This window comes from Lysinibacillus sp. FSL R5-0849 (genome assembly GCF_038595075.1).
Classification (GTDB): Bacteria; Bacillota; Bacilli; order Bacillales_A; family Planococcaceae; genus Lysinibacillus; species Lysinibacillus fusiformis.
The window spans coordinates 115,343-173,013 of record NZ_CP152004.1 but is presented as its reverse complement, the minus strand read 5'-3'; the positions used below and the strand labels follow the sequence as shown (position 1 = coordinate 173,013).

At 39.3% G+C, this 57,671-nt stretch carries 54 protein-coding genes, 11 tRNA genes and 5 rRNA genes (2 of these 70 running past the window's edge); 17 read left to right on the top strand and 53 right to left on the bottom strand.

The window, feature by feature from the left end:
* The 8 genes from MKY80_RS00900 to MKY80_RS00865 all read right to left on the bottom strand — a co-directional run.
* On the bottom strand, window positions 1-253 hold the start of the coding sequence (locus tag MKY80_RS00900; RefSeq protein ID WP_342531520.1) for an InlB B-repeat-containing protein. 3,449 nt of this gene lie to the left of the window's left edge; only the first 253 of its 3,702 coding nucleotides appear in the window; the start codon lies at window positions 251-253; its stop codon lies beyond the left edge, outside the window.
* 5 nt (window positions 254-258) lie between these two features.
* Window positions 259-798: a tail fiber protein gene (locus tag MKY80_RS00895; protein ID WP_090003014.1), complete on the bottom strand. Its 540-nt coding sequence runs from the start codon at window positions 796-798 to the stop codon at window positions 259-261.
* A gap of 14 nt (window positions 799-812) precedes the next feature.
* Complete coding sequence (locus MKY80_RS00890; RefSeq protein WP_090003013.1) at window positions 813-1,313, bottom strand: tail fiber protein; 501 nt, start codon at window positions 1,311-1,313, stop codon at window positions 813-815.
* A gap of 15 nt (window positions 1,314-1,328) precedes the next feature.
* Complete coding sequence (locus tag MKY80_RS00885) at window positions 1,329-1,841, bottom strand: tail fiber protein (RefSeq protein WP_089986887.1); 513 nt, start codon at window positions 1,839-1,841, stop codon at window positions 1,329-1,331.
* 20 nt (window positions 1,842-1,861) lie between these two features.
* Window positions 1,862-2,323: a GNAT family N-acetyltransferase gene (locus MKY80_RS00880; protein WP_090003012.1), complete on the bottom strand. Its 462-nt coding sequence runs from the start codon at window positions 2,321-2,323 to the stop codon at window positions 1,862-1,864.
* A 20-nt stretch (window positions 2,324-2,343) separates the two neighbouring features.
* Complete coding sequence (locus MKY80_RS00875) at window positions 2,344-2,739, bottom strand: hypothetical protein (RefSeq protein WP_107922598.1); 396 nt, start codon at window positions 2,737-2,739, stop codon at window positions 2,344-2,346.
* Window position 2,740: 1 nt separating this feature from the next.
* Complete coding sequence (locus MKY80_RS00870; protein ID WP_128472309.1) at window positions 2,741-3,880, bottom strand: hypothetical protein; 1,140 nt, start codon at window positions 3,878-3,880, stop codon at window positions 2,741-2,743.
* A gap of 279 nt (window positions 3,881-4,159) precedes the next feature.
* The gene (locus MKY80_RS00865) at window positions 4,160-5,206 is read right to left on the bottom strand and encodes a helix-turn-helix transcriptional regulator (protein WP_342531514.1); all 1,047 of its coding nucleotides are present in this window, start codon (window positions 5,204-5,206) and stop codon (window positions 4,160-4,162) included.
* 97 nt (window positions 5,207-5,303) lie between these two features.
* On the opposite strand from MKY80_RS00865, the gene MKY80_RS00860 reads away from it, so the two are divergent.
* Together MKY80_RS00860 and MKY80_RS00855 are read left to right on the top strand one after the other, a co-directional pair.
* Window positions 5,304-6,005: a class I SAM-dependent methyltransferase gene (locus tag MKY80_RS00860; protein WP_089986882.1), complete on the top strand. Its 702-nt coding sequence runs from the start codon at window positions 5,304-5,306 to the stop codon at window positions 6,003-6,005.
* Window positions 6,002-7,066, top strand: a complete 1,065-nt coding sequence (locus MKY80_RS00855; protein WP_342531511.1) for a saccharopine dehydrogenase NADP-binding domain-containing protein — start codon at window positions 6,002-6,004, stop codon at window positions 7,064-7,066. The genes MKY80_RS00860 and MKY80_RS00855 overlap by 4 nt, the downstream gene beginning before the upstream one ends.
* Window positions 7,067-7,147: 81 nt before the next feature.
* Here MKY80_RS00855 and MKY80_RS00850 read toward each other — a convergent pair whose 3' ends face one another.
* From MKY80_RS00850 to MKY80_RS00805, 10 genes are all read right to left on the bottom strand, one after another.
* On the bottom strand, window positions 7,148-7,870 hold the full coding sequence (locus tag MKY80_RS00850; protein WP_089986880.1) for an amino acid ABC transporter ATP-binding protein: 723 nt from the start codon (window positions 7,868-7,870) through the stop codon (window positions 7,148-7,150).
* A complete protein-coding gene (locus MKY80_RS00845) occupies window positions 7,863-8,522 on the bottom strand; it encodes an amino acid ABC transporter permease (protein ID WP_031418079.1) in 660 nt (219 codons plus the stop codon). Before MKY80_RS00845 ends, MKY80_RS00850 begins: the two co-directional genes overlap by 8 nt.
* Window positions 8,523-8,738: 216 nt before the next feature.
* Window positions 8,739-9,527: a transporter substrate-binding domain-containing protein gene (locus MKY80_RS00840; RefSeq protein WP_342531506.1), complete on the bottom strand. Its 789-nt coding sequence runs from the start codon at window positions 9,525-9,527 to the stop codon at window positions 8,739-8,741.
* A gap of 313 nt (window positions 9,528-9,840) precedes the next feature.
* A complete protein-coding gene (locus MKY80_RS00835; protein ID WP_089986878.1) occupies window positions 9,841-10,200 on the bottom strand; it encodes a Na+/H+ antiporter subunit G in 360 nt (119 codons plus the stop codon).
* Window positions 10,178-10,462 (bottom strand): Na(+)/H(+) antiporter subunit F1, encoded by a 285-nt coding sequence (locus MKY80_RS00830; RefSeq protein WP_025116881.1) that lies wholly within the window; start codon window positions 10,460-10,462, stop codon window positions 10,178-10,180. Before MKY80_RS00830 ends, MKY80_RS00835 begins: the two co-directional genes overlap by 23 nt.
* Window positions 10,462-10,944 carry a Na+/H+ antiporter subunit E gene (locus MKY80_RS00825; protein ID WP_012292439.1) on the bottom strand — a complete coding sequence of 161 codons (483 nt, stop codon included), beginning with the start codon at window positions 10,942-10,944 and terminating at the stop codon, window positions 10,462-10,464. The genes MKY80_RS00830 and MKY80_RS00825 overlap by 1 nt, the downstream gene beginning before the upstream one ends.
* Entirely contained in the window at window positions 10,944-12,449 is a 1,506-nt protein-coding gene (locus tag MKY80_RS00820) for a Na+/H+ antiporter subunit D (protein WP_089986877.1), read from the bottom strand. Before MKY80_RS00820 ends, MKY80_RS00825 begins: the two co-directional genes overlap by 1 nt.
* On the bottom strand, window positions 12,442-12,780 hold the full coding sequence (locus tag MKY80_RS00815) for a Na(+)/H(+) antiporter subunit C (RefSeq protein WP_004233143.1): 339 nt from the start codon (window positions 12,778-12,780) through the stop codon (window positions 12,442-12,444). The genes MKY80_RS00820 and MKY80_RS00815 overlap by 8 nt, the downstream gene beginning before the upstream one ends.
* Before the next feature lie 3 nt (window positions 12,781-12,783).
* Window positions 12,784-13,206, bottom strand: coding sequence for a Na(+)/H(+) antiporter subunit B (locus tag MKY80_RS00810; RefSeq protein ID WP_036122157.1), 423 nt, complete (start codon window positions 13,204-13,206; stop codon window positions 12,784-12,786).
* Window positions 13,196-15,607, bottom strand: coding sequence for a Na+/H+ antiporter subunit A (locus MKY80_RS00805; protein WP_170844169.1), 2,412 nt, complete (start codon window positions 15,605-15,607; stop codon window positions 13,196-13,198). Before MKY80_RS00805 ends, MKY80_RS00810 begins: the two co-directional genes overlap by 11 nt.
* 562 nt (window positions 15,608-16,169) lie before the next feature.
* Between MKY80_RS00805 and MKY80_RS00800 the strand changes: the two genes are divergently transcribed.
* The gene (locus tag MKY80_RS00800) at window positions 16,170-16,856 is read left to right on the top strand and encodes a histidine kinase (protein WP_089986875.1); all 687 of its coding nucleotides are present in this window, start codon (window positions 16,170-16,172) and stop codon (window positions 16,854-16,856) included.
* Between the two features lie 204 nt (window positions 16,857-17,060).
* Here MKY80_RS00800 and MKY80_RS00795 read toward each other — a convergent pair whose 3' ends face one another.
* Window positions 17,061-18,266, bottom strand: coding sequence for an MFS transporter (locus tag MKY80_RS00795; RefSeq protein ID WP_342531494.1), 1,206 nt, complete (start codon window positions 18,264-18,266; stop codon window positions 17,061-17,063).
* A gap of 106 nt (window positions 18,267-18,372) precedes the next feature.
* Here MKY80_RS00795 and MKY80_RS00790 point away from each other — a divergent pair, with 106 nt between their 5' ends.
* Window positions 18,373-19,092, top strand: a complete 720-nt coding sequence (locus MKY80_RS00790; protein WP_089986873.1) for a DUF421 domain-containing protein — start codon at window positions 18,373-18,375, stop codon at window positions 19,090-19,092.
* A 19-nt stretch (window positions 19,093-19,111) separates the two neighbouring features.
* Here the strand turns inward: MKY80_RS00790 and MKY80_RS00785 are convergent, their stop codons facing one another.
* Window positions 19,112-19,816 (bottom strand): CBS domain-containing protein, encoded by a 705-nt coding sequence (locus MKY80_RS00785; protein ID WP_089986872.1) that lies wholly within the window; start codon window positions 19,814-19,816, stop codon window positions 19,112-19,114.
* Between the two features lie 558 nt (window positions 19,817-20,374).
* Between MKY80_RS00785 and MKY80_RS00780 the strand changes: the two genes are divergently transcribed.
* The 3 genes from MKY80_RS00780 to MKY80_RS00770 all read left to right on the top strand — a co-directional run bounded on the left by MKY80_RS00780 (window position 20,375) and on the right by MKY80_RS00770 (window position 22,562).
* Complete coding sequence (locus MKY80_RS00780; protein WP_089986871.1) at window positions 20,375-20,605, top strand: hypothetical protein; 231 nt, start codon at window positions 20,375-20,377, stop codon at window positions 20,603-20,605.
* 99 nt (window positions 20,606-20,704) lie between these two features.
* On the top strand, window positions 20,705-21,076 hold the full coding sequence (locus tag MKY80_RS00775) for a hypothetical protein (RefSeq protein ID WP_139150618.1): 372 nt from the start codon (window positions 20,705-20,707) through the stop codon (window positions 21,074-21,076).
* 1,048 nt (window positions 21,077-22,124) lie between these two features.
* Window positions 22,125-22,562 (top strand): GNAT family N-acetyltransferase, encoded by a 438-nt coding sequence (locus MKY80_RS00770; RefSeq protein WP_342531490.1) that lies wholly within the window; start codon window positions 22,125-22,127, stop codon window positions 22,560-22,562.
* Between the two features lie 258 nt (window positions 22,563-22,820).
* Here MKY80_RS00770 and MKY80_RS00765 read toward each other — a convergent pair whose 3' ends face one another.
* The 5 genes from MKY80_RS00765 to MKY80_RS00745 all read right to left on the bottom strand — a co-directional run bounded on the left by MKY80_RS00765 (window position 22,821) and on the right by MKY80_RS00745 (window position 26,295).
* A complete protein-coding gene (locus MKY80_RS00765) occupies window positions 22,821-23,603 on the bottom strand; it encodes an ABC transporter permease subunit (protein ID WP_342531488.1) in 783 nt (260 codons plus the stop codon).
* Window positions 23,600-24,484, bottom strand: a complete 885-nt coding sequence (locus tag MKY80_RS00760; RefSeq protein ID WP_089986866.1) for an ABC transporter ATP-binding protein — start codon at window positions 24,482-24,484, stop codon at window positions 23,600-23,602. Before MKY80_RS00760 ends, MKY80_RS00765 begins: the two co-directional genes overlap by 4 nt.
* Window positions 24,481-24,684, bottom strand: a complete 204-nt coding sequence (locus MKY80_RS00755; RefSeq protein ID WP_081937092.1) for a PLD nuclease N-terminal domain-containing protein — start codon at window positions 24,682-24,684, stop codon at window positions 24,481-24,483. Before MKY80_RS00755 ends, MKY80_RS00760 begins: the two co-directional genes overlap by 4 nt.
* Before the next feature lie 211 nt (window positions 24,685-24,895).
* Window positions 24,896-25,327 (bottom strand): dual specificity protein phosphatase family protein, encoded by a 432-nt coding sequence (locus tag MKY80_RS00750; protein WP_089986865.1) that lies wholly within the window; start codon window positions 25,325-25,327, stop codon window positions 24,896-24,898.
* A gap of 20 nt (window positions 25,328-25,347) precedes the next feature.
* Window positions 25,348-26,295, bottom strand: coding sequence for a carbohydrate kinase (locus MKY80_RS00745; RefSeq protein WP_089986864.1), 948 nt, complete (start codon window positions 26,293-26,295; stop codon window positions 25,348-25,350).
* Window positions 26,296-26,440: 145 nt separating this feature from the next.
* Between MKY80_RS00745 and MKY80_RS00740 the strand changes: the two genes are divergently transcribed.
* The 7 genes from MKY80_RS00740 to MKY80_RS00710 all read left to right on the top strand — a co-directional run bounded on the left by MKY80_RS00740 (window position 26,441) and on the right by MKY80_RS00710 (window position 34,625).
* A complete protein-coding gene (locus MKY80_RS00740; protein WP_089986863.1) occupies window positions 26,441-27,004 on the top strand; it encodes a GNAT family N-acetyltransferase in 564 nt (187 codons plus the stop codon).
* A gap of 18 nt (window positions 27,005-27,022) precedes the next feature.
* On the top strand, window positions 27,023-27,937 hold the full coding sequence (locus MKY80_RS00735; protein ID WP_089986862.1) for a DMT family transporter: 915 nt from the start codon (window positions 27,023-27,025) through the stop codon (window positions 27,935-27,937).
* Window positions 27,938-28,135: 198 nt separating this feature from the next.
* The gene (locus MKY80_RS00730) at window positions 28,136-29,242 is read left to right on the top strand and encodes an extracellular solute-binding protein (RefSeq protein ID WP_089986861.1); all 1,107 of its coding nucleotides are present in this window, start codon (window positions 28,136-28,138) and stop codon (window positions 29,240-29,242) included.
* Between the two features lie 95 nt (window positions 29,243-29,337).
* Window positions 29,338-30,408, top strand: coding sequence for an ABC transporter ATP-binding protein (locus MKY80_RS00725; RefSeq protein WP_089986860.1), 1,071 nt, complete (start codon window positions 29,338-29,340; stop codon window positions 30,406-30,408).
* A 12-nt stretch (window positions 30,409-30,420) separates the two neighbouring features.
* On the top strand, window positions 30,421-32,142 hold the full coding sequence (locus tag MKY80_RS00720; RefSeq protein ID WP_090003005.1) for an iron ABC transporter permease: 1,722 nt from the start codon (window positions 30,421-30,423) through the stop codon (window positions 32,140-32,142).
* A gap of 27 nt (window positions 32,143-32,169) precedes the next feature.
* The gene (gene argH / locus MKY80_RS00715) at window positions 32,170-33,684 is read left to right on the top strand and encodes an argininosuccinate lyase (protein WP_089986858.1); all 1,515 of its coding nucleotides are present in this window, start codon (window positions 32,170-32,172) and stop codon (window positions 33,682-33,684) included.
* Window positions 33,672-34,625 (top strand): BadF/BadG/BcrA/BcrD ATPase family protein, encoded by a 954-nt coding sequence (locus tag MKY80_RS00710; protein ID WP_258954987.1) that lies wholly within the window; start codon window positions 33,672-33,674, stop codon window positions 34,623-34,625. Before argH ends, MKY80_RS00710 begins: the two co-directional genes overlap by 13 nt.
* Before the next feature lie 28 nt (window positions 34,626-34,653).
* Here the strand turns inward: MKY80_RS00710 and MKY80_RS00705 are convergent, their stop codons facing one another.
* The 4 genes from MKY80_RS00705 to MKY80_RS00690 form a co-directional block, all read right to left on the bottom strand.
* Window positions 34,654-35,958, bottom strand: coding sequence for a transglutaminase domain-containing protein (locus MKY80_RS00705; protein WP_328038605.1), 1,305 nt, complete (start codon window positions 35,956-35,958; stop codon window positions 34,654-34,656).
* An 85-nt stretch (window positions 35,959-36,043) separates the two neighbouring features.
* Window positions 36,044-37,183 carry a transglutaminase domain-containing protein gene (locus MKY80_RS00700; protein ID WP_089986855.1) on the bottom strand — a complete coding sequence of 380 codons (1,140 nt, stop codon included), beginning with the start codon at window positions 37,181-37,183 and terminating at the stop codon, window positions 36,044-36,046.
* Window positions 37,184-37,404: 221 nt separating this feature from the next.
* Window positions 37,405-37,665 (bottom strand): metal-sensitive transcriptional regulator, encoded by a 261-nt coding sequence (locus MKY80_RS00695; RefSeq protein ID WP_004233098.1) that lies wholly within the window; start codon window positions 37,663-37,665, stop codon window positions 37,405-37,407.
* A gap of 92 nt (window positions 37,666-37,757) precedes the next feature.
* Window positions 37,758-38,465, bottom strand: a complete 708-nt coding sequence (locus tag MKY80_RS00690) for a glycosyltransferase (RefSeq protein WP_089986854.1) — start codon at window positions 38,463-38,465, stop codon at window positions 37,758-37,760.
* Window positions 38,466-38,631: 166 nt separating this feature from the next.
* Here MKY80_RS00690 and MKY80_RS00685 point away from each other — a divergent pair, with 166 nt between their 5' ends.
* Window positions 38,632-40,551 carry a tetratricopeptide repeat protein gene (locus MKY80_RS00685; RefSeq protein ID WP_342531472.1) on the top strand — a complete coding sequence of 640 codons (1,920 nt, stop codon included), beginning with the start codon at window positions 38,632-38,634 and terminating at the stop codon, window positions 40,549-40,551.
* 49 nt (window positions 40,552-40,600) lie between these two features.
* On the opposite strand, the gene MKY80_RS00680 is transcribed toward MKY80_RS00685, so the two are convergent.
* From MKY80_RS00680 to MKY80_RS00655, 6 genes are all read right to left on the bottom strand, one after another.
* Window positions 40,601-41,005, bottom strand: coding sequence for a hypothetical protein (locus MKY80_RS00680; RefSeq protein WP_089986853.1), 405 nt, complete (start codon window positions 41,003-41,005; stop codon window positions 40,601-40,603).
* Window positions 41,006-41,078: 73 nt separating this feature from the next.
* Entirely contained in the window at window positions 41,079-42,452 is a 1,374-nt protein-coding gene (locus MKY80_RS00675; protein ID WP_089986852.1) for a HAMP domain-containing sensor histidine kinase, read from the bottom strand.
* Window positions 42,449-43,120: a response regulator transcription factor gene (locus MKY80_RS00670; RefSeq protein ID WP_036148215.1), complete on the bottom strand. Its 672-nt coding sequence runs from the start codon at window positions 43,118-43,120 to the stop codon at window positions 42,449-42,451. The genes MKY80_RS00675 and MKY80_RS00670 overlap by 4 nt, the downstream gene beginning before the upstream one ends.
* A 73-nt stretch (window positions 43,121-43,193) precedes the next feature.
* Window positions 43,194-44,255 (bottom strand): DUF5808 domain-containing protein, encoded by a 1,062-nt coding sequence (locus tag MKY80_RS00665; protein WP_258954985.1) that lies wholly within the window; start codon window positions 44,253-44,255, stop codon window positions 43,194-43,196.
* Between the two features lie 37 nt (window positions 44,256-44,292).
* Entirely contained in the window at window positions 44,293-44,688 is a 396-nt protein-coding gene (locus tag MKY80_RS00660) for a GntR family transcriptional regulator (RefSeq protein WP_089986850.1), read from the bottom strand.
* 73 nt (window positions 44,689-44,761) lie between these two features.
* On the bottom strand, window positions 44,762-45,652 hold the full coding sequence (locus MKY80_RS00655) for a LysR family transcriptional regulator (RefSeq protein WP_089986849.1): 891 nt from the start codon (window positions 45,650-45,652) through the stop codon (window positions 44,762-44,764).
* A gap of 130 nt (window positions 45,653-45,782) precedes the next feature.
* Here MKY80_RS00655 and MKY80_RS00650 point away from each other — a divergent pair, with 130 nt between their 5' ends.
* A complete protein-coding gene (locus MKY80_RS00650; protein WP_089986848.1) occupies window positions 45,783-46,448 on the top strand; it encodes an O-methyltransferase in 666 nt (221 codons plus the stop codon).
* Window positions 46,449-46,673: 225 nt separating this feature from the next.
* On the opposite strand, the gene aceB is transcribed toward MKY80_RS00650, so the two are convergent.
* Window positions 46,674-48,272 carry a malate synthase A gene (gene aceB, locus MKY80_RS00645; protein ID WP_342531465.1) on the bottom strand — a complete coding sequence of 533 codons (1,599 nt, stop codon included), beginning with the start codon at window positions 48,270-48,272 and terminating at the stop codon, window positions 46,674-46,676.
* Between the two features lie 103 nt (window positions 48,273-48,375).
* Complete coding sequence (aceA, locus tag MKY80_RS00640; RefSeq protein WP_089986846.1) at window positions 48,376-49,659, bottom strand: isocitrate lyase; 1,284 nt, start codon at window positions 49,657-49,659, stop codon at window positions 48,376-48,378.
* Window positions 49,660-49,873: 214 nt separating this feature from the next.
* On the opposite strand from aceA, the gene MKY80_RS00635 reads away from it, so the two are divergent.
* A complete protein-coding gene (locus MKY80_RS00635) occupies window positions 49,874-50,545 on the top strand; it encodes a LytTR family DNA-binding domain-containing protein (protein WP_089986845.1) in 672 nt (223 codons plus the stop codon).
* Between the two features lie 91 nt (window positions 50,546-50,636).
* Here MKY80_RS00635 and rrf (MKY80_RS00630) read toward each other — a convergent pair.
* The 16 genes from rrf (MKY80_RS00630) to MKY80_RS00555 all read right to left on the bottom strand — a co-directional run.
* Window positions 50,637-50,752 (bottom strand): 5S ribosomal RNA (gene rrf / locus MKY80_RS00630).
* Window positions 50,753-50,938: 186 nt separating this feature from the next.
* A 23S ribosomal RNA gene (locus tag MKY80_RS00625) occupies window positions 50,939-53,866 on the bottom strand.
* Between the two features lie 213 nt (window positions 53,867-54,079).
* Window positions 54,080-54,155 (bottom strand) — tRNA-Ala (locus MKY80_RS00620).
* 12 nt (window positions 54,156-54,167) lie between these two features.
* Window positions 54,168-54,244 (bottom strand) — tRNA-Ile (locus MKY80_RS00615).
* A 93-nt stretch (window positions 54,245-54,337) separates the two neighbouring features.
* A 16S ribosomal RNA gene (locus MKY80_RS00610) occupies window positions 54,338-55,889 on the bottom strand.
* Window positions 55,890-56,039: 150 nt separating this feature from the next.
* Window positions 56,040-56,115: transfer RNA gene (locus MKY80_RS00605), tRNA-Ala, on the bottom strand.
* Window positions 56,116-56,130: 15 nt separating this feature from the next.
* Window positions 56,131-56,207, bottom strand: a tRNA-Pro gene (locus MKY80_RS00600).
* A 9-nt stretch (window positions 56,208-56,216) separates the two neighbouring features.
* A tRNA-Arg gene (locus MKY80_RS00595) sits at window positions 56,217-56,293 on the bottom strand.
* Between the two features lie 8 nt (window positions 56,294-56,301).
* Window positions 56,302-56,390 (bottom strand) — tRNA-Leu (locus MKY80_RS00590).
* 5 nt (window positions 56,391-56,395) lie between these two features.
* Window positions 56,396-56,470, bottom strand: a tRNA-Gly gene (locus MKY80_RS00585).
* A gap of 36 nt (window positions 56,471-56,506) precedes the next feature.
* Window positions 56,507-56,591, bottom strand: a tRNA-Leu gene (locus tag MKY80_RS00580).
* Between the two features lie 23 nt (window positions 56,592-56,614).
* Window positions 56,615-56,690 (bottom strand) — tRNA-Lys (locus MKY80_RS00575).
* A gap of 8 nt (window positions 56,691-56,698) precedes the next feature.
* Window positions 56,699-56,774, bottom strand: a tRNA-Thr gene (locus MKY80_RS00570).
* A 6-nt stretch (window positions 56,775-56,780) separates the two neighbouring features.
* Window positions 56,781-56,853, bottom strand: a tRNA-Val gene (locus MKY80_RS00565).
* Window positions 56,854-56,863: 10 nt separating this feature from the next.
* Window positions 56,864-56,979, bottom strand: a 5S ribosomal RNA gene (gene rrf, locus MKY80_RS00560).
* 116 nt (window positions 56,980-57,095) lie between these two features.
* Window positions 57,096-57,671: ribosomal RNA gene (locus MKY80_RS00555) — 23S ribosomal RNA — on the bottom strand; it runs 2,352 nt beyond the window's last position.
* The 16S, 23S and 5S rRNA genes sit together here with 11 tRNA genes alongside, the layout of an rRNA operon.

The window sequence follows — 57,671 nt, the reverse complement described above, 5'->3', positions numbered from 1 at the left end:
TTGACGGCAAGTAAAATTTTACATAAGCAGTGTTTGTCTGATCACCTGAATCATAACCACCTACGCCGGCTATTTCTTCTAAAATACCAACGCTATTCGGCATTCCTTGAAAGACAGTTCCCGTTACAATCTTACTTGGAAAGATAGTTGTAACTGCTGCCCTCGCTACTTGTAATTCTAAAAACGGTTGTACAATTATAAGCAACATTGCAATCAACATAAGGACAACATATACTTGTTGACGTTTTTTCATTTACATCACTCCCCATTCACTGGGTATTCACCATACAAACAAATAATAAAGTTTAGTGCTACATAAGGCTGCATGTTATTATGTGGCAAATTCCCTCCAGTTGAACCAATTGCTTGCTGATGAATATTTACTTTTGTATTTGCTGTAAACTCTTTATATAATTTCTTCGGATTTAATCCTCCTATAGCACTCCAAATAGCACCTTCTGGACTACTATCTCCACCAGTTGTTTTCGAGCTTCCTTGTAATACATGCTTATGGGCAGGAATCTGCTCGTTATTTAATGTCACACTTTCTACCCCTACTTCTTTGGCAAATTCTCTTGTTGTAAGTCCTGTGCCAGTTCCGTAGTGCATGGGCGCTTTACCTCTTAAATCTGGTAACTTAAAATCTGTTTTGCCATCCCCACCGAATCTATTACCAATAATCGAATATAACACGGCATGCTGCTGAATAAGTAATGTACTGCCATCACAAAAAGCCCAATCTCTTGGTGCATAATTCCCAGCAAATATTCGAATCTCTCCTGAATAGGCATCTGCCATATTTTTGTCCCTCCTTAGCTTCTAGATGGATAAATTCCATTTATTGCAATACAAAACGATACTACTAGATATGGTTGCATATTATTATGCGCCTGACTTTGTCCTGTAACTGTCATCGCCGTTGAACTCATTTGAGTATTTACATTACTAGAAAACATAGGATTTCCCTCAAATTTTCCCCATACGTTATTCATTGGGGATGGTTTATTTGTTACGCCTTCATCAGCATAAACTTCATGCGTGTGATTAGGCATTTCATTTATTGTCAATGTATGTGTTGCCTCACCGCCTATGGACCCATAGGTAATTTGATCACTTTTATGAAGTGGTACTCTTCCTTGCAAATCAGGTAGCGCAAAAGTAGTCTTACCATCTCCCCCATAGAGGTTTCCTATTAATGAATAAAGTGCTGTATGCTGTCTTATTTGTAATAGTCGGCCATCACACGGTAACCAATTTTGAGGTATTTTGTCGAAACTAAATAGCCGTACTTCTCCTAAGAACGGTTCTGCCAATATACTCTCCCCCTTTTAAGAAAAATCAGGGTAAAGACCCTGCGTGGCAATAATAAAATTAATGGCCATTGATGGCATCATATTCTCATGAGGTTGATTTCCACCCACAGACGCCACTAAATCTGTATTCATTCGCACAATATCACTAGCTATATTTGTTTGATAATTCTTTAAATCAGCTTTTCCCCATACATTATTAGCTGGCGAGCTTTCTGTTGTATCCGCTTTTTCTTTATTTGCTGAAACTATATGAGTATGGGCTGGTAAATTCGTTTCTGTTAGTGTTACTTTTTCCGTTCCGCCATTACTCGCGATAGGATATTGCGAGCTTAAATGAATGGGGATTCTTCCACGTAAGTCTGGTAAAGCAAAATTTGTTATTCCATCCCCACCATATTTATTTCCTATTAATGAATAAAGAGCCTGATACTGATTAATCAATAACAGTTGTCCATTACAAAGAGCCCAACCTATTGGAGCAAACTTACCACTAAACATACGAATTTCACCTAGATACGCCTCCGACATGCCAACACTCTCCTTTTCTTTTATTTCCATAGCATTTTCATATAAATCTCATCTTCTTGAATAACTTGAAATCCTAGTTTTTCATAAAGATCTCTTGCAGAATTAGTTTTAAGAACTTGTAATACAACTGCTTTGCGTTGTTCCTTCGCCTTTTTCTGAAGTTGAACAATAAGAAGTGTCCCAATGCCTCTCCCTTGGTAATTTGGCAATAAAGCTATATCTATAAGATGATGGTATTCAGGTTGCTCTTCCGTGAGAAACCTGCCAACGCCCTCAGCATCTACGACAATTTTCCAATGACTCGCTCTTGGAAATTGCTGATTGTAGGAAGCTTGCTGTGCACGCCATTGCATATCTAAAAAAAGTGTCTTTTGTTCAGCCGACCATCCCCATGAATCTATTTCTTCATTTCTTGTAGAGGCATAGATTTCATAGAGGAGTGCTTCATCCTCCTTTGCTATAGATTTAAGCTCTATTTTCATGATGTTTGTTCCACTTTCTTCTAAACATTCTTATTAGTCACAATGATAGATCTTACAAAGTTATGTCCTTTTTCAGACAAGTCTTCCCAACTATCTACGTGCAATTGATGGTCAGCTAAGCATTCAGATCGATTCTTACTTTTTTGAGGTACGTCCAGGAAAAGCGAGATGGTGCCATAGGATTTTTCGCCTGGCTGTACCTTATCACGCCACGAACAAGAGCATTCATAGCCATTTGGACCAGTGGATGCTTTTATGCCCAATGCTTGTAATGTTGTATTTGGTGGGATACTAATCGGCTCCTTGTCCTCCTCATCTTGGGTGTTCCAGATTCCCCATTCCAATTGTGACTGAAACACTTCAAGCTCACGGTCTGTTGCATTTGTAATCATTAATGAAAATGTCCAAGTCGCCATTTTAGTACGCTCCTCCTGTCGGTACTTTTTTCTCCGCGTTATTCATCACATCGTATACATGCGTACGGTGTAAGACTGCATAATCCCATTCAGATGCACCAATGAGTGTTGTGATATTATTATTGTCTGTTCGGTAAAGAAGAATCATTTTACTAAAAATCCATGGCACAACGTCCATATCCTTATCAGAGGGAGCTTCAAAAACCCTAGTCTTTGAATTTTTCTCTGTTTGATGTTGCTCTTTTGTCATAGCATTTAAAATATTGAATTTCGCCTTTAATTCTGCCTGTAGTTCCTGTGCTACGCTCGCTTTCACGACTTTTTCATCTGATACAGATGCCTTCTCAGTAAATTTAAGGGCAGTTTCAATCGTACAAACCTTTTCCTCCACCACCTTACTAGCAGTAGACAATCCATACTCATCTATGACTGTAATTTTTCCTTTTTTAGTAACAGTTTCAATTTTAGAAGCATCTCCTCTTAAGCAAGTTACCTCTACAGAAAAATACTGTTGTGCCTCTCGCTGCTTTAAATAAAGGCTATCAATTTCTAAATCATTGACCCCGTCCCATAATTTTTTAGAAATGTTGAAGAGAGGCGTTCGAAATAATGGCATTTTTTCAAAATGAACACCACTGGGAATGGATTGGTTTAAATCAATTTCTCGAACATCTTCAATTTCGTTTAATGTTTTGATTTTGTACCAGTCCGTAAATAAATTATTTCTTATTTCTTTTTGTTTCAATTTATCCATTTTATTAGAGATTCGTATATTTCGAACAAAGTTATGACCATCGTGTGGAATGTCTTTCCACTCTGTTACTTCAAAATATCCATTTGCTAGACATCTAGCTTCATTTGGGTCATTATAGGGAACATTTACATAAAGGCTCATTACCCCATATGGTGATTGTGTTGTATTATTTTTATCTTTCCAGGAGCAAGAAAATTCATAGCCATTTGGCCCAAAGGCTGATTTGGCTCCAACAGCTTGAACCGTTTCACCTGCCTTAATCGTTTGAGGTTTTTTATCCTCTTCACCATCTGTATTCCAATAACCCCAGTGTAACTGCGATTCTACTAACTCTAAATCTCGGTCTGTGTCATTTGTAACGTTTAAATAAAAAGTCCACGTCATCATTGCTTCCTCCTTTAACAGAATTTTCAGAATAATAAAAGCAAATGTATTCTATTTTCTGTTTCTTACTACCTAAAACTGGTGTCGAGTATTGTATTTTTCTCAGGACTCTCCTACTGATTTTTATTATAGTACAACTCCCCTATTTTCTTCTACGAAATAATTCCATTTTTTAGGTTAATTTTTCTTAACCTTTGGACCTATAATTTTGTCAAGAAAGCAAAAAAATCTGCTCATGCTCCCTTTTATGAACATAAACAGATTTACGTAAGGCTTATTTATTCAATTAAAACGAGTAAAGAGCTTCCATACTAATTCATTCCGATCGGCAACATCTACCTTTTGAAAAATTAGCTTTAAATGATCTTGAACGGTATAACTAGAAATTCCGAGGTTTTGTGCAATAATTTTTGTCGGTATCCCCTTCATTACTTCAACTACTACTTCCTTTTCTCTAGGTGTAAGATGATAGGCTATCAGTAAATAGGGTAACATTTCTTTAGGAGATGCTTCATTTAATAGTATAGCTATTTGCTGCTGTGAATCTGCAGTCATGAGAACTGATGCTTGGACTGTTACATAACCCTTATTATTAATTGGCACTAATAACGAATATTGGCTGTTCAATTTGTTAGCCTGTAGCTTTGCACAAAATGCCTGAATTGGTTTGGGTATTTGCCAATCAAGCAAGCCTTCATTGTTTCTTAAAAGTGTTAACAATTGAGCCGCCTTTGTATTGGTGGAAATAATATGATGTTCTTCATCCAAAATAATGATTCCACTCTGTTCCTCTTCGATAAAGAGTCGCTCATCTATAATCGTATGGTAGAACCCCATTAATGCCTCAGCCATAACAGGCATGAGGATTTTCACTTGATTTACATCAGCATCTTGGAAATGGGGTTGTCCATTGTCTATCCTTTTAAACAGTGTTAAAAACCCATAGCATTGCCCCTGAAACATCAATGCAGCTCGAATTTCATCACTAAATCCATGGGGCTCTAACACCTCTCGATAACGTTTACTCTGACTACTCACATCGCTAAGTTTACCGATGTATTTGCCACTTTCCACAAGATATACATAGCTATTTATATCTTGTGAGTCGTATTCCAAAGACATTATTTGCTGATGGATATCCTCTATTGATTGCTCTGTAACAGCTCCTATAGAAAAAAGGGTTTGAGTATCTGTCATCGTACAACAATATGCGTCAAAACTAATAAAATCACGCAATTCTTCTATCATCTTTTGTCGGTATTGAACTGAATTCTGATTATCTTTTAAGTGGACTTCTGACCTTCTTTTCCAATAATGAATATCTTGCACAAAGTTCCTCCCCCCAGAATTATGGGATAGCACATTTTCCATAAGCATTTATAATTGAGAATAATTCTTAATTAAATTGTACAACAAGGAGGTAAAAATGAAAAATCCACAACATGACTGGCACAATCCTAATGTCTCTAACTACCAAAATACTATTCGACAAAAAATTAGTGGTTATGACCTTATCTATGACATGATGACCGATATTCTTCAAAGTTATCCCACTGATAACATGCTAATAGTTGGAGCTGGTGGCGGTCAGGAACTCTTTTCACTAGGGCAAGCTTTCCCCTTCTCTCACTTTACAGCCATTGATACTTCTAAAATTATGCTACAGGCTGCCCGTAAACATATTGAGAAATTGGAATCCCCTCTTCATATTGACTGGTATGAAGAAGATTTACTTGCGTTAGTGTTTGACCATCAGTTTGAAGTGGCTTCCTGTCACTTAGTTTCACATTTTATTGAGGAACATGAACAAAAAAAAGCTCTACTACAAAAATTGTCGGATAGCTTACAGGATAGCGGAATTTTATTCATATCATCCATTAATGCAGACATGTCAGCTGTATCATTCCAACACCAACTCAAGTATTGGCGAAGCTCTATGCTGCAAAATGATTTATCTGAGGAACACTGGTTACGCTTTGAGCAATCCTTTGGCTCCTCTACCTATCCAATTACACTTGAATTGCTAACGGACCTATTACATGAAGTCGGATTTTCAACGGTAATTCCATATTTTAAATCACATATGGTCGACGCCTTATTAGCCATTAAAGAAGAGGTAAACAAATGACAAGAGATAATATATTAATCGTTGGCGGATATGGTGAAGTTGGTCGTAAAATTGCAAAAATACTACTCTCTAGTTACCCAAATAGAGTATGTATCGCCGGAAGGAATTTAGAAAAAGCCAGACAGTTTTGTGCACAGCATGATGGTCTCGGGGCACCTTTACAAATGGATGTATCTAGAACTGTACATCCACAGCAATTAGCCAATGTAGCCTTGGTCATTATGTGTTTGGAGCAACAAGATACTACATTTGCAGAGCTCTGCTTGAAAGAAGGAATTAAGTATATTGATATTACTGCTAGCCATACCTTCCTCAAACAACTAAAAAATCTTCATTCGACAGCTATAGAGTATCGTTCAACTGCCATATTCAGTGTCGGTATGGCTCCAGGGCTAACTAATATAATGGCCATGCATGCGACCAATCCATTAACCACTATGGAGAAGCTTCATATTTCTATTTTACTAGGAGCCGGAGATACGCATGGCACTGCAGCTATTCTTTGGATTTTGCAACAATTAAATATTCCGTATTCCCATTACGAAAATCAGATTATTACTAATTTCACTAGTAAGAGATCTGTGCAATTTAGGGATATTGGAAAACGTAGTGTGTACCAATTCAACTTTTCAGATCAGCACACATTAGCTCATCATTTTCCTAGTGTTCCCATTGTGACGAGATTAGGCTTTGATGTAGAATCACTTAATTGGTTTGTCGCCTTCTTACAAAAAAGTCGTATTGCCTATTTATTGAAATTTAAAGGAGTACAATCCATGCTTGCCTCCCTCGTTCAAAAAATAAAAATGGGTACAGATGTATGCTCCATACAAATTGAAGCTATTGGTAAGATACAACATAAAGAAGCGAATGTGACACTAGACTTTAAAGGTCGTGATGAATCACTTGTGACAGCAAAGGTTACAGCTGCCATTGCTAGAGAACTTCTAGATAACAAATATCCAGCGGGGACTTATCATATTGAAGAATTATTTACATTCGAAGCAATACAAAACCAATTTGATGCATCTTCTTTCTCTCAACTAATTACATCACAATAGGGGCATAACCTTATATTTTGCGTTCTTAATAAAAAACGCAGTAAGTTCCCCTCTCAAAGAGAACTTACTGCGTTTAATTATTTATAAAACTTTTTCTAAGAAATCCTTTGCTCGCTGTGTTGAAGGCGCTGTAAAAAACTGCTCGGGAGGAGCATCCTCAATGAGCTTGCCACCATCTAAGAAGAGTATACGATCAGCAACTTCACGTGCAAAGCCCATTTCATGTGTCACAATTAACATTGTCATGCCGCTGTCCGCTAGGTTTTTCATAACAGCCAATACTTCTTTAACCATTTCTGGATCGAGTGCTGACGTTGGTTCATCAAATAATATAACCTTTGGATCCATCGCAAGCGCTCGGGCAATGGCAACACGTTGTTTTTGTCCACCAGAGAGACGGTTTGGATACTCTTGGCGCTTTTCAAAGAGCCCTACTTTCTTAAGTAACTCTTCTGCATTTTTTATCGCAACCGCTTTATCCATTCCCTTTACATTAATTGGAGCGTACGTTAAATTTTCTAACACTGTTTTATGTGGGAAAAGATGAAAATGCTGAAATACCATCCCAACTTCTTCCCGTATTTTCATAATATTCGTCCCTTTATCTGTAAGAACATCCCCAGCAATCGTTACCTTTCCACTCGTAGGGAGTTCTAATAAGTTTAGGCAACGAAGGAATGTTGATTTGCCAGATCCTGAAGGTCCGATAATAGCAATTACTTCTTTTTCTTTAACTTCGGTTGAAATACCTTTTAGTACTTCATTCTGACCATATGATTTGTGTAGATCTTCAATTTTAATCACTTTTTCTCATTCCCTTCTCGATTCGTTTACCAAGGAACGTTAAAACAAGTGTCATGAGGTAATAGATAATACCGGCAAATAGTAAAGGCTCAAGATATCGATATGTCGAACCACCTACGATATAAGCACGACGCATTATATCAAGGGCACTAATTACTGTGACAACTGCAGTTTCTTTATTTAGTGTAATAAATTCATTAACTAGAGAGGGCAAAATATTTTTTACTGCCTGCGGGATAATTATATCCTTCATCATCTTTGCATAAGGAATGCCAAGAGCTTGTGCCGCCTCCATTTGCCCTTTATCCACTGCATTAATACCTGCACGAATAATTTCCGAAATATATGCACCTGAATTTAAACCAAATGCAATAATGGCCGTTGGAATAGGCTCGATTTGAATATCTAATAATTGTGGTACTGCATAATAAATAATTAATAATTGTAATACTAGTGGTGTACCACGGAAAATTGACGTATAAAAGTCAGCAAACCAGCGTAAAACTTTTACCTTTCCAATTTTACATAAGGCTAGTAATATACCGACGATAAACCCAATGATGGATGCACCAATTGCAATTTGAAGTGTAACACCTATCCCTTTTAAAATATAAGGAATAGAGGGAACGATAGCTGTAAAATCCAAATTCACAGCGCTCCCTCCTTTCTTTTTCATCTTGATTCAGCAATTCTTTTTTGCACTGAAAGCGAAACAACAAATACAGAAGCTTCTGGCGGTTGTCACAGATATGAGAGTGGTTCTTTTCTAGCACACTCAACAAAATCTAGACGTAATCATGCCGAAGCATATTAGATTGAACTGAAAAGCATAAGCGATAGCCCAAATAAGAGCTATCGCATGCAAGTATTATTCAACTTTTTCTAACCATTTTTCTTCTAGCTCTTGGATTTTTCCTTCTTCAGCTAGTTCTTTTAATGCCTTGTTAATTCTTTCTTTTAAAGCACTGCCTTTTGGCACAGCAATCGCTTTGAAATCCTCGGGCTGTTCTTCTACAGGGAAGGCTGCTAATTGATCATTTGTTTTTAAATAACCCTTCGCAACGCCACCCTCTAAAATGCCTGCGTCTAAGCGCTTAGACATCATATCTTGAATAATTTCAGGAATTCGTGTACGTCCTTCAACTGAAACATCCACTTTTTTAGCAATTTCATTACCTAAGTTTTCTTGAATAGAGGCTGTTTGCACACCGACTTTTTTACCAGCTAAATCAGCTTCCTTTTTAATACCGCTATCCTTTTTAACAATGATTACTTGCTCTGTTTCATTGTATTGATCAGAAAAATCTACTACCTTTTCACGCTCAGGGTTTGGTGTCATACCAGAAATGACTACATCAATTTTTCCTGCTTGTAACGCTGGTACAAGACTGTTGAAGTCCATATCTTGCACTTGCATGTCCACACCTATTTTTTCCCCAACCAATTTAATTAAATCAATATCAAATCCAATAATTTCTTCACCTTTTGCAGCGTCAACATATTCAAATGGCGCATAGTCTGCTGAAGTACCAACTTTTAATACTTGTTTGTCTGTACTACCATCAGCATTATTATTTGCATTATCCTCTTTAGCGCCACAAGCTGCTAGTACGCCAATAGCTAGGACAAGAATTATCATGAAAAACTTATTCTTCATCTTTAAGCATCTCCTTTTATTTATAATGTATTGTGTATGAGAATACATTTCTCGAAAATAGTTGATTGGATATTTATTCATGTTTGAGAATAAAAAAACTATCTGCTAATTAAGATATACTCTTTTGAAATAATAATCAAGATAAACTAGAAAATTTTTAACGAATTATTATATGCTAAATTTTCAGATAAGTCAATTTATTATTTTCAAGTTCACTTTCTTTACTATTATCCGAAAGCTTAATAATTATCCCTTCATTCTTTAACAAAATTTCCGCGGAAATAAAAAAGACCCCCATTTGGAGGTCTCTTGCTTATTTGTCTTCTGTAAATAATTTATCTTTTAATTGGTCCTCGCCAGAGCCTTCCGCTAATGGAACATGAGAACGATAAGCCGCTCGACAGATTAAATGTCCAGCAACTGGAGCTGTAACAAAGACGAATAGAATACCTAAAATTAATCGGACACTAACATAACCATCGTGCACCCAAAAGTATATAAATGCACCTAATAAGCAAGTTAACACGGATAACGTGGAGCTTTTCGTAGCAGCATGTGATCGCGTATAAACATCTGGTAAACGAATCATGCCAAATGCGCTAATAACACTCACAATCGACCCGATTAGAATGAGGATGACTGCCGCCCATTCAATCATTTGATTTACGTTCAACAATCACACCTCTTTCAATATATTTTGTAAAAGCAATGGTCCCAATAAACGCTAAAATACCTAATATAAGAATGGCTTCTAAGTAAGCCTTTGTTTTTAATATAATCGAAACAATCGCAATAGCGGATAAAAGATTTACACCAATTGTATCGAGAGCAATGGCTCGGTCAGGCATAGATGGGCCTCGGATAACCCGATACAACGACAGCGCGATGGAAATACTAAAGAAGGCGAGAGCCAGAAGTAAAATATTCTCTATCATTAACGCGTCACCTCCATTATTGCTTGTTCAAACTTCCCAATAGAGCGAATAACAGCATCCTTAGACTGCTCAATGTCCATCGCATGAATATAAAAGACATCGCCCTCTTCAGAAACTTCCATGACGACAGAGCCAGGTGTTAATGTTAGCAATAATGCTAGCGCCGTAATTTCCCAATCACCCTTGAGTGCGGTTTTATACGTAAAAATACCTGGCGTAATGTTTAGCTTTGGTGTAGTAATTTGCTTTAATACGCTATAGCTTGATAAAAATAGCTCCCAATTAAATAGCCATAATAGCTTGATAATCGAAAAGACTCGTCGCAAGTAAAATTGGGTCCCATAAAACCGGTGCATCGCATATAATATGCCCATTCCTACGATAAACCCCATTAAAAACGTTGAAAATTGTGGAGTCACTTCATCTTGCAAAAGTAACCAAAGTGCTGCGATAAATAAATTCAAAATAAACTGCATCGCCATTATTTATTCACCTCACCTTGCCATTGTTCACCATCTAGAACAGCGTCTATATAGATAGATGGTGTATATAACGTTTCTGCTGCATCGGTGACAAAGGGAGCTAATTTCTCCGCTCCTATTCCTAAACTAATTGTACAAGCAGCCAATAAAGTTAACGGCAGTATTACACGTTTGGGTAAAGGCTTTTCATCCTCTAAACTAATAATGGTCTCTCCAAAAAAGGAGGAGAGAAATATCCGCAGTAATGAATACAAAACAATTAAACTAGAGAAAAACCCTAGACCTAATAGAACAAAATTGCCGCCCTCTATCGCACCTTGTCCAATTAAAACCTTCCCTAAAAAGCCACTCAATGGCGGGATACCCGCTAATGAACACATGGCTACAAAGAATAGCCATCCAAAGAACGGATAGTTGCGAATAAGCCCACTCATTTTATCTATGACTGTTTCTCCAGTTACATAAATCATCATGCCGACAGCTAAAAATAACATAGCCTTTGCCACCATATCATGCATTAAATAATAGACAACGCCCTGTAAGGCAGACTCAGTACCAATCGCTAGACCAGCTACTATAAACCCAACACCAATCAATACATTATAAGAAGCGATTGTTCTAACATCACGCCCTGAAAGAGCACCGATACAGCCAGCTATAATTGTAATACCCGCCATAATGCCAAGTGCCATATGCGTGACTTCGGTATTATTTGGGAAAAGCAATGTAAAGGTTCTTACGAGTGCATAAATCCCAACCTTTGTTAATAGTGCTGCGAATAAAGCGGCAATGGCAGTGGGAGGTACACTATAAGAGCCAGGCAGCCAGAAGAATAATAGCAGTCCCGCCTTTAAGCTAAAGACAATTAAGAAAATGAGTGCCACTGTTGTAATAAGTGGATTAGCACCGGCTTCCATCACACGCATAGAAATATGGGCCATATTTAATGTACCGACTGTTCCATAAAGAAAAGCCAATGCCACCAAGAAAATCCAAGACGCTACAATATTAATCAGCACATATTTTAATGCTTCACGGAGTTGAACCTTTTCCCCACCTATACTAATAAGTGCATATGAAGCCAGCAACATCACCTCAAAACATACAAATAAGTTAAAGATATCTCCTGTCAAAAATGAACCATTAACACCAGCTACCATTAGTAAGGTAAATGGATAAAAATACATTTTTTCATACCTTAACTCCATTGTGAATATTGCATAGAGCATACAAATAACTGCTACAATATTTGCTATTAACACGAGTAGCGTTGCGAAGGAATCTGCCACAAATGAGATACCAAAAGGAGGTGCCCAACCACTAAAGTCAATGCGCAATATCCCTTGTTCTTGAATTTCTACTAATAAAATCACGCTAATAATAACGATAAAGCTTAATGTCAGTAAACTAATAATCCGTTGTAAAAAGACATGCTCTTTTAAAAACACCAGTAAAATAGCTGTAATTACCGGTACTATTAATGGTAAAACAATCATATTACTCATCCGGCGTACCCCTCAATTCATCAAAATTCCCTGAACCATTTGTTTTGTACGCTCGATAGCCTAAAACGAGAACAAACGCAGTCACAGCAAAACTAATAACAATAGCTGTTAGAATTAGGGCTTGCGGCAATGCATCTGTATAAGGACCCTCTGATTCGCCTAATAATGGTACATCCCCTTTTTTAAGACCTCCCATTGTTAGAATTAGTAAGTGGGCAGCATGTGATAAAACAGCAGTGCCTAAAATAACACGTAATAACTGTTTAGAGAGGATTAAGTACGTCGCAACAGCTACTAATATACCTACTAAAACAAGTATTAAAGATTCCATCGGCTACTCATCCTCACTTATGCTTAAAATAATTGTCACGACAACACCCACCACCGTCAAAGCTACTCCTGCTTCAAAAATGGTTACGGTTGAAAAACCCATTTTCCCGAAAATCGGGACATTTATATACGTATAAGCCTGTGTTAAAAATGGTACATCGAAAAACAAAGAACCAATTGCCGTACCTGTTGCCAGCAATACACCAAGAGCCGCAACCTTTTTAAAGTCAAACGGCATTCCCTTATGCACAGTCTCTATATCGTAAGCAAGATACAATAATACAATGCCAGAAGCTAACACGAGGCCACCAATAAAGCCACCACCTGGAGCGTGGTGTCCCGCAAAGAACAAATACACGCCAAGTGTTAAAATAATGAAGACGACTGCCTTAGTGACTGTCCGTAATATCACATCATTAATTTTCATGATCTGCTTCCTCCTTCCGAGGCTTAAGCTTTGTTAGTGTATAAACCCCTAAGCCAGCAATCAGAAGCACTACAACCTCAAGCATTGTATCAAAGGCACGAAAATCCCCTAGAATTGTATTAACTATGTTGGAACCACCCGCTAGCTCATAGGCATCATTAAAATAAGTGGATACTGGCTCAAATTGCTCGTAGTGCACTACAGCTAGACCAACCATTGTGACTGTTGCACCGACAAAAATAGAGATCATCGCTTTAGACCATTGCACCCTTTTGCGAGGTGCCTCAGGCATTAAGTCTGGTAAATACTTAAAGCATAAAAGGAATAATGCAGTTGTTACTGACTCTACAACTAATTGTGTTAACGCTAAATCTGGTGCGCGGAAAATGACAAAGAAGAAGGCAATTGAATAGCCTAATACGCCATTTAATAGCATGGCTGTAACGCGACCCTTTGCAAAAATCATCCAAACTGCAGCGAATACCATAACAAATACAAGAATTAATTCGTATGACTCAATCGTGGAGTCCATATCAAAATTAAAGGTCATTGCGTCTGAATAAATAAAATAACCAGCGATTAGTGCCACGAAAAATACATATATATAGACAAAATAATGGGTTAAATTACCTGTCATATATTTGCGAGTAAGCTTCTCTGAACCACTTTCACTTATTTCTATCATTCGATTATAGTAATTATTAAACGTATATTTTTGTGAAAAAATGCGATACATCGGCTTCCAGCTTTTCAATGTTTTGAATAAGATGATCCCGAGTACAATGACTCCTAACGTCATGAACAATTCCGCATTAATTCCATGCCAAGCAGAAATATGTGGTGTTAATTCATTGGCTGTTGGGAATGTAGGATAAATACTTGCCATGGCTGGCTCTAAAATATAATGACCTAACACGTTCGGGAAGAAAAAGATACCGACTACTAACAGACATAAAATAATGGGTGATATTAGCATGCCCAATGGAGCTTCATGTGGTTTTCTATCTATTTTCTCAGGCTGTAGTTTACCCAAAAATGTTCGACTAATTAAAATTAAACTGTAGACAAAGGTAAAGATACTGGCTACCCATGCTACTAATGGGAAAAATAACCCTACATCAGCAATGGAAAAGGCCTCTACATCCCGAATAGCCAAGACCGCTGCAAAAAACATTTCTTTACTCAAGAAACCATTAAATGGTGGTAATCCTGCCATAGAAAAGCTACCAATGACTGCGATTGTAAATGTAATAGGCATTAAGGACATTAAGCCACCTAAACGGCGAATATCCCGAGTTCCCACTTCATGGTCGACAATCCCAACCATCATGAATAAGGCTCCTTTAAATGTGGAGTGGTTGATGAGATGAAAAAGAGCAGCAAAACTTGCTTGTGTATATATAATAGAGTCTTTAGTGTAGCCATAGTAATGACCCACAGACCCTAGACCAAATAGACTCATAATTAAGCCTAGCTGACTTATCGTTGAAAAGGCTAAAAGCGCCTTTAAATCCGTTTGGCGAACTGCATTAAATGATCCCCAGAAAAGTGTAACAAGACCAATAACACTTACGAGCCAGAACCAAATCGCTTCTCCGCCAAAAACTGGTGAAAAGCGGGCAACTAAATAAATCCCTGCCTTTACCATTGTGGCTGAGTGTAAGTATGCACTAACAGGTGTTGGTGCTTCCATGGCGTCCGGTAGCCAAATATGAAATGGAAATTGTGCAGATTTTGTAAAAGCCCCTAGTAAAATTAAGATTAATGCTGGAGTAAATAGGGCATGATCACGGATAACCTCTACATGAGCTACAATTTCACGAATACTAAATGTATCAGCAGCTACATATAGCATCAGGAAACCAGCTAACATAGAGAGACCGCCAAAGACTGTAATCATCATTGCTTTTTTAGCACCTGCACGTGATGCCTTTCTATGATGCCAAAATGCAATTAATAGGAATGATGACACACTCGTTAATTCCCAAAATGTGTATAATACCATTAGGTTATCTGAAAAGACAACGCCAAGCATAGCGCCCATGAATAGTAATAAATAGCAGTAAAAATGGTGAAGAGATTCTTTCGTTGACAAATAAAAAATAGAATATAAAATGACTAAACTACCTACACCTGTAATCAGTAAGCCAAAAATCATACTGAGCCCATCTAGGTAAGTTGTAATATTTATATTAAAAGAGGGAATCCACTCATATGTATGGATAAATGTTTTACCTCCGGCAATTTGAGGAATATAGCGCGCAAGTAAAAGAAACAAGATGAATGGAACAGAAAAAACAAACCAGCCAAGATGTGTTACACGCCTTAGTCGCCTATACAGCAATGGGATAAGTGCAGCACAGACAAATGGCAAAAGTATCGCGATAAGAACTGTAACCAAATGAAAACCTCCTACTATCAAAATCATCAAGCAAATTTTTGTGGTGATTGGAATGGTAAGTGCTAAAACTATAGCAATTTGTTTAAGCTAAGTAACATATCAGATATATTCTTGAAATTTTGCAAATGGAAAGTGATGGGGTGTTAAAGTGTCTTGTCATTCATTGAAAATGGTATGTTTAGTTATTTAGTCACCTCTAACCCGATGCAAGCCTAAATAACTTGTGGAAAATCAGATAATTTATACAGTTACAACTCAATTATATCAGCATTATAAAGACACTTGACTATCTATTTAACACACTGCATAATAGTGTGGCATATGAAATCAATTAAGCTTAGATGCACGCAATGCATAAATTAAATAACTTTAAATCATTGATATAAGCTTATTGCTTCAAGGGTTTTCCAATATATTTCGTTAACTTTTATACATTTTTAAGTATACAATATAAATGAGCATAATGCACTGTAACAGCATCGATTTTAGCTGTTTTAGGATAATTTTTCGAAATCAACAGTGAAATTAACAAAATACCAACAGATAAGAGGTGTACATTTTTATGAGGCATGTAAAAGGGCGTTTAGACGAAAGTATATTAGTTTGTGTTTACTATGGCTTAAATGGTGAACGTTTGATACGTAGAGGGCACAAAATGGCAACAATGCTAGATTGCCCACTCTATATTCTTTCAGTTGATTCGCAACCCCTTGATGCATTTGACGCTGAAAAATCTAGTTATATTGAGCAATGGAAAAAGTTATCAGACGAACTTGAGGTCGAGAAATTCATTTTGCAAGATAATGAAAAACGCCCCATTCAGAAAGTCATTGCAGAAGTGGCGAAAAACTATGGCATTTCACAAATTATTGTAGGACAAAGCGCACAAAGTCGCTGGGAGGAGATTACTAAAGGTTCGTTCCTTAACGTACTGTTAAAAGAAGTTCCTTTTGTAGATTTTCATATTGTAGCTGTTCAACGTCCTACTGATGATGATGCTAACGAGACATACGAAAAAGGTGTTCGTGCTTACTTAATTAAAGAACAGGAGAACTTTAAAGTAGCATTTACATGTCCGAAATATGTATCCATCGAAGGTATCTTCTTCAAGGAAATCGGCACGGATTTTGACAACGGTGTCTTTAAATTTACTTACAACGATAAGATGCATGAGGTTCATATTTCAGAGGGCTATGTGATCGATCAAGAAAAGCTTCCTGCAGAATTTTTATCCCCATTAAGACAATAAAAAACGCGCTCTCTTTTTTAAAGGAGCGTTCAGGCTGTAGATAAAAGTCATCGGGAAGTACCTCTCGATGGCTTTTGTCACTTCATTTTAACTCTCTGGACTGATAGCAACTGCACTCCGACCGTAATTGAAAACTTTATTTCATTGTAAAAAAAATGTAGGCAAACCCATTCCGAGTTTGCCTACAGTCCTGATGCGTTTTTTCTAAGCCGCCGAAGTTGAGGGTTTATCCTTCGGTAGGAAAAAGGCAATTAGCAATAATAACGGCAATAAAGAAACGACCATCATTGTAAAATCAATACCTTTATGGTCAATTAAAACACCAATAACCATTGCTCCAATGGCCCCCATACCAAAAGCAAAGCCAGTTGTTAAGCCGGCCATTGTACCAATTTTAGAAGGAACTAGCTCTTGCGCGTATACCACGGTTACAGAGAAGCTAATCATAATCAATGTACCAATGATCACTAAAAATATCATAGCCGCCCATAGCGGTACATAAGGCAATGCTAGGCAAAATGGCATTGGTACTACAACGGAAAGAATAATAACATTTTTTCTTCCAATTCGGTCTGACAGAGAGCCTCCGAAAAATGTTCCCACTACCCCAAACGCCATGAATAGGAAAATAAGGATTTGTCCTAGACGGAGATTCACATCATAATGATCCATTAAATAAAATACATAAAAGCTAGTTATATTGGTTGTATAAAATGATCGTGCAAAAATGATGGTAAATAGTAAGGTTAAAGCTACGCCTACCTGCTTCTTTGTTAATGGTGGCAATGTCGAAATCAACACACGTTTTTTCTTCGCTGTGCGCTCCTGCTCTAATTGCTTTTTATACCATTTTGCAATCTTAGTTAAAAGAATAATACCAAAAGTTGCCGCTACTAAAACAATTGCTGCACCACGCTGGCCGAAAATATCAAAAATATAGGCACTAATTAATGGGGCAAGCGCTTGTCCTGAATTCCCCCCAACTTGATAAATCGATTGAGCAAGCCCTCTTTTAGAGCCTGCTGCCATAAAGGATACTCTAGAACCCTCAGGGTGAAATATTGCTGAACCGAAGCCTAAAAATAATACCGCAATAAGAATAATCCAATATTGAGTAGTAAAAGCAATAATTGTTATAGCAATAAAAGAACTTATCATACCTATTGGTAATGCATAGGGCATTGGCTTTTTATCACTGACAAACCCAACAATAGGCTGTAATGCAGACGCAACTATATTTAAGACAAATGATATGAGACCAATTTGTGTGAAGGTCAATCCTAGCTCACTTTTGAAGATTGGAAACATAGCTGGAATAACAGCTTGCATCGTATCATTGATAAGATGAGCAACACCTATTAAAATCATAATGGGGTAGATTGGATTTGCGACGTTTATTTGATTATTCATGCTGCCACCTCACTCTATTTAGTTTTTGTTATTGACGATTGTCGCATACTATTAACCATTTTGCACAAGCTATGTTTCGACAGCTGTAAAAGGAGTTGATGTATGCATGGAAAGCTTTATTCATGCTAACTTTTGGGAAATGATTCTTCGAACAACACTTTCATTCTTCATCTTACTTATTTTGGCACGTATTCTTGGAAAGAAACAATTGGGCCAACTAACATTTTTCCATTATATTACTGGTATTACATTTGGATCAATTGCTTCAGAAATCGCCTCACAGGAGGAAACACCCTTTTTAGATGGCGTAATATCCCTTGTCTGGTGGAGTGCCTTAACCTACTTAATGACGATTATTACGATTAAATCAAAAAAAGCTCGCGTACTTATTGATGACAAACCTACGATTGTCGTACAAAATGGTCTTATTTTAGAATCTGCCTTAAGAAAAAATCGTTTGCATATGGACGAGCTGACAATGATGCTGCGTGAGCAAGCCATCTTTTCTGTACAGGATATTCAATATGCGTTACTTGAAACAAACGGAAAACTAAGTGTCCTGCAAAAAACCTCCGAGCAAGTTGCCACAAAGCAGGATGTTAAAGCTGATGTTTCCCCACCTACTTATTTGCCTACAGAGGTTGTGTCAGATGGGCAACTTATCAAAGAAAATATTGTTGAGCTCGAATTAACAGAGGACTGGGTAATGAAGAAGCTTAAAAAACAAAATGTGCATTCCGTTGAAGATGTCTTTTTTGCACAGGTTCAAACAAATGGGTCCTTATACATTAGCCTAAAAGATAAAGCGAGACATTCAAGCCCGTAAATGCTTGTCTCGTTTTTTTTTAATCAATTTTTACAATATCTAACGGTGTAATGATTCCTATTAATTTTTGGTGTGGTTTGCCATGTTCTGTTATTAGTAATGCCTCAAAACGCCTACCTCTTTCCACTCCCTGTTTAAAAATTTCTTCTGCTTCATATATCGTTATGTATCTGCTCACAAACTTGTAATTCACCCTATTTTTCTCATGCATTAAAATATCATGCAACGTAGGAATTCCTTTAGGTAAATGGTCGCCACCCATTTTAGAGGCAAGCCAATTGGTGATTCCTACAGTTGTAATTAGCCCTCTAAATTGTTTATTAAAATAGACGGGGAACTGCGTATATTTTCGCTGGTGAATAACCTTTAACACATGCTTGAGGGAATCATTCTCTTGAAAAACAAGTACTCTCTTTCGGAACATTTGACCGACAAGCATAGGCTTAGCGAGCGTAGCATCTATGTATTCAATTCTTTCGACTACATCGGTATGTGGTTCAGCAATTACATAGTTAATAGAAGTACGATGATGGACAATTGCATTTCGCAGATCGGCGTATGACCGTAAATCATCTTCGTATTTTTTCACCAATACCTCTTTTTTCTTCGCTTGATCAACGAGCCGATAAAAGGGCGTAAAATCCTTAATGCCTACAATATCTCGTAATCTATGGTCTATTCGATTAAATGCTGTCAGGAAACGATCGGAATTTTCAGTCTCCACCTTTACGTACCCTCTTTCTCTAGTAACTTTATGTATTTTCCGAGTTATTTGACAAATTTCGAGTTACACCACCATTATATTCCTAAGTAATGGATATTCCAAGAATGTAATTTTTGCTGTCATTTATTTTTACATTCTCCCTTGAAAGTTACGTTATTATGAGGAATTGGACTATTTTACCCAGCAAGTAAGACAAATGATGGACATAGGATTTACAGTGAGAATGAATTAAATTTAAACATTAGGATTCAAATTAAAGGAAATAAGGAAATTCAAGCGCTTCTTAATAATACATGGGAGTGGGAGGCAAGCTTAAATCAACATGTTACTTTTCTTGTAGTGGAGCAAAGGAAAAGAATTAAGTGCACTCATAGAAACTGTCTTTGACTTTGATGATGTATTCAAGTATGTAAATTTGAATGACGAAGAAAATCGAGAAAAAGCGATTACTATTATCAAAGGGATTGAAGAATATAGAAAATTTACTTTTTATTGTTATTATTTATATGAGTTATCCATTTATGTGGTAACAAACCCAAGTATTAGGAGGTATTTGTTTTGAATGTGATTAAGTATTTTAAGAATCCTATGTTGATAGCTTGTTGTTCTACATTTTTATTAGGAACGTCTGTTTTAGCTGTAAATCCAAGTACTGCAAATGCACAAGATACTAGTAATAGTAATTTAACAAATGAAACCACACTATTTTCAAATGAAATGAGTATACATAATGAAGTTTATAATTTCTTTTTGGCTCTTGAAAAGCTCCCTTACGATATAGAAATATAAGGAGCTAAAAAATCTGCTGAATGGTTATCTGCAGAATCTGGTGTTGAAATTTTAGTTGATGAATATGATAATTTCATATTTCCTTCTATTCAAAAAGAAATGTCTTTATTAATAGACAATACTAGTTCGTCAGAAACATCACTTGTGCTTGCCAGAGCTTCGGTGGGTGAAGTTGCAACTTGCATTGGAACGGCTGGATTGGCAGCCTTGCCTTTCTCGAAAGTTACAAAACTAAAGACTATTTTTAATGCATTAGGTGGAATAACTAGAACTGTAGACATGACTTATACAAATTATAAATATCACCGAGCTTTACTAAACTCTGTTAAAAATTCGTTATCTAAAGCTATTAAGGATGTTGTAGACAAAGAGAAACTTGCTTCAGAAGTAAATGATTTATTAAAAGAAATTTTTGGTGTTACTGCTACAGTTGGTGCATGTAAACCTGTAATAGATGATCTTTTCGATTAAAGTCTATTATAAAGCATCACTGCAAAAACGTTTAAAGACTAAGAGACTGCCTTAAAGACAGTCTCTTAGTCTTTAGCTCTTCTAATCATATATTTCGTGTGTCAATCAGTTACATAAAAATTAACAGTACAGAGAGATTTTTTGTTAGATACCTGTTTTTTTAAATAAATTTTTAAATTTTAGTAGTAAAGAACATGAAATTGATATGGTAAGGTAAAAGGAGGTTGATATTAAAATGAAAATTTTTAAACTACCTTATTATTATTTAGTAATGTGTTTAGTCATATTAATAGCAATAATAATTAATTATAAGTCAACTACATCATTAATATTGTTACTAATTAGCTTTGTAGGTTTCTTCTTTTTATTTTATTTGGAGAAAAAGAAATCCGAAAAAAATAATTAAAAGGCAAAAAATAAGTATAGCAAACTAGAGGTATGGTTTTTACCATTCCTCATTTGAATTAAAGTTCGCGTAACTTGGCTACGATTTGCTCACACTCTTGTGCAAAATAGGCTTTCTTTTCTTCGGTTACTACTTCTTCTTGCTGACGAGTCGCAATTATAAAACCAACAGAAAAGAAGAAAAAATAGGTTCAAAGATCTAAAGACAGTAGGGACAATCTGTTGTCCCTACTGTCGTTGTGCTTGGTTCTTTTCACGCACTTAATTTTCCAATAAAGGGAATTTTTTATAATGCCTATAGCTGCTTAGAGAGCGTCTTTTTGCTCACATAACAGTTGTTAGCATCGTAAATCATTCCATCAATTTTACGCTTAGATCTTCAGCTCATAATCGGAGTAATGTAATAATCAAAAATTTATTAAGTTAGAGTGGAGGCTGGTAAGGGGTGTGAGGCTTCCCCCATATAGCGTATCTGAATTATGAGTAAGAGAGATTTTTCGATCGGATGAATTGGCAGTTTTGTACTTTTAAGGAGGCGTTGTCGATGAGAAATTATTTATACTTGATTGGGCATAAAAACAAGGGGATAGCGTTTCAATAGCCCATAAACTACGTGTTTCCCCTTCAAAGGGAGAGTACCAAATTGAAGGAAATTTGTTTAAAGCCTATTGACAAAAGTAATTGGGAAGAAGCAATTAGATTATCTGTTAAAGAGGAACAACAAGGATTTATTGCATCCAACCTTTATTCTATCGCAGAAGTTCAGTTTCTAGATAATTTCTTTGCAAAAGGTATTTATCTTAATAATAAAATGATAGGATTTACTATGTTTGGAATAGACCCTGATGACAATAATTATTGGATTTATAGACTAATGATTGACGAAGAATTTCAAGGTAAAGGTATAGGCAAACAAGCTATATATCTGGTTATAGAAGAGATAAGGAATAGTAATCATGCAAACATTCCTTTTATCATGATTGGATATGATCCTAAAAATCTTACAGCAAAATTTGCCTATAAAAGAGCAGGATTTATTGAGACTGAATTATCATCTTGGGGAGAACAATTAGCTAAGTAATCCTTGTAAGCACTTGAATTTACCACAATGACTAATAGTCTTTTTAAAGTAAATTTGATCAATCATTTTTCAAAATACGCTCTTTTCTATGATCTTTATCAACGTTATTAGTATCATTTGATTAAACTTTATTTAAAAACAACCAGCCCTTTCGTGGATCATGCTCTTTGTTGGGCTTATCCTGCTTATCAATGGTGGAATACTCTAACACAAAAGGACGGAAAAGTCTAAACGTATCAGATTTTCCGTCCTATATTTTTAAATTTTCGTCATAGCCGCATTTCTTTTCATCATTGTAATTCCAATGCAAATACAAAGAATTATAAGTCCTATTGTCATAATTAAACTCCACCAGTAATCAGACATCTCCATTGTTCCACGAACTAGTAAAGGTCCATAGCTTGCTAGCTTCCAAGGGGATATAGTCCAGAATAGTCCTACTACCATATCGACTATTTGCCCAATAAAGATAACCGTAAAGGCACATGTAGTAGCTATAATTGTTTTAAAACTAGCACTCATCATTAATGTCACAGCAATTACAAATATTAGCCAAACATAATACGTACAAAAGCTGGCAAGCAGTGGTCCAATTTCTAAAGTTCCGTATAGAATACTAGTGTAATACACGCTTGCTGCAAAGCCTGCTAAAATACTCACAAAACAAACTGCACTCATTACAATAAATTTACTCATAAAGTAGGCTCCAAAAGATATAGGTCTTACATATAATAAGGTAGCCGTACCACTCGCACGTTCTTTACTTATAATACCCACAAAAGAAGCCATTATCACCAATAACCCTATCGTTTGAAACTGCCCTATAGAAGCCTGTAATAGGTCAACGGGCATTAATTCAGGCATCAACATTTCAAAGCCTTCTGGCACATTTCCAACAGCATTTAAAATATCCATTATATAATAATTTATCAGGGGATCATTCATTCCGAGCAGGGCAAACACAAGAGGTATCCACAAAGATTTCCAACTTCGCCACGCCTCTCTAAATTCCTTTTGTAGAAGTACATTGAATCCTCTCATGCTTTTTTCGCCACCTTCATGAAAATTTCCTCCAACGATGCTGTTTGTCGTTCTACTTTTCTTATTGTATAAGGACAATTACTTAAACGATGAAGCAGCTCCTTCATCGTTGGCTCCTCATTCAATATCTCGATATATACATAACAGCCTACTACATGATCTGTCGAGCTTGCAAAAAGCTTTGCCTCTTCCTCACTAGAAAACTCAACTATATAATTTTGCTCATCAAAACGTTGGCGTACCTCTCGTAATGTTCCTTGCTCTACTAGTTTTCCATTTTGTAAGAATAATAGCTGATCCGTCATTTCTTCCGCATCGTTTAAAATATGAGTTGAATATAAAATGGTTGTCTCTTGTTGTAAACCTTTTAATAAATCAAGAACCTCTCTACGGCCAACAGGGTCTAGTGCTGAAACAGGTTCGTCTAATAACAGTAATTTTGGCTTATGCACAATTGCCTGGGAAATACCAAGGCGTTGCCTCATCCCACCAGAAAAAGTAGCTATTTTTTTATGTTGAACATTTCCTAACCCTACAAACTCTAATGTTTTTTGCGCTTCTAATTTAGCATTTTTTGCTGATACACCATTTAGCCGCGCAGCCATCTCAGTAAATTCTAACGCGCTTAGCCAAGGATGGAACTGTGGATATTGGGGTAAAAACCCTATATTTTCACGTAAATCCCCTTTTAGCATTTCTACACTTCCGGCAGTCGGCGTTAAGAGCCCTGTTAACATGGACAATGTTGTTGTCTTACCCGCGCCATTTGGCCCTATTAACGCCGTTGAAGTCTTTTCCTCTAGAATAAATTGAACATTATCTACAACATTGTGCTCTGCAAATCGTTTGGTCAAACCAGTTACTTGAAGTAATGTTGTCATGACTGCTTTCTCCCAACTATAAAGTACGCAATTGACCCTATTATATTTGTAAATAAAATAATAAATACCCATAAAATTTTTGGCCCATTCGTTGCATGTGTTTTACGCAAATCAATAAGTGCTACGATCATTAATATTAATTGAACGACGATGAGCGGTGCTATCACTGCCCATGGAACTTTTGCTAATTCCTCCATCATACAGATCACCCCATTAGTTGTTATACATTAACTATAACAATTTTGTTCTAACATGTATAGAACAAAATTTTGTTTTTTCTTCCAAATATTCTGTGCCATTTCCATAGGATAAGATGTCATGTTTTAGATAGTCCCCTGTTTCATCTTCTATACGCCCTGCTTCATTTATAAAAACAAAAAAAGATGTACCTTTATCAGCACATCTTTTCCTTTATTTATAAAGTTGTTGTAGAGCGTCTTCCATTTTAGGTCGAATCGTTACTTGTGGACGGGCCTTTTTTACCGCTGCCTCCGCTTCCTCTAGAGAATGAGCCAGCCCTAGCTCTATTAACACCGCAGTAGCTGCTACACCAGCACGACCACCGCCACTCCCACAGTGAACATATACCTTCTGTCCTACCTCATAGGACGAAGCAATTTCCTTAGCTACATGCTGAATAGATGATGCTACCGCAATATCTTCATCTGCAATTGGCATATGCTTATACGAATAAGAAACAGCCTCTTGCTCTTCTGAAGTAAGTCCCTGCACACGAACATCTATTACAACATCTACAGCTTCTTGCTCAAAAGCCGCCTCCGCATCTTTTGCGCCGCCAAAGAATATTTGATCCTTAACTAAAACATCATAGTTTTTTTCCATATTGGTCACACTCCATAGGATTATTTCAGTAAATGCTTAATATCCTCGTAATATGGTAAAGCCGTTAAAGCTCCTGCTTTTGTTGCTGCAAATGCTCCTAATTTATTGCCAAAGCTTGTACAGCGAACAAGCTCTTCTTTTGTTGTAGGCAAGCCATTGTAATGAACATCGCGTAATACCCCTGCCATAAATGCATCCCCTGCACCAGTAGTATCTACAGGTATTACCTTTTCAGTTGGTACATGGATGACCTCTCCATTCAACACAGCATAAGTGCCATTTTCTCCTACTGTTACTAAAATAATAGGCACTAAATAGCTACTTAGTTGTTCAATTCCTTCTTCTAAACTAGTCGTTTCCGTCAGGAAGAATAACTCATCATCTGTTACCTTTAAAATATCTACATCCTCAAAAAAGGACGTAATCGTTTCTCGACAAATTTCTTCACTACTCCAGCGTAATGGACGAATATTTGCATCCATCGCAATGATCGCACCTTTGTCCTTCGCCATTTCTACGGCAGCTTGAGTTGTAGCTAGAGCTGTCGGATGGAACATGGTCCCTGAACATACCGTTAAAGCAGAGGCATGTTTAAATGCTGCTTCATTTAACTGTAGTGGCTCCACTTGTAAATCAGGTGTTTCATCCACATAATCTTTAAAAATTCGTTCACAGGCTTCTGTCAGATGCACATAAACACCACTTACTCGTTTAGCTGGGTCGAATATGGCATAGTCAAGCTTGACACCTTCCTCTACAAGCCCATCACGCACAAACTGAGAACCCTCATCATCCCCTGTAATTGTAATTAGGGCAGATGGTGCGCCAATTCGGCTAATACCTGCTGCAACATTTACTGTTGCACCACCCATATATTTTGTAAATGATGTGTTTGTTACATCATCAGCAATATAGTCAATAAATGCATCTCCATAGACTAAAATAAAATCCTTATCTTGCTTCGTCATGATTGTCCTCCTGAAAGTCTAGTCATTATAGATTAACACGAAAATTGTCATTCTATAAAGGTTTAACTTTTGAGAGCATGCCTGAAAATTTGTGTCATCCACTAACTTTGTTATACTTGCCTATAGAAAGGTAGGGATTTTCAAGATGAGTATTACAATTCGACAAGCTCAACCACAAGATGCACATGCCGTTGTGCCTTTAATTATTGATGCGATTGGTGAGATTGCCAATCGTTTAACTGGCGAGCAATCGTCCGAGGCTGTTCGTCAAGAACTGACAACCCTTTTTCAGCGTGACGACAATCGACATTCTTATTTAAATACCTATGTCGCTACGGAGGATGAGCAAATAGTAGGAATTCTCGTTTATTATTATGGCGCACATGCCATTGCTATGGATGCTAACCTTGTAAAATGGTTAGAGGCTAAAAATGCTCCATCAATCATCATCGATCATGAGGCCCACGAAGATGAGGCTTATATCGATACAGTTTGTGTAACACCAGAAGCACGCGGTAAAGGAATTGGTACATTACTTTTACAATATGCCGAAGAACTGACAAAGCAGCATGGCTATACAAAGTTATCCTTAAATGTAGAAACTCAAAAAGAAGATGCTCGTCGTCTTTATGAACGTTTAGGCTTTGTTATTACTGAGCCTTGGTCCATAATCGATGAACCATTTCATCATATGGTGAAACAATTTTAGGAAGTGAAGATTGTATTCATGAAAACAAATTTAATTTACCCTCTTTTGATCGTCATTGCCTCTAGTAGCTACGGAATTTTGTCGACTATTGTCAAAGTAGCGATGCAGCATGGCTTTACATCTGCAGAGGCTGTATCGAGCCAATATATTATTGGCTTTATACTCGTTTTAGTTATTTTTATGTTGACAGATAGAAAATTACCTAAGCCATCAAAAAAAGGCATCCTTATATTATTATGTGCTGGTATTTTTACCGGAACGACTGGAATAGTGTATGGAGAATCTCTCAAGTATTTACCCGCCTCTCTTGCAGTAGTGATGCTGTTCCAATTTACATGGATAGGTTTGTTAATTGATTGTGCTCTACATAAAAGATTACCAAGTCGACCTGAAGTTATTTCGATTATTATCTTATTTGTAGGAACAATTTTAGCTGCAGGTGTTTTAAATGTAGATTTAAGTGGAATCCCTCTCCAAGGATGGTTATTCGGCTTTGCTGCTGCCGTTACCTTTGCCTGCTTCATTCAATTTAACTCTCGACCAGTGGAAGGGGTTACAACCACTTCAAGGGTATTTATCGTTTCCTTTGTAGCCCTTATAATGATCAGTATTTTCTTAAGTCCAGAAGTGATTTGGAACGGAAAATTGTTTATGGAAGGCTTATGGAAGTATGGATTAGCCCTCGGTCTATTCGGTATCATTTTACCTATATACTTATTCTCCATTGCTATTCCCAAAATTGGTGGTGCACTTGCTTCCATCTTAAGCGCTATTGAATTACCTGTTGCAGTTACCGTTTCCGTTATTGTCCTACATGAACCTTTAACTGCATTGCAAATTATGGGCATTGTTTTAGTGATAGTCGGTATGTTATTGCCGACAATTATTGCGCAACGCCGACAAAATGATAGCCTATTGGATGCACAAACTTAAACAGATAGAAAACTCCTTGAAAATGGAATATTCCTTTTTAAGGAGTTTTTTTGAACTTCATTGAAATGCCGTTGCTAATGGATTAGCACTTCGCTATGATGAAGGAAAATGTAATTTTTTAATAATTCTAACATGAATGTTACCCCTTCGTATTATACTGCAATATGTAAGTACCTTACTTTAAGAAAGGGGAAGTTGATGAAAAAAACACGTATTCTTAGTTTTTTCCTTGTGTTCATACTGTTTGTTTTAGCCGCATGTAGTGGAAACAATGACCGAAAAACTACAAATGATGCTGCCAATAACGATAAAACGACAGATGGCGACAAAACGGAAGTAGCGGCAACAACGCCATCTGGTAAGCTTGTTATTTACACAGGACGTGATGAAGAAATGGTGCAAAATGTAATCGATCAGTTTAATAAAAAGTATCCAGACATTGAAGTAGAATTTTTAACAATGGGCGCTCAGCAAATTTTAGAACGTTTACGTGGCGAAAGGGCTAATCCTCAGGCAGACTTTTGGTGGGGCGGCACACAATCAGCGCTCATTGTTGGGGCAAATGAAGACTTATTACATGCCTGGCAGCCTAGCTTTATTGACTCTATTGATGCTACACATAAAGATGTAGATGGCCGCTGGTTTGGAGAGATGCTGCTACCAGAAGTCATTATGATCAATAGTGATTTATTAACAAAAGAAAATGGGCCACAGGATTGGGATGACCTTCTTGACCCTAAATGGAAGAATCAAATTTTAATTCGGGGTGTGCTGGCTTCAGGAACAATGCGCACCATATATTCCTCTATGATTGTACGACAAGATGCGAACTCTCCTGATAAAGGCTATGAATGGCTATTACAATTAGACGCTAATACGAAGGAATATACGCAAGATCCTAATGCTTTGTACTTAAAGCTAACACGACAAGAAGGCAGTGTCTCCTTATGGAATCTACAAGATATTTTATTAAAGAAATATACAACTGATTATCCCTTTGATTATATTTATCCAAAAAGTGGAGCACCTATTTTGGTAGATGGTGTTGCAGTTGTCAACAATGCGAAAAATCTAGAGAATGCCAAACTATTTGTCGAATTTTTATTCGAAAAAGAGATGGTGACACAGTTAGCCAAAGATTATTATCAAATTCCTACACGATCTGATATCGATAAGGCATCCATGCCAGAGTGGTATCAAGAATTAGATTTAAAAACATTCGATATAGACTGGCAGCAAATGTCTGACAAAGAGGCTGAATGGATGGAATACTGGGATAACAATATTAAAGGCCGCGGTAATTAGTATCCGGGTGAAAATCCAGCTTTTTTAGTGGATTTTTACCTTACTATCTCATCCCCTATATAGCTATGAATCCTTTGTTGGAGAGGAGTTTTTTGTTGAAAAGAGTCACAATCGAAAATGTCTCGAAGCAGTTTGGTCAGTTGTATGGTGTGAAAGATGTAGATCTCGAAATAAAGGCTGGTGAATTCTTCACTTTTCTTGGGCCAAGCGGCTGCGGCAAGACAACTACTTTGAGAATGATTGCCGGTTTTTATTACCCAACTAAAGGTAAGATTCTATTTGATGAACAAGATGTCACTCGGCTTCAGCCAAATAAACGCAATATCGGTATGGTATTTCAAAACTATGCCCTTTTCCCTCATATGACAGTAGATGAAAACATCGCATTTGGTTTACAGGTTCGTAAATTTTCTAAAACTGAGATTCAGCGCAAGGTAGATCGAATTAGAAGACAAGTACATCTGTCAAATTACGGGGATAGAAAAATAAATGAGCTTTCTGGTGGGCAACAGCAACGTGTGGCTTTGGCTCGAGCTCTAGTAATTGAGCCAGATATTTTATTACTTGACGAACCATTATCCAATCTAGATGCAAAGTTACGTGAGGAAACACGTATTGAAATCAAACGGATTCAATCTGAGCTTGGTGTCACGACGATTTATGTTACCCATGATCAAATGGAGGCTATGGCGATGTCTGACCGAATCATGGTCATGGAAAACGGCTATATCAAGCAAATTGGGACTCCTCAGGAAATATATCACCGACCTGTAGATCGCTTTGTAGCTAACTTTATTGGCGAAACCAATTTAATTGAGGGCATATTAGAAGCAATTGAAGGCGAAGAAATACAAGTGAAAACAGCAAATGGACATATTTTTACTGGGCGAAAGCAACAGAGCTCTCCAGCATTGACGCATATGATTGGAGACAAAGTATTTATTTCAATACGTCCAGAATCTATTCATTTGGGGACTGGGGATAATACATTAACAGGAAAAATAACCTTTGTTGAATTCACAGGCATTAGCGTCAATTACATTGTAGATTGTAACGCCTTTTCACTTAAAGTAATGCTTATTAATTCTTATGACCAAATAAAAAAGATTGGCGAGGATATTACCATTCATATAACGCATGACTCGCTGTATTTTTTAGGGGAATAGGAGGAAGCCAATATGGAAAAGCAAACTGTCAATGCTTCTCAAGAAAGTATATGGACACGAATCTTTCATTCCAATTGGTTCATCTATATATTAATATCGCCATTATTTTTAGTGTTGTTCGCCTATGTCGTCTATCCCTTCTATCAAACATTTACTCAAAGCTTTGCTGGTGATGAACCATTCCTTCACTATAAAAAATTTTTCAATCTAGCAAGCCCAGCAAATTTAGAAGCTTTGTGGACCAGTATTTATATTTCTAGTATTAGCGTCCTTTGCTGCGCTATCGTTGGAGTAACTATGGCTTTTTTACTCGAACGCTATAACTTTCCTGGGAGACGAATACTTTCCATTTTAGTATTGGTCCCTATGGCACTTCCCCCCCTAGTCGGTGTGCTATCCTTTTCTTTTTTGTACGGAGATAGTGGTATTTTCCCTCGAGTCTTTCAGCATTTATTCGGTTTAGATCATGTACCCTTTTCATTGAAAGGGATTTGGGGAGTCATCGTTGTTCATACTTTCACCATGTATACTTATTTTTATTTAACCGCATCTGCTGCCATCAAGGGGCTAGATCCAGCTCTTGAAGAAGCGGCAACTAGTTTAGGTGCAGGGCGTATTCGCGTGTGGACAAAGGTTATTTTACCCATGCTGACCCCTTCCATTGTTGCTTCCTCCTTATTAGTGTTTATGATCTCTATGGCCTCCTATACGGCACCCTTAATGTTTGGTGTAGAAAGAACTATGACCATGCAAATCTACTTATCGCGTACTAATGGCAATCTTGAGATGGCCGCAACTCAGTCGATGATACTGTCCTTTGTCTCTATTACATTTTTAATGATGATGCGTTGGTATCAAAATCGCCGAAATTATCAAAATCTCAGTAAAGGGATAAGTGTCCATCGCTCGGAGGTATCCTCCAAGAAAATAAAAATAGCGGCAACTATTGCCTCCTTTATCGGCACGTTGATTTTGATCTTACCGATATTAGTGCTGATATTAATATCCTTTTCTGTTGATGGGGCATGGAAGACTCAAATACTCCCTACAGACTATACACTGGATCATTATATGGCTCTCTTTACTGATGAGCGTACATGGCGACCTATTTGGAATTCTATACAGATGGGTATCGTCGCAACATTTGGCAATATTATCTTTGGTGTTGCCGCAGCATATGCGATGGTCCGCTTAAATTTTAAAGGAAAAACATTACTCGACATTTTAATAATGGTACCTTGGGCTCTACCTGGGACAGTGGTAGCAGTCAATTTAATCGCCGCCTTTAGCACGGAAAACATCTTTGCCTTTAATCAAGTATTAATCGGGACATTTTGGATTTTACCATTAGCCTATTTCATCCGACATTTGCCACTTGTTTTCCGGTCAACCTCTGCCTCTCTCGTACAACTAGATCCGTCAATTGAAGAGGCATCACGTGGATTAGGCGCCAATTGGTGGTATACATTTAGACGCATCGTCATACCTTTAACATTCACCGGAATATTAGCGGGAACACTATTAGCCCTAGTACAAAGCTTTGGTGAATTTGTTGCATCCATACTTATATACAGTACATCTACTATTCCATTGTCTGTTGCCATATTCCAAAAATTGTATGCATTTAAATTTGGGACTGCGTGTGCCTACGGTGTCTTACAAATTTGCTTAATTTTAGTTGTCCTTATTATTTCTGAAAAACTATCAAAAGGCAGTGCTGGTACAGCTATTTAACTGCTAATCTATTAGGAGGCCATGATAATGTTTGAAGATTTTCGCAACAAAACGCAGCAGGAAGATGGGATGATTTTCCCTTCTAACATCTATCGGAAAATTGTGTTACAGCCAGCCTATGAAGAGGCAAAGAAAAATTTTCTAACTATTATGCTACAAATTAATATAGCTCATTTAAAAATGTTAGAAGAACAAGGACTTGTAAAAAAAGAGGAAGCGAAACAAATTGGGGCAGCACTAAAGAAAATAGATTTAAATTATTATCGTTTAGAAGATTATAGCCCCCAATACGAAGATTTATTTTTCCGCATTGAAAATAAATTAATAGAGCTTGCTGGCGACGTTGCTGGAAATCTTCATATTGGACGCAGTCGTAATGATATGGGCATCGCCATTTATCGTATGACACTAAGGCAAAAATTACTGTTATTAATGCGAGAGCTACTAACATTGCGAGATGATTTAATCGCAGCTGCTGAGGAGCATGTAGATACTATTATGATTGGCTACACGCATACGCAACAGGCTCAGCCTACAACCTTTGCCCATTATTTAAAGGCTGTCATTGACCAGCTTGAACGAGATTTTGAGCGCATGCAGCATGTCTATAAAACTGTTAATCGTAGCAGTATGGGGGCTGCAGCCTTAACTACAACAGGATTTAATATAAATCGAGAACGGATGCGTCATTTGTTGGCATTCGATGATATTATCGAAAATGCGTGGGATGCAGTGGCTGGAGCTGACTATATTGCTGAAGCAGCAAGTATTGTACAGCTTGCTGCACTCAATCTTGGCCGGACCTCTCAAGATTTTTTATTATGGGCTACACAGGAGTTCAATGCCTTCACACTCGCAAGTCCATATGTTCAAATAAGCTCTATTATGCCCCAAAAGCGTAACCCTGTTTCAATTGAACATACGCGTTCATTACTATCGGCTGTTGTTGGAGATGCAAGCACCGTGTTACAGATGGTACATAATACACCATTTGGAGATATCGTCGATACTGAGGATGATATGCAACCCTATTTATGGCGTGCCATCGACCGCTTAGTTGGGATTTATAAATTATTTGGCTCACTTGTTGTCACAATGGATGTGAACAAGAAAAAACTAAGAAACCGTGCAGAGAACAGCTTTGCCAATGTTACTGAGCTGGCTGATACATTAGTACGTTCAGAGGATATTTCCTTCCGCCAAGCACATAGCATTGTTAGTAAATGCATTAAAGTACTACTTGCTCATAGTGAGGAATCACTAGCAAGCCTTACATGGGGACTCGTGAATACTCAATCTAAATTGATTACGGGAAAAGAATTAAATATTTCAGAAGAGGATTTTTATAAAACCTTACAGCCAGAGTCTTTTGTTGGTGTTCGAACACTACCAGGTGGCCCAGCTCCCGCCACAATGAAAGCAGCACTTGAACATGCCAAAATGAATACGAAAAATCTTTATGAATGGATTCAATTAAAGGAAAGTTCCATTATTGAAGCGGAGAAAGAATTAACGATTTTTCTTGAGGAATGGAGCCAATGATGAAATGGCTTCTAGTTATTGATGGTGGTGCGACAAAAACGGCATGCGCAGTCGTTCACGCGGAAACTGGTGTTATGGAATATTCAGCTTCAACAAAGGGCTCCAACTATCAAGCCATTGGTATGGAAGCAGCTACAGTGATATTACATGAGCTTTTAGCAAAGGTAGAAATTTTTTTGCAAAAGTATCCCTGCTCTCAAATTGCTGTAGCTACCTTTGCCTTAGCTGGGATTGATTCTCCAAAAGACAAAGAAATAGTTACAGCTATTGTTCAAAATGCCCTATCAGCCACACAGCTTTCTATTGCTACTCTTATTATTGAAAATGACGCTGAAGCCACACTACTTGGTGTGACTGCTGGACAGGCAGGTGCATTACTCATTGCTGGAACAGGAGCAATCGCTTACGCCTATGATGGACAGCAAATCGTTCGTGCTGGAGGCTGGGGACACCGAGCTGGAGATGAAGGTAGTGGTTATTGGCTAGGGCAAGAAGTGGTAAGAGCCATCTTTAAAATGGAAGATGGTCGAGGTGAGACCACTATTTTAAAAGAGGCTGTCTATCATTCCTTAGCTATACAAAATGTAACCGAGCTCGCTGAATGGTTATTTCAGCCATCCTATACAAATGCACAGTTGGCCAAAATGGGGGCATTTGTTGCTCAAGCAGTTGAACAACAAGATGCTTGTGCCATTCAAATATCACAACAGGCAGCTCACGAATTGGCTCTTTTAGCAAAAGCCGTGTTAACAAAGATAGGCTATCAGAATGGACTGTTTCCTCTTTACTGTAATGGTGGTGCCATCAAGTATAATCCACTTATTTTAAAAACATTTACAAATATATTAGCAGTAACGCATCCGCAGATCTCCATTTCTCTTTGTGAGCAGCAACCAATTGATTATTTAATTGAACGAACAAAAAGGGCCTTTGACTGTTGATAAGTCATGCCCTTTTTGTTGTCCCCATTTATAGGGCCATTTTCTTCAACTCATTCGTTGTGAAATAAAGATAGCCATCTTTCACAAATAAATCCTTCGTATCTTCTCGGTTTAGGGACTGTTCCCCGCTACCATCTGGACGAATCTTTGTTAAATAAGCGCCTCGGGAATAATTACTATAATAGAGCCATCCATCTGCATAAACGACGTATTGTACACGGGAATTTGTTACTCGTTTCGTTTTACCCGTCTTCATATCAAGCACATACAGCTTATTGTCATCAGAGATGTTGCTAAAATATAATTGATTGTCAACCTGTGCTGGGAAGTCTATATCATGATAGTAGCTATAGAGTGTACTCGTTGCTTTAGGATAATCTTCAGCAATCCATGAGTGGTCTTTTGCCATTGTGCGGTCGTCAACTAAAAAGTATTGGTAACGAATGGCCCCCTTACGATCTGGGACTGGATCATTCCACGTTGTGTCAAGGTGATACCATTGTCCACCTAACTTCACTAAATTCCACGCATGTCCTTCTTGACCTACATATCCTACAATATATTTCGTTTCAATCCCTAGCTTTTGTAACATGGAGTGAGCAAGTAAAGCATAGCCCTGACATACCCCTCCGCGCTCTGCAAGAACGGTATAGGCGCTATGGGGACTAGAATTTGTTTGGTCGGTATAGGCCGTATTCGCCACAATATAATCATTAACGGCTCGTACCTTTTCTACGTCTGACATAGATGTATTACTAATTTTGGCAATGATTTCTTGGACATTCATCTCCACGTAAGCAGCCTGTTCTGGGGTCATTAAATAGCTTTGCTCCCCAAATATTGTTGCCTGGTTTCTTCCATATTCAAAACGAATTGAATGTTTACTAATATGGCCATACACATAATCGTCTCTTTCGATGGCATTGTTATAGGCCTCTTCTACAATTTGTTCAATTCGTTGTGTATTCCCTTTATACTGAATTTCAAATTTCGGTGAGAAACTACTATAATACGCATACATTGCATCAGTCATTTCCTTAACGTTTGTCACAACTAACTTTGTCTCTGGCTTCTGAATTGCTTGAGCAGTAGGTGCTACCTCCATATCATGCATGTCTTCTATAGGTATGGCCGTTTCTATTGAGGCATTGTCTGAAAGTCTAGCGGTTACATCAACGATTTTTTCCTTTGTTGAAAGAAGCATTGTTTCTATCTCATCATTATTTGTCCATTCCGCTATCTGCCGGACAACTGCTTTACCTGCCGTATAAATGGGGTCAATGAAAACAATGATGATCATAATAATGGCTAATTTCTTCCACAAACTCCTCACCTCCAACCGTCTTCTTCTATTCATTATATACAAAAACAAGCACAAAGAACCCGTTCAGAGTCCTTTTATGCCTGTTAATAATTGTTTATTGACTTAATGGAAGTTTATGCTCTTTGGCATTCATGTTATAGATTAGATAATTGTCACTAATCTTTAGATTCGTTACTGGCTGTTTGACCAACACCTCAGCCTTTAATGTTTTCAGATTTAGTTTTGTTAAATAACCGCTGTTGCTATAATCACTATAATATAGATTTTGGCCCATTCCAGTAATATACAACGCTCGTTTATCCAACACTTTTGTTTTTTTACCAGTTGCCATTTCTAGCTTATATAATTTATCGTGATCAGCCGTATTACTAAAATAGACGACATTATTTAATGGATACGCAAAATGAACATTGTGCATAAAGCTATATTTAGTGCTTGAGGCCGCAGGATAATCTGTCTGAATCCAAGAATGATCCTTCTTAAGCACTTCATCCGTCACTAAAAAGTAATCATAGGATGCAGCACCAATGCGATTAGGTAGTGGATCATTCCATGTTGTATCCAAATGGTACCATTTGCCGTCTACCTTTACCAAGTTCCAAGCATGGGCCTCATTTTCATTCACAAACCCCACCACATATTTTGTTTCAATTCCACTCTGTGACAGCATTGCCTGTGCAGCTAAGGCATAACCTTGGCAAACAGCTTGTCCTTCAAATAGCAAAGCATAGGCACTATGGGGACTTGCTTTTGTTTTAGTACCATAACTAGTATTCGATACAATATAATCATTAATAGCTTTTACTTTATCGAATTCAGTCATAGTGGGCTTTATAATATTTTTCAATACTTGACCAATCTTTTTTTGTACAGCTGCTTCTTGTGTTTGATTTGTCAGGTACTTTATTGTATAGGATACGTTCCCTAAAGAATCTGCGGAAATTGTTGTGCTTTCCATATGTCCGCTTGCGTATACAGCCTGCTTTTTAGCTTGATCAAAAGCAGCCATAATCTCTTTTTTGAAATCACCCATCGGCCCAGTATATGTAATGTTAATATCCGTTTCAAAACTATTAATTTTCTTTATTAGTTCTTTTGTAAACTGCTCCCAAGTTGTGACTGTTGAATTTGCTACAACAGGATTTATTACGGATTTAGTCTCCTCTTGTTGTGCATAAGCCGCAGTCGGGCTTAACATAAGTAAAGTAGCGCCACATAATAGCCATTTCTTCATAACACAATCACCTTCCCTTTTTACGCTATCATTATTAGTTAGCATAACAAAGAAAGTGACTACTAGGCTATGAGACAAGTGCCCCAACTAAGACTTTCAACTAAAAAAATAAAATGATCCTTATAATATAAATTACCTAAAAATTGAATATAAGCGTCGATTATAACTATTAAATTGTAAAAAAATAAAACTCACTACATTCCAGTGAGTTTTTTTGACAATTAACGACTTTTTACTACTAAGTTAACCGCTTCCTGAATGGCCTCATTCATCTTTTCGCCATCCCCTTCCGCATTTTGCACACATTCCAATAAATTTGTACTAACAATCACACCAACCGTTCGGTCTACAGCCGAGCGGACGGCTGATAGCTGCGTAATCACTGCCTTACAGTCTTTTTCCTCCTCCATCATCTTCAAAATACCACGTAGCTGACCTTCCATCCGTTTCACCCGATTTTTTACTTGATCTGAATATTCCATAAACATGCTCCTTTTTTCTATACTCGCTACGTTCTATTGAGTAATTGTTATCCTTTATCCTAGCTCTTTATTTCAATTTTAAACCTTAATTATCATTGTTTTCTTGGTCGTAAATAATTCATAAGCATTCTCGTTATAATGGAGCTTGCATTTGTTATTTCATCATACTGAATAATGGAGTTTTTTTTTATTCGTAATTGCCCAATCTCTACCTCGAAAATAGAGCACTTTCGTTTAAGTGCAGCGATTAGCATATTTGTATCATAATCATAATGTTCACCTTTTACCTTCATTAGCCATGGTAATTCATTCATCGAAATATAGCGTAAACCCGTTTGAGTATCCATCAATTTCCGGTGATAGAGCAGTTCAAAAAAGAGACTTGTTGCACGATTTCCCCAATAGGAAAGAAAGGTACTATCGACCGAATGGAAGTTTCGCACGCCTAGCACAATACCTTCTGAAAAGACCTTCGTCATCGTTAAAACAAGCTTTACATCTTGTAATGTATGCTGACCATGTGCCCCTACTGTGAGTACCCCATGAAATATTCTTTTTTGCTCTCGTATATATGTAAAGGCTGTCTTTAGGGCACCACCTTTTCCAATATTGTCTCGATGCTGAAGGACTTGGCAGCCTTCTATTTTTTTTAGGTCGTCAAAAATCCCTTTATATTTCTGATCACTTCCATCATTGACAATAATAATTTGTGTAATGGTCGTTGCTAGTAATTGATGTACATAGGTAATGAGTGATTGTTGCGGATTATATGCTGGAATAATAGCTGCAATATTTTTCATGTTTATCCTCCACCTATAGGCTGTCAGGCTCTTCATATTGATGAATTCCCCTTATATCAAATAGTATCATGTAACAGCAACAATTCAACTGATGAATCCCATGAAAACATATCAATAATATCGATATTTCTCCGATATATGAAAAAAGAGAATACCACGAAAGAGGGTGAGTACGATCGTCATACATTATGAAATTCTTGAAGAACAATGTCATAAGTTAAGGCAATTTTCCTTCGCAACATTAGCTAAAAATTTACAGGAAGCTAGTTTTTTCGCCATTTCGAACCCTCTAGTTTCTTTACAAAAATCACTGCTAGTATTAGAGGAGATTTTATTTGAGGTTTATCAATTTGAAATGCATACTACACCCAAATTAAAAAATGTCCGCATGCTGTTAAATAATCGTAGTTTTACAGCCCAAATTCATCCTCGTCGAATTTTCCTATTAATGAATCTCGTCTATAAAATGACGAGCCATACTAGTAATGAACTTGTGGAGGCAAAGGCGGCCAAAATTGTTCTTGATTATATAACTGATATTGTTGAATGGTTTATGAAGCGCTATGATCGTAGCTTTAAATCGAATATCGCTGATGAGAAAATTTTGATGTCGGATAACAACCTATATCAGCTGGAACATTCAACAGATGCTTATAAACATGCAGCTGATTGGTTCGAAATTGCGGCACAAAATGGTGACGCAAGTGCTCAATATAATTTAGGAGCGCTTTACAACCATGGGCAGGGGGTTAAAAAGGATTATACACTTGCGAAAATGTGGTATGAACGAGCCGCAGCTCAAAACGATCCCAATGCACACTATAGTCTCGGTGTCCTCTTTCATCTAGGACAAGGTACGGCACAAAATTATGGGGAGGCCGCTCATCACTACCAAATAGCGGCTGATTTAGGAAATGCAGATGCTCAGTACAATCTGGGTGTGCTTTATAATCAAGGGCTGGGCCTATCGCAAGATTTCAATGAGGCAGCCAAATGGTACACCTTAGCCGCGGATCAAGGGAATACCAGTGCACAAAACAATTTAGGATTTCTTTATCATAATGGGACAGGTGTAGAGCAGAGTTATGTGAAGGCCAGCACTTATTTTGAAATGGCTGCCTTAGCCGGAGATGCAAGTGCGCAATATAATCTAGGCTATATGCATTTGAAAGGTCGTGGCATTCCACAAAATTTTGCAGAGGCAGCCAAATGGTTCCACATGGCCGCTTTACAAGACCATATGAATGCAGAATTTCAAATTGCCATGCTCTACAATACTGGCCTAGGAATAGACAAGGACCATATTGAGGCTTTGAAGTGGTTTAAGCTAGCAGCACATAAAGGACATTTACTTGCACAATATTACCTTGGTCTTCTCTATGAAAAAGAACAGGATATCGTATTAGCTGAGAAATGGCTACTCCTAGCTGCTAAAGAAGGACATATTAGTGCTGGCTTCGAGCTTGGGCGTCTATATGTTTATCAACTTCAACAACCAGATAAAGCTCTGCCTTATCTAAAGGCTGCAGCTGAAAAGGGTTATGTGGATGCTCAATACGAGCTCGGACTTTTATTAACTGTAGGAGCTGGTGTTCCTGTTAATTATCCAGAAGCCGTGCAATGGTGGAGAGCTGCAACTGATCAGTCTCATATTCAGGCTGAGTATCAATTAGGCCTATTATATGAGCAAGGATTAGGGGTTTCTATAGATCTGGAAGAGGCACGCCGCTGCTATCGTTTAGCTGCCATTCAAGGGCATGCGGGTGCTCAATACCAGCTCGGAAATTTATTTGATAAAGGTAAGGGTGTTACCCAGGATTACACTGAAGCTGCCAAATGGATTGAGCAAGCTGCCGCACAAGGGCATATAAAAGCTCAATTCCAATTAGCACAAATGCACAGTCATGGGCAAGGCGTTCCAAAGGATTTTGCTAAAGCAGCCCAGCTCTATAGATTGGCTGCGAATCAGGGCCATCAGAAGGCACAATTCCAACTCGGTCTAATCTATAAAAAAGGGCAGGGTGTTGCCCAAGATTATCAAGAAGCCACAAAATGGCTGAAAAAATCACTTCAAGATATCCAATAAACATGAAAAACCTACCGCGTCACGAGCTTATGTAACACGGTAGGTTTTGCTAATTTTTCATATCTTCTTGTTGTTTAATCATAAATGTTACTACAATGAATAAAGCAAAGCTAATTAATAACGTAGTTCCACCTACAATAAAGAACACTAAAGTAAATGTGCTGCCAAAATTAAATGGATTGATATTGTAAAACCACATCCCTAATGTTAAGCCAAAAACACCAAGAATAGCTGTCCAACCATGTATATTCACTATTTTTTGTGATTTGACTTTAAAAGCTCTATAAAAAATACCCCATGCAAACATACTCAGCCAACCAACAAGTAAAATATGTGCATGTATCGGTCTATATTCGTAGCTACCTGAACCGGACATATGTGAACCTAGATAGGTTCCGATTAAAGCAAAAATGGCAGCCAAACGAATAAGGCGTATGCTCCACTTCTGTTCCATACGAAAACTCCCCCTTAGTTTGTTTCAACTAAGTAGCAGTCTATCGGGAGAACATGAACTTTACATGAACTCCTCATGACAAAATGGGGAGATCTATATATACCTTTGTCCCCGCATTGACTGCGCTTTCTATATGGACAGTGCCTCCATGTAGCTCTACGATTTGCTTGACAATTGCTAGTCCCAATCCTGTCCCTTGCTTCGTTCTAGAAGTGTCTGCTCGATAAAAACGGTCATAAACTTTTGCTAATTGATCTGCAGTCATACCTATTCCATTATCCTCAACAAGGATTGCAAGCGAAGCAGGTTTTTGCTGTAAATCTAGATGTATTTGACCTCCCTCCACATTGTACTTAATCGCATTTGTCAGCAAGTTGTCCCACACATTTTGTAGAAGCCCTGCATCTCCATTAAAAATAACTTGCTCCATTTTGTAAGTGATTTGGAGCTGAGCCTCTTCCATTTGCCAGCGATATTTTCGTACGCTTTCCTTTAGCTGTTCATCTAATCGGTAACGCTCACGTTTGATTATTCGTGTCGATTGATCAAGCGATGTTAATAACAATAACTGCTTCGTTAAAGTTGATAAGCGTTTTGTTTCCAATTCGATAATGGCTGCGTACTCCCGTCTTTCCTTCTCCTTCAGCAAAGGATTTTTTAGTAAGTCAACATATCCTTGAATATTTAATAAAGGGGATTGAAAATCATGCGATACATTACTTATAAATTCCTTTCGCACGCGATCATTCTCCTGTAATTTTTCTGTCATTATATTAAAACTAGTAGCTAATTGGCCTAATTCATCATTACGGTCAATGTCCAAAACGGTATCAAACTTTTCATGTGCAAGCTGTTGAGTTGCCGCTGTTAGCTTTGTAATGGGACGAATTAGTGCCTTAGCAAATAGTAGCATGGCCAGTAAACTGAGCACTATCATGACGAGCATTAATCCACCAAGCAATGTATGTACCTCCGAAAACAATAAGCGAATATCCGGTCTTACGAACAATGCATAGGACTTATTTTCATACGTAAATGGCACACCAATTGTATTAATTAACTCATTAGCAAAAAAGCCTGTTACAAACGTTTCTTTTGGAAAATCTCGCATACCATGATAGACCTCACCATTTAAAACATGCTTTACAACGGATTCAGACAAAGTCTTATCCCGATAATCGCCACCAAAAAAGTGCCCTTCCTCGCCAGTGGTTACATATATTTGATAGCCAATTTCGCCAAGTGTCATGAAATAATTATTTAAATCCTCGGGCTTAGCAGTCTCAATATATTGCGCAATCCCCTGTGCGATGACAACGTTTTTTGTATCGTTTTTTTCTTTTACGACTTGATGATAATATGTATTCGTCGCTAAAAAACCAATACACAAGCTCCCTATCATCACTAGCAATGTGGTCATTACAAATTTACTATATAAAGTCTTCATGACGTTGCCTCTAGCTTATAGCCAACGCCTCGTACCGTGATGATTTCAACAGCCGTATCAAAACGATTTAATCTTTCTCGAACCCGCTTCACATGCGTATTCAATGTTTGCTCGTCCCCATCATAGTCATAGCCCCATACTTGCTCCATTATATAGCTCCTTGTAAATACCTGGTTAGGACGTGATGCCAATAACGCCAGCAATTCAAATTCCTTTAAAGGTAAGATAAGTGTCTCTTCTCCAATAATAACCTCGAAGCTACGACGATCGATTACTAGATGGCCCACTTGGATGGTTATTTGATTTTTCTTATCCAATCTACGCAAGATAGCGGCTATACGAAATAATAATTCCTTTGGCTCAAAGGGCTTCACAACATAATCATCTGAGCCGGCTAAAAAGCCTCGCTCTTTATCTTCAAGCTCACCCTTTGCTGTTAATAATAAAACAGGAATATCGTAATCTTGTGTTAAAGTCTCGGTCAGTGTGAATCCATCCATCCCTGGCATCATCACATCTACGACTGCTAAATCGGGTAGATTCCCGTTAAGTAATGCTAGTGCCTGCTGAGCATTTTCCGCACGTAACACTTGATAGCCCTCTTTTGTTAAATAAATATTTACTAGCTGTAAAATATGCACATCGTCATCGACAACAAGAATTTTCATCTGCTTACCTCCAGTCAATATGAAAAAAATTCGCTCACTTGGAACGAATTTTTCATCATAGATCCTTATTATTTTATAACGAAAATATAGAAATCAACAGCAATAAGAGAAAAGGTAACCCAATGACAATATATCCTCTTGGATTGGCAAGGTTCATCGTCCACCCTACCCCAAAACGTTTCTCTACAAAAACAGAAGGATCCTGACGATTCATATAAATTAAACCGCCCTTCCAATAACGATCTTCATCCACATCCATGACCTGTGAATCAATATTTTTTTCATAGCGAACTCTATATTTGCGCTTTTTCACAACATAAATTAAAAGAGAACCGACTACAACAGCTAAAAATAAAACAAATAGCGGTAATAGCTTATAGCCTACAGTCATGGAAGGATAAATATTACTAAGTTGTAGCACCGTTAATAACACTGTTATAGCATAGCTTACTAATAAAATTTGCCAGCTCATAAATTTTCGAGTTTTTAGCTGATCCTCTAGTGATTCCTCCTTGCGATTTACCGCTATTTTGATGGCAGAACGCTTTATCGAATCAGTAATGCCCCACATCATGAATTGCATCATAAGCATAACAAGAGGCAATGAAATGGCCGTTAAATACGTCTTGCTTTTCCAAGCATCTGCCTCTCCACTTGGTCCCCAATGTACAGCTATATTAGCTGGCATTTGATCGTAATGAAGGATTGTATAAATAATTAAAAATCCTGATATCACTAAGGGCACAGCAAAGAATGACCAAGGAAGCATCTCATCACGGCTTCGTGCTGTGAGATCGACTGCACGTACCTGTTTAAGATTTACGCCCCACTGCTCCTGCCTTTTTAAGGCTGATATCTTTTGGTGATATACCCAGTATAGCCCCATACTCACTGTAAGCATGCTCCATAAACAACCGAGTAAAAACATACCTTGAATGGATTCAGAAGTAAGCAAGTTGTAACTAATAATCATAACAATTAAAAACACCACGCCAGTGCCTCCGACTATTTGGGCGTAACGTTTTTTCACATTAGCTAGGGCAGGATGCTTAATATTTTGATCTGGCACAGTGACCCCAAAAACAATGGTCTCACGTACAATAAAAGGAACGATTATTTGTAAAACTAATGTCATGATGTAAATAGATATAAAAACACCAAGTAGCATATTGCTACACTCCCTCTGCTGGAATATGCAAGTCTGCGAACACCTTTTTCATCATGTGCTCAATTTGTTCTACTGTTGCGCCGAGCACCATACCTTCTGCCACAACAGGCTTTAAATTCTTTTCAATTTGTCGTAATTGTTCTGGCGTCAAAGCCTTCTCCTCTGTTGAACATATAATGGCTCCCGATTTCGCGCGTATAGCTATTATGCCTTTAGCCTCTAATTCATGATAGCTTTTATTTACAGTATGCATATTAACGCCTAAATCAGCAGCTAAACTCCGAACAGATGGCAAGGTCTCTCCTTGCTTCATATCTCCTCTTGCTATCCCTTCAATGATTTGACGTGTCACCTGCTCATAGATGGGAACGTCAGATTGCGGCTCTATTTGAATAAACATGTTTATCAGCTCCATATTTGTTATATGTTTAGTATAACAAATATTTTTCAAATGTACATGAAGGAAAAACTATTTATAGTGAGCGCTTAATCGTCTCGATAAAATTTTGCACCAGCAAATTTTGCTTTTCTTTTTTTCTCGTACAAATGGAAATTTTATGTTTAACGGGATGTATATCTTTTATATAGACCCTTGCCAATTGCCCACTCTCGACATATTCCCTAACTGCCAGGGATGAAATAAAATTGGCTCCATATCCCGCTATAACAGAACGTATGGTTTCATTGATCCCATTAAATTGTAACGCAATTTTTGGTGGCTCTACTTGGTACGTTTGACATAAGGAAAATAGATGCTCTCTCATCGAGCTCCCTTTCTCTCTCATAATAAATGGCTCCTGAAACATTTCAATTAATGTAATAGTTTGATGAGCATACCTATGATGGGGTGACACCACAAACCATAGTTCATCCTCATATAATTCCTCCCACCATATTTCTTTAGGTCTCTCAGAAATTCCTCCGCCATAAATGGCAATGTCGGCTTTATAGTGTATTAGTTGCTCAAAGGCATCCTTTGTATTGGTAGTTGTAATCATTAAATTTACATGTTCATTGGCTGCCTTAAAAGTAGCTGCCCATTTAGGAATTAAAAAATTGGCTGGTAGATAAGTAGATACTATATGTAAATCCCCTGCTTTGGCAAGGCGATACTCTTCTACAAATGTTTCTATATGCTGTTCAAGGGCCATCAAATGTTGAGCCTTCTCCGTTAGAGCTATGCCAAACTCGGTAAGTACGACCCCTCGCCCCTGCTGCTTAAAAAGTTGTACGCCTAATTCATGCTCAAATCGTTTAATTTGGCTCGAAACAGCAGGCTGGCTTATACATAATAATTCTGCCGCTTTTGTGAAACTACCAGTAGTAGCAACGTGATAAAACAATTTTAAGCCATGAATATTCATCATTTTCTCCTATCCATAACATTTAGTTATATATGAATAATTATAATATATTTTTTTTATGATTCATTTTATCATACACTCTAAATGCAAGCTTGCACTTTTTAAATGACATAGAAATGAGGGCTGTACGATGACAGAGTTAAATGTTTGGCATAATGTAGACAATTATTTTACGGATAAACTTCTACCAGATAACAGCTGTCTTACCGCTGCACTACTGGCAAATAAAGCTGCAGGTATACCTGAAATTGATGTATCCCCAACTCAAGGGAGATTTTTGTATTTACTAACTAAATTGAAAGGAGCCGTTAATGTATTAGAGATTGGCACACTTGGTGGGTATAGCAGTATATGCTTAGCTCAAGCTCTTTCAAAAGAAGGGAAAGTGGTGACTTTAGAAATTAATGAAGACTATGCCTCTGTCGCTCGTAAAAATATACGACATGCAGGCTTAGAGGAAAAGATTGAAATTATCGTCGGTCCAGCGTTGGATACATTGCCAGACTTGAAAAAAAGGGGACATTTTTTTGATGTCATTTTTATTGATGCAGATAAGCCCAATAATCCTGAATATTTAAAGTGGGCAGTAAAGCTAGCGAATTCAGGTGCTGTTATTATTGCGGATAATGTAGTGCGGAATGGTGCTATCACAGATATAAATAGTATGGACGAACGTGTTAGCGGCGTACAGCAATTTATAGATCTGCTAAAAGAGGAGCCCCGTATTGAAGCAACAGCAATACAAACGGTTGGCGTCAAAGGCTATGATGGCTTTGTCCTGGCCATAGTCAATTAATATAGAAAAAATCCGCGTAGCCTGGAAAAACAGTTACGCGGATTAATTAAAAAAGATGTCTTATAAGCTCCCCATCTAAGCTCGTAGGACATCTTTTTCCTCTAAATTACTTTTATAATTAGACCCCTTTAATACAATTGTGCTCATCTCACTAGTAACGGGGGAACAGACCCCGTCATATTTTACTTTGTAGGAAAGCTGAATATGTTTTTAGTGGATTTTCATTTACGCTAATTTTTCATAGCCTGGAAGTGTCAAGAATTCCGCGAATTCATCTTGCTCAATTAAGGATTTAAACAGTTCAGCGGCTTCTTCAAAGCGACCACTGTTATAGGCTTGTTCCCCAACAGCCTCTTTAATTTTGACAAGCTCTTCTTCCAGAATTTCAAGGACAAACGCTAAAGTAATGCCGCGCCCATCATCTAAAATACCTTTTGGATGTCGAACCCACTGCCACACTTGTGTACGAGAGATTTCTGCTGTCGCAGCATCCTCCATTAAATTGTTAATTGGTGCAGCTCCATTACCACTAAGCCATGAAGCAATATATTGTACACCAACACTACAGTTAACACGAAGTCCCTCAAGGGTAATTGTGCCCTCAGGTACAGCTACTAAATCATCTGCAGTAACTTGTACATCCTCACGCTTTTTATGAATTTGGTTGGGGGTCGTCATAATGGCATCAAATTGCTCCATTGCTGTTGCCACCATACCTGGGTGCGCTACCCAAGTACCATCATGCCCCTCTGTTGCTTCACGTCGCTTATCTTCAGCAACCTTTGCAAATGCCACCGCATTCGCTTCATCATCATTTTTAACAGGAATTTGTGCAGCCATCCCGCCCATTGCAGGTGCGTTCCGCTTATGACAAGTTTGAATACATAAAGATGTATAAGCCTTCATGAATGGGACGATCATTGTAACTTGACCTCGGTCTGGTAAAATAACATCCGCTTGATTACGAAGGCGTTTAATATAACTAAAAATATAGTCCCAACGTCCACAATTCAGACCAGCTGAATGTTCACGTAGCTCATATAAAATTTCATCCATTTCAAATGCCGCCAAAATGGTTTCGATCAATACAGTAGCTTTTATAGTGCCCTGTGGAATGCCAATATAATCTTGGGCAAATACAAAGATATCATTCCATAGACGAGCCTCTAAATGGCTTTCAAGCTTCGGAAGATAAAAGTACGGCCCCGTTCCTTTTGCCAGTGCATTTTTTGCATTATGGAATAGATACAAACCAAAGTCGAAGAAACTTCCAGAAATCGGTTCATCATGAACAAGTACATGCTTTTCAAGCAGGTGTAAGCCTCTAGGACGAACTAGTAACACGGCTGTTTCAGCATTTAGTTTATACGTTTTTCCATTAGATGCTTGTGTAAACTCAATCGTCTTATTAATAGCATCACGCATATTAATTTGACCACCAATCATATTTTCCCATGTTGGAGAAGAAGCATCCTCAAAGCAAGCCATAAACATCTTTGCTCCAGAGTTTAAAGCATTAATAACCATTTTACGGTCAACCGGCCCAGTAATTTCAACACGCCGATCCTGCAAATCTTGTGGAAGAGGTGCAATTGACCAATCACCTTCACGAATATGCTTTGTTCCAGGTAAGAAATCTAGTTTCTCTCCCGCATCTAGACGCTTTTGGCGTTTCTGACGAGCATTCAATAACTCTTTACGGCGAGCATCAAATTTCTCGTGCAGGGCAAGAACAAACTCAAGAGCTTCAGGCGTTAAAATTTCATTTGTATGCTCATTTTGTTCTCCAACAATTTTAAGCTTACCTGTCGTTGCTTGTTTCATTAGTTGTTTACCCACCTTTGCGATTTTAGTTTTGTCTTCCTCCGCTTTAGGAGGAGCGGAGGAGACTACTCTATGATTATGAATTTAGGAAAACACGTATTTTTTATACGAACTGTTCAGTTTCTGTCGATCCAGCCATTGCCGTTGTTGAAGAAGTACCACCTGAAATAACTTGAGAAATTTCATCAAAGTATCCAGTACCTACCTCGCGTTGATGGCGTGTCGCTGTATAGCCTTTAGATTCGGAAGCAAACTCAGCTTGCTGTAGCTTAGAATATGCAGCCATACCATTATCTTTATAATCATGTGCCAACTCAAACATAGAGTGGTTTAATGCATGGAATCCTGCTAAAGTAACAAACTGGAATTTATAACCTAGCTTACCAAGCTCACGCTGATACTCTGCAATTTCCTCTTCTGAAAGATTTGCTTTCCAGTTAAATGAAGGTGAGCAGTTGTATGCAAGCATTTTACCTGGGAATTCCGCATGAATAGCTTCTGCAAATTCACGAGCTTCCTCAAGAGATGGTTTAGAAGTTTCACACCAAATTAAATCAGCGTATGGTGCGTAAGCTAAGCCACGAGCAATTGCTTGTTTGATGCCTGCCTTTGTACGGAAGAAACCTTCAGGAGTACGTTCACCAGTAATAAACTCTGCATCACGTGGGTCGATATCTGAAGTAACCATATCCGCAGCATCAGCATCTGTACGAGCGATAAGAATTGTATCAACACCCATAACGTCAGCCGCTAATCTCGCAGCTACTAAATTACGTACAGCGTTTTGTGTTGGAAGTAAAACTTTACCGCCTAGATGACCACATTTCTTCTCTGAAGCTAACTGATCTTCAAGGTGAACACCAGCTGCCCCTGCTTCCACCATGCCTTTAACAAGCTCAAATACATTAAGAGGTCCTCCAAAACCTGCCTCTGCATCTGCTACAATTGGAGCAAACCAGTCAAATTGGTCGACACGTCCTTCAGCATGATCAATTTGATCTGCACGTTGAAGTGCTTGATTAATTCGTTTAACTACTGCTGGTACAGAATTGGCTGGGTATAGTGATTGATCTGGATACATTTGACCCGAAAGGTTTGCATCCGCAGCTACTTGCCAGCCTGATAGATAGATAGCTTTGAGTCCAGCTTTAACTTGCTGTACCGCCTGATTCCCCGTTAATGCCCCCAATGCATTAATAAACGGCTCCTCATGTAATGAATTCCATAGTCGAGTAGCACCTTTTTTTGCCAAAGTTTGTTCAATTACTACAGTACCTTGTAGTTTAATAACCTCTTCAGCCGAATATGTGCGTTCAATACCAGCCCAGCGAGGGTTTTCAGCCCATTGTTTCTCTAAAGCTCCGATTCTTTCTTGACGAGTTGACATATTGAAATTCCACCTTCCCCTTTGTGTACAATATACTCTGTTAAAAAACTTTTAAACCACTGTTCCATAACAGGTTTATTTGTTGTAAATTAATATATAACAGAGTATTTGAATTTTCATTATTTTTTGATAAAAGACCAAATTTTTATGACAAAGCTATCCTTTTTTGCGACGAAATTTGGATGGTTATTTACAAACAAGGGGGATATTCACAATGAACAATGAATTAAAATCATGTGCAAAAGATATTTCAGAACAATATATTTCAATGTTGAGCGATTGGATTCCTACTGATTCATCCATTGCAATTGCCGTTAATAATTCTTATATCTTTATTCAACCAGGGCATCCGAGTATCCATTTAGAAATGGGTCAACAAGTGTTACCTGGAAGTATTGCCGATCAAGTATTGCGCACACAGAAAAAAACAGAAACAATTTTAGATAATTTGTCATGCGATACACCCTTTTACGGTATCGGCTATCCGATACTCATTCAGGATGAACCAGCAGCTCTAGTAGTCATACTGCCATCTACTTTCACTACTAAAAAGACAGAACCATTTGAGTTTATAACAGGAAAACAAGATGAAGAATGGAATCCTGTAGCCATTAATAAAGTATCGCATATTGAAAGTCTTCAAAAAAAGACATGGTTTTATGTAGAGCGCGAACAATTTAAAACGAGCATCACCCTTAAAGAACTTGAAATAAGATTACCATCATACTTTATTCGTATTCATAGATCCTATATCGTAAATATTTATTTTATAAAAAAAATGGCGCGTGATTTGACATCAAACTTTATTATTACATTAATGGATGGTAGTGAATTACCAGTGAGTCAATCATATATCAATAACTTGAGAAGTGCGCTTAAGTTTTAAATATATTAGCTGTCTTACTCCAGAGACAGCTTTAATTTTTTCTGTTGAAAACGAAAAAAGACCAGAGAAAAGATTCTCTGGTCTTTCTAGTGCCTAGCGACGTCCTACTCTCACAGGGGGAAGCCCCCAACTACCATCGGCGCTAAAGAGCTTAACTTCCGTGTTCGGTATGGGAACGGGTGTGACCTCTTTGCCATCATCACTAGACTATTTTCGGCTTTCAATATACATAGCATTTCTTCGTCAGCTGCTGTCGTTCAGTCAGTCACGTACTTGAGTACGCTCCTTCCCTCTCTCCATTGCTTCCTCGAACTACTCGTATCTTGAAACCCTTCATAAAAGAAATTATTCTTTCAAAACTGGATAAACGGTTCATTGAATGTTTCAAACTTTTTGGTTAAGTCCTCGATCGATTAGTATTCGTCAGCTCCATGTGTCACCACACTTCCACCTCGAACCTATCTACCTCATCGTCTTTGAGGGATCTTACTTACTTGCGTAATGGGAAATCTCATCTTGAGGGGGGCTTCATGCTTAGATGCTTTCAGCACTTATCCCGTCCACACATAGCTACCCAGCGATGCCTTTGGCAAGACAACTGGTACACCAGCGGTGTGTCCATCCCGGTCCTCTCGTACTAAGGACAGCTCCTCTCAAATTTCCTACGCCCACGACGGATAGGGACCGAACTGTCTCACGACGTTCTGAACCCAGCTCGCGTACCGCTTTAATGGGCGAACAGCCCAACCCTTGGGACCGACTACAGCCCCAGGATGCGATGAGCCGACATCGAGGTGCCAAACCTCCCCGTCGATGTGGACTCTTGGGGGAGATAAGCCTGTTATCCCCGGGGTAGCTTTTATCCGTTGAGCGATGGCCCTTCCATGCGGAACCACCGGATCACTAAGCCCGTCTTTCGACCCTGCTCGACTTGTAGGTCTCGCAGTCAAGCTCCCTTGTGCCTTTACACTCTACGAATGATTTCCAACCATTCTGAGGGAACCTTTGGGCGCCTCCGTTACCTTTTAGGAGGCGACCGCCCCAGTCAAACTGTCCGCCTGACACTGTCTCCTGCCCCGCTAAGGGGCATGGGTTAGAATTTCAATACAACCAGGGTAGTATCCCACCGACGCCTCCTTCGAAGCTGGCGCTCCGAGATCTCTGGCTCCTACCTATCCTGTACAAGTTGTACCAAAATTCAATATCAGGCTACAGTAAAGCTCCACGGGGTCTTTCCGTCCTGTCGCGGGTAACCTGCATCTTCACAGGTACTATAATTTCACCGAGTCTCTCGTTGAGACAGTGCCCAGATCGTTACGCCTTTCGTGCGGGTCGGAACTTACCCGACAAGGAATTTCGCTACCTTAGGACCGTTATAGTTACGGCCGCCGTTTACTGGGGCTTCAATTCGCAGCTTCGCTTGCGCTAACCACTCCTCTTAACCTTCCAGCACCGGGCAGGCGTCAGCCCCTATACGTCACCTTACGGTTTTGCAGAGACCTGTGTTTTTGCTAAACAGTCGCCTGGGCCTATTCACTGCGGCTCTCATGCGCTTGCACGCTCAAGAGCACCCCTTCTCCCGAAGTTACGGGGTCATTTTGCCGAGTTCCTTAACGAGAGTTCTCTCGCACACCTTAGGATTCTCTCCTCGACTACCTGTGTCGGTTTGCGGTACGGGCACCTCTCACCTCGATAGAGGCTTTTCTTGGCAGTGTGAAATCAGGAACTTCGTCCATACGGACTCGCCATCACAGCTCAACGTTACAGTGTGCGGATTTGCCTACACACACGCCTTACTGCTTGGACGCGCATAACCAACAGCGCGCTTGCCCTATCCTACTGCGTCCCCCCATTTCTCAAACGGTGAGGAGGTGGTACAGGAATATCAACCTGTTGTCCATCGCCTACGCCTATCGGCCTCGGCTTAGGTCCCGACTAACCCTGAGCGGACGAGCCTTCCTCAGGAAACCTTAGTCATACGGTGGACGGGATTCTCACCCGTCTTTCGCTACTCATACCGGCATTCTCACTTCTAAGCGCTCCACCAGTCCTTCCGGTCTGACTTCAACGCACTTAGAACGCTCTCCTACCACTGACATCGTAGATGTCAATCCACAGCTTCGGTGAATCGTTTAGCCCCGATACATTTTCGGCGCAGCGTCACTCGACCAGTGAGCTATTACGCACTCTTTAAATGATGGCTGCTTCTAAGCCAACATCCTGGTTGTCTGTGCAACGCCACATCCTTTTCCACTTAACGATTACTTTGGGACCTTAGCTGGTGGTCTGGGCTGTTTCCCTTTTGACTACGGATCTTATCACTCGCAGTCTGACTCCCGTGTATAAATATCTGGCATTCGGAGTTTGTCTGAATTCGGTAAACCGGGATGGCCCCCTAGTCCAAACAGTGCTCTACCTCCAGTATTCTCATCACGAGGCTAGCCCTAAAGCTATTTCGGAGAGAACCAGCTATCTCCAAGTTCGATTGGAATTTCTCCGCTACCCACACCTCATCCCCGCACTTTTCAACGTGCGTGGGTTCGGGCCTCCAGTAAGTGTTACCTTACCTTCACCCTGGACATGGGTAGATCACCTGGTTTCGGGTCTACGACCACGTACTATTTCGCCCTATTCAGACTCGCTTTCGCTGCGGCTCCGCCTTCTAAAGCTTAACCTCGCACGTAATCGTAACTCGCCGGTTCATTCTACAAAAGGCACGCTATCACCCATTAACGGGCTCTAACTACTTGTAGGCACACGGTTTCAGGATCTCTTTCACTCCCCTTCCGGGGTGCTTTTCACCTTTCCCTCACGGTACTGGTTCACTATCGGTCACTAGGTAGTATTTAGCCTTGGGAGATGGTCCTCCCGGATTCCGACGGAATTTCACGTGTTCCGCCGTACTCAGGATCCACTCAGGAGGGAACGAACTTTCGACTACAGGGCTTTTACCTGCTCTGGCGGACCTTTCCAAGTCGCTTCATCTAACTCGCTCTTTTGTAACTCCGTATTGAGTGTCCTACAACCCCAAGAGGCAAGCCTCTTGGTTTGGGCTCTTCCCGTTTCGCTCGCCGCTACTCAGGGAATCGATTTTTCTTTCTCTTCCTCCAGGTACTTAGATGTTTCAGTTCCCTGGGTCTGCCTTCAAGACGCTATGTATTCACGTCAAGATACTACGCGATTAAACGTAGTGGGTTCCCCCATTCGGAAATCTCCGGATCAAAGCTCACTTACAGCTCCCCGAAGCATATCGGTGTTAGTGCCGTCCTTCTTCGGCTCCTAGTGCCAAGGCATTCGCCGTGCGCCCTTAATAACTTAACCTATCAGCTTCCAATACACATCACATTTCGTTGTCAGCTTCACTCGTTCAATCAGTCACGTACTGAAGTACGCTCCTTCATTTACTCGATTGCTTCCTAGAATTGCTCGTGTCTTGAAATCTTTTAATGTTATTAAGCCTATAAAAAAACTTAAAAAATAAATGTGTTTGTTACAATTTCAATGTCGTTTTATCCAGTTTTCAAAGAACAAGTTTGGTGGAGCCTAGCGGGATCGAACCGCTGACCTCCTGCGTGCAAGGCAGGCGCTCTCCCAGCTGAGCTAAGGCCCCAAGAGGTATATATGGTGGGCCTAAATGGACTCGAACCATCGACCTCACGCTTATCAGGCGTGCGCTCTAACCAGCTGAGCTATAGGCCCTCTTGGAAGTTTTATATTATTAATAAACCTTCAAAACTGAACGCAAAACGTAATCTTACAAACCCAAGGTTTGTATTCCGAAAATATCCTTAGAAAGGAGGTGATCCAGCCGCACCTTCCGATACGGCTACCTTGTTACGACTTCACCCCAATCATCTATCCCACCTTCGGCGGCTGGCTCCAAAAGGTTACCTCACCGACTTCGGGTGTTACAAACTCTCGTGGTGTGACGGGCGGTGTGTACAAGGCCCGGGAACGTATTCACCGCGGCATGCTGATCCGCGATTACTAGCGATTCCGGCTTCATGTAGGCGAGTTGCAGCCTACAATCCGAACTGAGAACGACTTTATCGGATTAGCTCCCTCTCGCGAGTTGGCAACCGTTTGTATCGTCCATTGTAGCACGTGTGTAGCCCAGGTCATAAGGGGCATGATGATTTGACGTCATCCCCACCTTCCTCCGGTTTGTCACCGGCAGTCACCTTAGAGTGCCCAACTAAATGATGGCAACTAAGATCAAGGGTTGCGCTCGTTGCGGGACTTAACCCAACATCTCACGACACGAGCTGACGACAACCATGCACCACCTGTCACCGTTGCCCCCGAAGGGGAAACTATATCTCTACAGTGGTCAACGGGATGTCAAGACCTGGTAAGGTTCTTCGCGTTGCTTCGAATTAAACCACATGCTCCACCGCTTGTGCGGGCCCCCGTCAATTCCTTTGAGTTTCAGTCTTGCGACCGTACTCCCCAGGCGGAGTGCTTAATGCGTTAGCTGCAGCACTAAGGGGCGGAAACCCCCTAACACTTAGCACTCATCGTTTACGGCGTGGACTACCAGGGTATCTAATCCTGTTTGCTCCCCACGCTTTCGCGCCTCAGTGTCAGTTACAGACCAGATAGTCGCCTTCGCCACTGGTGTTCCTCCAAATCTCTACGCATTTCACCGCTACACTTGGAATTCCACTATCCTCTTCTGCACTCAAGTCTCCCAGTTTCCAATGACCCTCCACGGTTGAGCCGTGGGCTTTCACATCAGACTTAAGAAACCACCTGCGCGCGCTTTACGCCCAATAATTCCGGACAACGCTTGCCACCTACGTATTACCGCGGCTGCTGGCACGTAGTTAGCCGTGGCTTTCTAATAAGGTACCGTCAAGGTACAGCCAGTTACTACTGTACTTGTTCTTCCCTTACAACAGAGTTTTACGAACCGAAATCCTTCTTCACTCACGCGGCGTTGCTCCATCAGGCTTTCGCCCATTGTGGAAGATTCCCTACTGCTGCCTCCCGTAGGAGTCTGGGCCGTGTCTCAGTCCCAGTGTGGCCGATCACCCTCTCAGGTCGGCTACGCATCGTCGCCTTGGTGAGCCGTTACCTCACCAACTAGCTAATGCGCCGCGGGCCCATCCTATAGCGACAGCCGAAACCGTCTTTCAGTGTTTCACCATGAGGTGAAACAGATTATTCGGTATTAGCCCCGGTTTCCCGGAGTTATCCCAAACTATAAGGTAGGTTGCCCACGTGTTACTCACCCGTCCGCCGCTAACGTCGAAGGAGCAAGCTCCTTCTCTGTTCGCTCGACTTGCATGTATTAGGCACGCCGCCAGCGTTCGTCCTGAGCCAGGATCAAACTCTCCATAAAAGAAATTTGATTAGCTCAAATTGTTTTGCTGGCATCAATTTTGATGTCCAAAATTTTGTTTTGTTCACTAGCTAAGCTAGTTACTTAAAACTTTATTGATTACGTTTTGCTTGTTCAGTTTTCAAGGTTCATTTAGTTAAATAAGTTGAATGGTGGAGCCTAGCGGGATCGAACCGCTGACCTCCTGCGTGCAAGGCAGGCGCTCTCCCAGCTGAGCTAAGGCCCCATATTTTTTTGGAAATGGTCGGGAAGACAGGATTCGAACCTGCGACCCCTTGGTCCCAAACCAAGTGCTCTACCAAGCTGAGCTACTTCCCGTTCGTTTTATGGCGCGCCCGACAGGAGTCGAACCCATAACCTTCTGATCCGTAGTCAGACGCTCTATCCAATTGAGCTACGGGCGCATATAAAATGGTGCCGAGGACCGGAATCGAACCGGTACGGTAGTCACCTACCGCAGGATTTTAAGTCCTGTGCGTCTGCCAGTTCCGCCACCCCGGCACATTTGGAGCGGAAGACGAGGTTCGAACTCGCGACCCCCACCTTGGCAAGGTGGTGTTCTACCACTGAACTACTTCCGCATGTGCATAAGTTTTTTTATCTGGCATATTGAAAAATGGTGCGGGTGAAGGGAGTCGAACCCCCACGCCTTGCGGCGCTAGATCCTAAGTCTAGTGCGTCTGCCAATTCCGCCACACCCGCTTAATATGGTTGGTACTTATAAATGGTGAGCCATGAAGGACTCGAACCTTCGACCCTCTGATTAAAAGTCAGATGCTCTACCAACTGAGCTAATGGCTCGTCTGAAATGGTGCCGGCTATAGGAATCGAACCCACGACCTACTGATTACAAGTCAGTTGCTCTACCTGCTGAGCTAAACCGGCAAATGATGGAGGATGACGGGCTCGAACCGCCGACCCTCTGCTTGTAAGGCAGATGCTCTCCCAGCTGAGCTAATCCTCCTGGGTATTATGCCTAGCGACGTCCTACTCTCACAGGGGGAATCCCCCAACTACCATCGGCGCTAAAGAGCTTAACTTCCGTGTTCGGTATGGGAACGGGTGTGACCTCTTTGCCATCATCACTAGACTTATTCAAAAGACAAGATTTATTATAACATATGTAGTTATAAAATGCAAGTTTTTTAAAAACTTTTTTATTCTTTCAAAACTGGATAAACGGTTCATTGAAGGTTTCAAACATTTTTGGTTAAGTCCTCGATCGATTAGTATTCGTCAGCTCCATGTGTCACCACACTTCCACCTCGAACCTATCTACCTCATCGTCTTTGAGGGATCTTACTTACTTGCGTAATGGGAAATCTCATCTTGAGGGGGGCTTCATGCTTAGATGCTTTCAGCACTTATCCCGTCCACACATAGCTACCCAGCGATGCCTTTGGCAAGACAACTGGTACACCAGCGGTGTGTCCATCCCGGTCCTCTCGTACTAAGGACAGCTCCTCTCAAATTTCCTACGCCCACGACGGATAGGGACCGAACTGTCTCACGACGTTCTGAACCCAGCTCGCGTACCGCTTTAATGGGCGAACAGCCCAACCCTTGGGACCGACTACAGCCCCAGGATGCGATGAGCCGACATCGAGGTGCCAAACCTCCCCGTCGATGTGGACTCTTGGGGGAGATAAGCCTGTTATCCCCGGGGTAGCTTTTATCCGTTGAGCGATGGCCCTTCCATGCGGAACCACCGGATCACTAAGCCCGTCTTTCGACCCTGCTCGACTTGTAGGTCTCGCAGTCAAGCTCCCTTGTGCCTTTACA

Bases quoted from the DNA above. Each gene is read 5' to 3' on its own strand.
- MKY80_RS00895 (WP_090003014.1), bottom strand. From the start codon at position 798: ATGGCAGATGCCTATTCAGGAGAGATTCGAATATTTGCTGGGAATTAT.
- MKY80_RS00885 (WP_089986887.1), bottom strand. From the start codon at position 1,841: ATGTCGGAGGCGTATCTAGGTGAAATTCGTATGTTTAGTGGTAAGTTT.
- MKY80_RS00880 (WP_090003012.1), bottom strand. From the start codon at position 2,323: ATGAAAATAGAGCTTAAATCTATAGCAAAGGAGGATGAAGCACTCCTC.
- MKY80_RS00875 (WP_107922598.1), bottom strand. From the start codon at position 2,739: ATGGCGACTTGGACATTTTCATTAATGATTACAAATGCAACAGACCGT.
- MKY80_RS00870 (WP_128472309.1), bottom strand. From the start codon at position 3,880: ATGATGACGTGGACTTTTTATTTAAACGTTACAAATGACACAGACCGA.
- MKY80_RS00860 (WP_089986882.1), top strand. From the start codon at position 5,304: ATGAAAAATCCACAACATGACTGGCACAATCCTAATGTCTCTAACTAC.
- MKY80_RS00855 (WP_342531511.1), top strand. From the start codon at position 6,002: ATGACAAGAGATAATATATTAATCGTTGGCGGATATGGTGAAGTTGGT.
- MKY80_RS00840 (WP_342531506.1), bottom strand. From the start codon at position 9,527: ATGAAGAATAAGTTTTTCATGATAATTCTTGTCCTAGCTATTGGCGTA.
- MKY80_RS00830 (WP_025116881.1), bottom strand. From the start codon at position 10,462: ATGATAGAGAATATTTTACTTCTGGCTCTCGCCTTCTTTAGTATTTCC.
- MKY80_RS00825 (WP_012292439.1), bottom strand. From the start codon at position 10,944: ATGGCGATGCAGTTTATTTTGAATTTATTTATCGCAGCACTTTGGTTA.
- MKY80_RS00820 (WP_089986877.1), bottom strand. From the start codon at position 12,449: ATGAGTAATATGATTGTTTTACCATTAATAGTACCGGTAATTACAGCT.
- MKY80_RS00815 (WP_004233143.1), bottom strand. From the start codon at position 12,780: ATGGAATCTTTAATACTTGTTTTAGTAGGTATATTAGTAGCTGTTGCG.
- MKY80_RS00810 (WP_036122157.1), bottom strand. From the start codon at position 13,206: ATGAAAATTAATGATGTGATATTACGGACAGTCACTAAGGCAGTCGTC.
- MKY80_RS00800 (WP_089986875.1), top strand. From the start codon at position 16,170: ATGAGGCATGTAAAAGGGCGTTTAGACGAAAGTATATTAGTTTGTGTT.
- MKY80_RS00795 (WP_342531494.1), bottom strand. From the start codon at position 18,266: ATGAATAATCAAATAAACGTCGCAAATCCAATCTACCCCATTATGATT.
- MKY80_RS00790 (WP_089986873.1), top strand. From the start codon at position 18,373: ATGGAAAGCTTTATTCATGCTAACTTTTGGGAAATGATTCTTCGAACA.
- MKY80_RS00775 (WP_139150618.1), top strand. From the start codon at position 20,705: ATGTCTTTATTAATAGACAATACTAGTTCGTCAGAAACATCACTTGTG.
- MKY80_RS00765 (WP_342531488.1), bottom strand. From the start codon at position 23,603: ATGAGAGGATTCAATGTACTTCTACAAAAGGAATTTAGAGAGGCGTGG.
- MKY80_RS00760 (WP_089986866.1), bottom strand. From the start codon at position 24,484: ATGACAACATTACTTCAAGTAACTGGTTTGACCAAACGATTTGCAGAG.
- MKY80_RS00755 (WP_081937092.1), bottom strand. From the start codon at position 24,684: ATGATGGAGGAATTAGCAAAAGTTCCATGGGCAGTGATAGCACCGCTC.
- MKY80_RS00750 (WP_089986865.1), bottom strand. From the start codon at position 25,327: ATGGAAAAAAACTATGATGTTTTAGTTAAGGATCAAATATTCTTTGGC.
- MKY80_RS00745 (WP_089986864.1), bottom strand. From the start codon at position 26,295: ATGACGAAGCAAGATAAGGATTTTATTTTAGTCTATGGAGATGCATTT.
- MKY80_RS00740 (WP_089986863.1), top strand. From the start codon at position 26,441: ATGAGTATTACAATTCGACAAGCTCAACCACAAGATGCACATGCCGTT.
- MKY80_RS00735 (WP_089986862.1), top strand. From the start codon at position 27,023: ATGAAAACAAATTTAATTTACCCTCTTTTGATCGTCATTGCCTCTAGT.
- MKY80_RS00730 (WP_089986861.1), top strand. From the start codon at position 28,136: ATGAAAAAAACACGTATTCTTAGTTTTTTCCTTGTGTTCATACTGTTT.
- MKY80_RS00720 (WP_090003005.1), top strand. From the start codon at position 30,421: ATGGAAAAGCAAACTGTCAATGCTTCTCAAGAAAGTATATGGACACGA.
- argH (WP_089986858.1), top strand. From the start codon at position 32,170: ATGTTTGAAGATTTTCGCAACAAAACGCAGCAGGAAGATGGGATGATT.
- MKY80_RS00710 (WP_258954987.1), top strand. From the start codon at position 33,672: ATGGAGCCAATGATGAAATGGCTTCTAGTTATTGATGGTGGTGCGACA.
- MKY80_RS00700 (WP_089986855.1), bottom strand. From the start codon at position 37,183: ATGAAGAAATGGCTATTATGTGGCGCTACTTTACTTATGTTAAGCCCG.
- MKY80_RS00695 (WP_004233098.1), bottom strand. From the start codon at position 37,665: ATGGAATATTCAGATCAAGTAAAAAATCGGGTGAAACGGATGGAAGGT.
- MKY80_RS00690 (WP_089986854.1), bottom strand. From the start codon at position 38,465: ATGAAAAATATTGCAGCTATTATTCCAGCATATAATCCGCAACAATCA.
- MKY80_RS00680 (WP_089986853.1), bottom strand. From the start codon at position 41,005: ATGGAACAGAAGTGGAGCATACGCCTTATTCGTTTGGCTGCCATTTTT.
- MKY80_RS00675 (WP_089986852.1), bottom strand. From the start codon at position 42,452: ATGAAGACTTTATATAGTAAATTTGTAATGACCACATTGCTAGTGATG.
- MKY80_RS00670 (WP_036148215.1), bottom strand. From the start codon at position 43,120: ATGAAAATTCTTGTTGTCGATGACGATGTGCATATTTTACAGCTAGTA.
- MKY80_RS00665 (WP_258954985.1), bottom strand. From the start codon at position 44,255: ATGACATTAGTTTTACAAATAATCGTTCCTTTTATTGTACGTGAGACC.
- MKY80_RS00660 (WP_089986850.1), bottom strand. From the start codon at position 44,688: ATGTTTATTCAAATAGAGCCGCAATCTGACGTTCCCATCTATGAGCAG.
- MKY80_RS00655 (WP_089986849.1), bottom strand. From the start codon at position 45,652: ATGAATATTCATGGCTTAAAATTGTTTTATCACGTTGCTACTACTGGT.
- MKY80_RS00650 (WP_089986848.1), top strand. From the start codon at position 45,783: ATGACAGAGTTAAATGTTTGGCATAATGTAGACAATTATTTTACGGAT.
- aceB (WP_342531465.1), bottom strand. From the start codon at position 48,272: ATGAAACAAGCAACGACAGGTAAGCTTAAAATTGTTGGAGAACAAAAT.
- aceA (WP_089986846.1), bottom strand. From the start codon at position 49,659: ATGTCAACTCGTCAAGAAAGAATCGGAGCTTTAGAGAAACAATGGGCT.
- MKY80_RS00635 (WP_089986845.1), top strand. From the start codon at position 49,874: ATGAACAATGAATTAAAATCATGTGCAAAAGATATTTCAGAACAATAT.